The following is a 56487-nucleotide window of genomic DNA, read 5'->3' as shown; positions in this document are numbered from 1 at the left end:
TTCCCCGTCGGTCCAGGTGAACTGCCCCTCGGCCATGACCAGTCCACCCACGTCGATCCGCCGCATCCCACTGGACGTGGCCCAGGTCGAGTCGCGGAACGGCTGCAACTCGCTCTCCCGCTCCCGCTGATACGTCATCGGATCACTGCCGAACGTGCTCGTGCTGTCCCTGCCGGGTACGAGAATGAGCTCGAAGTCTCCGTGGGAGTACACGACTTGGCCGCTCCCGTTCTTCGCCGCGCGGTCCCAGCCATTGGCCACGGCGACGCGGAAGCCCTCGGCGTCATCACGCAGCGTGAATCCCTGAGCGACTTCGGGGTCATTGCCCTGCGAACCCGTCGAACTTGTCGAGTCCGTCGAACTCGCCGACGCCGAGGGGCTCTTGTCCCCGCCCGGAGAGGTCTGATCGGGGCGCGGCTCGCTGCTCGCACTCCCTCCCGAACCGGGGTCAGGGGCGGGACTGGCTTCTCCGGCGGAACCCGTCCGCTGGCCGTCCGTGCCAGTGTCCGTCTTGGCCTTCGGCATGAAGAGCATCGCGTACGCGATCACCGCGGCCAGCAGAAGCAGGACCAGCAGAACCAGGTTCCGCCCGAGCCTTCGGGGCTGGACCTGCCTGTTCTGTCTGTTCTGCCTGTTCTGCTTGGCCCGCTTGTGACGGGCGTGCGGACTGGTCGCGGGGAGCCCGGCGCGACGCCTGCGGACGAGCTCGCCCCGCCGCCGGACGATCGGCAGCCGACTGGGGTTGACCGGGGGGGCGGCGACGACATGGGCCCCTGCCTCGGCCTCCGGTGCCGACCGCACCAAGGACCGCAGCCAGCCGCGCAGTTCCTCGAAGTCGAGCCGCTCGGTGGGGTCCTGCCGCAGCAGCGACTCCACGACGGGCCTCAGCGGCCCGCACTCCTCCGCGAACGCGGGCGGCTCCGCGCACACGAGCTGCACCAGTTCGGCGGTGTTCTCCTCCGGGTAGGGCGCGTGCCCCTGCACGGCGCGGAAGAGCAGCGCCCCCAGCGCCCACAGATCGGTCGCGGGCCCGATCGGGGCCGCCAACTGCCAGTTCTCGTGCACCGGCCCGGCCTGCTCGGGCGCCCACCGCTCGGTCACGGGCCCGACCACGGCCATCCGAGCCTGCCGGGCCCGCTCCGCGGCGAGCGCGGTGGCAGGTCCCCGGCGCGGCGGCGCCCCGACGACCATCTGATCCCAACGGGTGCCCTGCCCTTGGGTGTTATTGGTCCCAGGGACTGTTCCGGTCCCCGGGACTGTTCCGGCCCCGGCGCCCACCCCAGCCCCCGGGACTGTTCCGGTTCCAACGCCGCTCCCGGTTCCGGGGCGTGGCTGGGCGCCATGCCAGGGATCGGTGCGCCGCACTCCATACGGGTCGGCTATCTGGCCAGGGGGCGGGGTGTTGGACCGGTGCTCCATACCGTGGCCCGAAACCGGGTACGGGGCCTGAGCGTGGGCCTGACTGTGGCCGGCAGCCTGAGCCGGGACTTGCCCGGGACCGGATGCCTGGGGCTCGGGCTGGGCCTGCGCCTGGGCCTGGGCCGCAGACGCATCGGTTTGCGATACGGGTCGTGGCGCGGGCAGCGCGGCCTGACCGCGCCGCTGCTCCTCGTGCACCCGGGCGGCGGCTCGCGCTCCGGCGCGATACGCGGCAATGGCCCCGGCGCGCGCCGCACGAATATCGCCCCCGCTACCTCCGGCGCCCGCACCGCCGGCTCCTCCAGCCTCTCGCGCTTCGAGCGCACGTGGGCCTACGCCCCCCGCACCACCGGCTGCCGTCTCCTCGACAGGCCCTCCACGCTCCGCCCGAGCCTCGATCGCGGCCCGCCGCGCGGCTTCGGGATCCCCTCCAGCCGCCGCACCGCCCACACCACCGACCCTGGCACCCGGCGCTCCGGAGGACCCACCGGAACCGAACCCGCGCGAGGCCCCGTCACCAGCACCACCACCAGACCGCCCAGCCCCCACACCCCCGGGACGGCCCGACCCCAAAGCCGAACCCACGCCCATGCCCGGACCCACGCCCGCACCGGTCCCGGTCCCGATCCCGGGGCCGGGACCACGGATCGCTTCCGCACCCCCGCCGACTTCACCCTGGAACCCCTCGAAGTCCCGCACCGGCACCGGGTCATACCCACAGAGCGCCTCTTCCGCGGCTCCGGCCGCCAGGCCGGTCAGCATTACGCGGCCGTCGTCGCAGACGAGCACCGTGCGCATGGTGATGTTCCGGTGCACCCACCCGTGCGCGTGCAGCACCCGCAGAGCGGTGAGGACGTCGGCGGCGACCTCGGCCGCGCGATAGGGGCTCAGCGGCTTGTCGGCGAGCAACGCGGCCAGCGGCCTCGCCGCCACCAACTCGCTGACGATCCACAACGACCCACCCTCGGCGAACACGTCGAAGACCTGGTCGAGCCGGGGATGGTCGGGTATCTGAGCGGCCGCCTGCGCGGCGTCGATCGCCCGTCGCACGGCCGGTTCGGTGGGCCGGCGCGTGGTCCGCGCGGACGCCCGGCGCACCCCGCCGTCCCGCGCGACGAACCCCTCGGGCAGCCCGTCGGCATCGAGTACCTCAGCCTCGACGACCTCCGGCAACGGCACCTGCCGGACCAGGACTTCCTGTCCGCTGTAGGTGTCGAACGCCCGGGTCTCGGCGAGTTCGTACTCGTCGGACGGCGGCAGCGGCAAGCGGTAGCGGTCGGCGAGAACCCGTCCCGCGTACTCGTCCACAATGCCTCCCCCGGCCGCCCGGTCGGTCAATTCCGTTCGCCTTGCGTCCCGTTATGGCTTCGGACGGTCCGCAACCACTCACGATACGTGCCGGAGGCAACTCGCAAAGTGGTGATGCGACATCTCAGGGTGCCAAGGCAGGGCCGAACATCACATCGTCGATGCGGTAAGTCACGACTTCGGCTGGAACGTCTCGGTCAACCTCTTCCACGTGTCCTCACGCAGATCGCTGTCCCAGTCGGCCGCTTTCGCCGTGTACATCAACGCGTAGCCCTGCTGCGGGCTGACGACGAACCCCCGGTCGATCGACCGGTACTTGGTGCCGCCGTCCTCGTAGGTGAACTCCCAGTCGGCAGTGTTCCAGCCGCGGTAGTCCACCGCCTCTATTCGCACCCGCTCGTACTGCGACCGCTCCATGCTCTGCTCTTGGTTCTCCCAGTCCGCCACCGGATCGTCCTTGGGCGTGGTCGTCCACCCGATCAGGAGCTTCTGTCCGTCGGGGCCGGTGAACCGGGACCCTGCCGCGTCCGTGGACGCGTACTTCCACCCCTCCGGCAGCACGATCGAGAATCCTTGGCTGCCTTCGTACGACGTTCCGTCCGCGGAATCCGAGTCCGACTCCGAGTCCGAATCCGACGCCTCGTCGTCACTGCCCGCACCGCTCGACGTACCGGCCTCTGCACTGGCGCCGGCACTCGGCGTGCTGCCCGAGCCCGCCTCCCCGACCGAAGCCGTGGCTGAGGCGTCCGCTGCGTCAGCGCTGTCCGTGTGGGTGCCGCTGCTCTCCTCGCTGCCACTTCCGGCGGTCGCCCCGCTGGACGCGGATGTGGTGTCACCGCTCTTGGAGTCCTTGGAGCTGTCACCCCCGTTGAACGTGAGGGCCAGCACGGTGCCGAGCACCGCCAGCGCCACGACGACCGCGATGATCACCAAAGTCCGGCGCGGCACGACATCTGTCAACGGCGCCCGAGGCACCGGACGCGTCGGCCTCTCGGGTGCCACGGGCCACCCGGAAGCCTTGCCGGCGCCGGACGCGGAAGCAGCGGGTGTATCAGCCGAAACAGAGGCGGAGACAGAAGTGACGGCAGTAGCGCCGGCCTTCTTCGACGCAGGCGCGGACAAAGACGCAGACGCAGGCCTGGACGCAGGCTTGGCCACACCCGCATCGGCACCCGTACGCGTACCCGCACCGCCACCAGCACCAGCACCAGCACCAGCACCAGCACCCGAAGCTGCCCCGTCGCTACCTGTCGAACCAGAGGCCCCCACGCCCCCGGACTTGCCACGCGCCGTCGCCGCCGCGCCGACCGCAGCCGTGGCCACCCCGGCCGCCGAGGCAGCCTGCCGCACGGAACGCATCGCCCCGCGCAACCGCTCCCCGGCCTCCTCACCCCGCTTGACCCCGGAACCGCCCGAGCCCGGAGAACCCGAACTCCCCTTGCTCGGCCTCTCGTCCGGCAACGGCGGCAAAGCAACGACTTTCGTCGCATCCACCTGCTCCGGCACAACCGCCCTGGGCGCGGGCGCGTGCAGCACCTCGGTGAGCATCGCCCGCGCACCCTCGACATCGAGCCGCTGCTCGGGGTCCTTGGCGAGCAGCCCGTAAATCACCTTCTCCAACGGGCCCGCGTTCTTCGGCTGCTCCACCGGCTCCGTCATCACGGCGGTGAGCGTCGCGATCGCGGAACCCTTGTCGTACGGCGGCGCGCCCTCCACCGACGCGTACAACAGACCGCCCAGCGACCACAGGTCGGCGGCAGGCCCGGGCTTGTGACCACGCGCCCGCTCCGGCGAGATGTACGAGGGCGCGCCGACGAGCATGCCGGTCGAGGTGATGGAAGGGTCACCCTCGACCTGCGCGATCCCGAAGTCGGTCAGCACGACTCGGCCGTCGTCGGAGATCAGTACGTTCGACGGCTTCACGTCCCGGTGCAGGATGCCCTGCCGGTGCGCCGATCGCAGCACATCGAGAATCGCCAGCCCGACCTCGGCTGCCCGCGTCGGCGTGAGCACGCCGTCCTCGCGGATGACCTCGGCGAGCGACTTGCCCTCGACGAGCTCCATCACGATCCACGGCCGGTTGTCCTCGTCGACCACGTCGAAGACCGTCACCGCGCTGTTGTTACGGATCCGGGCGATCGCCTTGGCCTCACGCAGGGTGCGCGTGATAAGCCGCCGCTTCTCGTCCTCGTCGATGCTCGACGGGAACCGCAACTCCTTGACGGCGACCGTACGGCCCAGGGTCTCGTCCTCGGCCCGCCACACCGTGCCCATGCCACCACGGCCGAGCACATCCCCCAGCCGGTACCGCCCGGCGAGGAGACGTTCGCTCCTGTCCTGACGGGATGCTCCCGCCCGCTCCGCCTCCGACATGCGTCCCCTCAAGCAACCCGCCCTGACAGAGCCTTCATTGTCCCTCACCCGACAAGTGACCGACGCCGTGGGGCCCCTCAAGAGGGGACCGCCCGACGTCCCGTGCCCCGCGGTCCCGCATGATGGCCCCCGACAAGGAAGGACCGCCGATGCCGCCCCGCCGGACACCTCGGACACTCCTGGCGATACCCGCGGTCCTGGCGTTCCTCGGCCTGGTCCCGACCGCCCTGCCCACCTCGCCCCCAACCGCCGCGCAAACCCTTATGTCCGTGCCCTCGCCCGGCCCGCAAACCCTCAAGTCCGCACCCTCCACCGGCATCCAATCCCCCACGCGGACGCCCCCGACCGGCCCGCAATCCCCCACGTCCACCCCCTCAACCGGCTCCCGAACCCTCGCGTCCCCAGCACCAGCCGAACCGCAAGCCCCCGCCACTCCGGCCACAGCCGCCGCCCTCGCCCTCCTCGTCACCCGCGGCAAGGCCCCAGCGGGGGCCCTGCTGGCTCAGGACGATTCCGGTACACGCTTCGCCGACGCCGGTGACGGAATCGACCGCTCCGACCACTTCCGCGCGGGCAGCATCACCAAGACGTTCATCGCGACCGTGGTCCTGCAACTGGCCGCCGAACACCGGCTGTCCCTGTCGGACACCGTGGACGCCCACCTCCCGGGCCTGGTGAGCGGCGCGGGCAACAACGGCAGCCGCCTGACCCTGCGCGCCCTGCTCACCCACACCAGCGGCCTGTACGACTTCACCGCCGACACCCTGGGCACGGTCCCCGTCACCCCACGTCAGGCCGTAAGCATCGCGCTCACCCACCCCCCGGCCGCCCCCGGCCTCTACGCCTACTCGAACACCAACTACGTCCTGCTCGGCATGGTCATCGAGCAGGTCACCGGCAACTCGTACGCCACCGAGGCCGAGCGCCGCATCCTCACCCCTCTCCGCCTGACCGGCACCTCCTTCCCGGGCGCCCGCACCTCTCTCCCCTCACCGCACGGCCGTGCGTACACCGCCGACGGCTCCGACGTCACCGAACTCGACCCGCGCGTGGCCGGCGCGGCGGGCGAGCTGGTCACCACCCTCGCCGACCTGGACCGCTTCTACGCGGCCCTCCTCGCCGGCGAACTGCTCCCGCCCGGCCAACTGCGGGAGATGCTCGACACCCACGCCGCACATGGCTCGTACGGCATGGGGCTCTACCCGGTGAAACTGCCGTGCGGCACCACGGTGTGGGGACACAACGGCCGCATCTCCGGCAGCTACGTGCGCACCGCAGCCACCATCGACGGTCGTCGTGTCCTCACCTTCCGGGTGAACACGGACGGGATCGCAGACCCTGACCTCGAACCGGCCCTGCTCGCCGCCGAGTTCTGCCCCCGCACCGAGTAGAACGGACGCGTTCCGAGCAAAGATCCCAGCTCACGACACTCGTTCGAGTGACGTCAAGGAGAGCCCTCGGCAGCCGGAGCAGCCATCAGCCATCAGCCATCGGACTCCAGGTAGCAGGGCCCGCCGGTCAGAGCGGCACGATGTCCGGCGCCCCCAGCCGCGCCGCGTCCGCCGTCAGGTCGTCCGGCTGCCGCTGCGACTCCCGCTCGGCCTCGACCCGCTTCTCGTAGTGCTCCACTTCCCGTTCGATGTGGTCCTTGTCCCAGCCGAGCACCGGCGCCATGAGCTCCGCGGCCTCCCGCGCACTGCGCGTTCCCCGGTCGAAAGTCTCGATCGAGATACGGGTACGACGGGTCAGCACGTCATCCAGATGCCGGGCACCCTCGTGCGAGGCGGCGTAGACGATCTCTGCCCGCAGATAGTCCTCGGCGGCCCCCAGGGGCTCACCGAGTGAGGGATCGCCGGCGATGAGGTCGAGCAGTTCATCGGCGAGCACGCCGTACCGGTTCAACAGGTGCTCCACGCGCACCACATGGAGCCCGGTGCGCGCCGCGATCCGCGCTCGCGCGTTCCACATCGCCCGGTACCCCTCGGCACCGAGCAGCGGAACGTCCTCCGTGACGCACTCGGCGACCCGCTGGTCGAGACCGTGCACCGCCTCGTCCACCGCGTCCTTGGCCATCACCCGGTACGTCGTGTACTTACCGCCCGCCACCACCACGAGACCCGGCACCGGATGCGCCACGGTGTGCTCGCGCGACAGCTTGCTGGTGGCGTCCGACTCACCGGCGAGCAGCGGCCGCAGCCCCGCGTACACCCCTTGTACGTCGTCGCGGGTGAGCGGCACCGAGAGCACGGAGTTCACGTGCTCCAGCAGATAGTCGATGTCCGCGCTGGACGCCGCCGGATGGGCCTTGTCGAGGTCCCAGTCGGTGTCGGTGGTGCCGACGATCCAGTGGCGCCCCCACGGAATCACGAAGAGCACGGACTTCTCGGTGCGCAGGATCAGCCCCGACGTGGAGTTGATCCGGTCCTTCGGTACGACCAGATGGATGCCCTTGGACGCCCGGACATGGAACTGACCCCTCTCCCCCACCAGCGCCTGGGTGTCGTCGGTCCACACGCCCGTGGCGTTCACCACCTGCTTGGCGCGGACCTCGTACTCCCCGCCCCCCTCGACATCCTGCACCTTGGCACCGACAACGCGTTCGCCCTCGCGCAGGAACCCGGTCACGCGCGCGCGGTTGGCGACCTTCGCGCCGTACGCCGCAGCCGTGCGCACCAGGGTCGCCACATAGCGGGCGTCGTCCATCTGCGCGTCGTAGTACTGCAGGGCGCCGACCAGCGCGTCCTTCTTCAAGGCGGGGGCGACGCGCAGGGCGTGGCGGCGGGTCAGATGGCGGTGACGGGGCAGGCCCCGGCCGTGTCCCCGGGCCATCGCCATGGCGTCGTAGAGCGCGACACCCGAGCCCGCGTACAGCCGCTCCCAGCCCTTGTGCTGGAGCGGGTAGAGGAACGGAACGGGTTTCACGAGGTGCGGTGCGAGCCGTTCGAGGAGGAGCCCACGTTCCTTCAGGGCCTCGCGCACCAGTGCGAAGTCGAGCATCTCCAGATAGCGCAGCCCGCCGTGGATGAGTTTGCTGGACCTGCTCGACGTGCCCGACGCCCAGTCGCGCGCCTCGACCAGACCTGTGGACAGGCCGCGCGTCACGGCGTCCAGCGCGGTGCCCGCACCGACCACTCCCGCGCCCACGACCAGCACATCCAGCTCACGCTCGGCCATTCCCGCCAGTGCCTCGGCGCGCTCCGCCGGCCCCAGTGTCGCTGTCCTCACCGCTGCCTCCCGCTCTTGGTGGCGTCGGCCTCACCCGACAGGCGGGCCCGTGCTCACAACCCCCATGCCCAAAGTCTGACCTTCTTCCCCTCCTTCGGCCACCAGTCATCGGCAGCCTGTGGACATCAATCGGGGACTCCTCGGAAAACGCAGTCGCACAATCCCGCATATCGGTCATATTTACTCCTAGTCTGACATTGCGCTCGCCCGTCCTGTCCACAGGGCTTGCGCACCTGTCCTGCTTCGGCTATTGGGAAGGACGGCCCACTCCATGCCCGCAGATCTCGCCGTCATCGGACTCGGTCATCTCGGCCTGCCCCTGGCCCAGGCGGCCGTGGCGGCCGGCATCCCCACACTCGGCTACAAAACCGGCCCGGAAGGCGGCTCCCTCAGCCCCGCAGAACTACGCCGGATGCTCTCGGGGGGCTTCCGGCAGGCCACCGACCCGGCGGAACTCGGCCGCGTCCGCACCGCCGTCATCTGTGCCCCGACCTCGCGCGGCGCCGACGGCGCACTGGACCTGACCCAGCTCGAGGCGGCCGCCCGCACCCTGGCCGCACAGCTGCGCCCGCACACCACGGTGATCCTCGAATCGCCCGTGCGCCCAGGCACCACCGAGGAATTCCTCCGCCCGCTCCTCGAAGAAGGCTCAGGACTGCGCGCGGGGCGCGATTTCCATCTCGCCTACTCACCCAGTCGGGTCGACCCCGGCAACCGCGACTTCGGCCCCGCCAACACCCCGAAGGTCATCGGCGGTCTGACGCCGGCCTGCACCGAGTCGGCCGCCGCCTTCTACGGACGCCTCACCGACAAGGTGGTACGCGCGCGTGGACCGCGCGAAGCGGAAACCGTGCAGCTCCTCGAGACCAACTTCCGGCACGTCAACATCGCTCTGGTCAACGAGATGGCCGTGCTCTGCCACGACCTGGGCGTCGACCTGTGGGATGTCATCCGCTGCGCCGAGACCAAGCCGTTCGGCTTCCAGGCGTTCCGGCCGGGCCCCGGAGTCGGCGGCCACGGAATCGCCCAGGACCTGACAGGCCACTCCGGACGCACTCTCCGGATGGTCGAACTCGCGCAGCAGGTCAACAACCACATGCCCCAGTACGTCATCCAGCGCGCCGCCACGCTCCTCAACGAGCACGGCAAATCGGCCCGCGCCGCGCGCGTGCTCCTCCTCGGCGTCACCTACAAGGCGGATCTCGCCGACCAACAGGGCACCCCCGCCCACGAGATCGCGCTGCGCCTGATGGAACTCGGCGCGTCCGTCAGCTACCACGACCCGCTCGTCCCGGCGTGGCGCGTCCTCGGCCGCCCGGTCCCGCGCGCCGACTCCCTCTACGAGGCCGCCGCCGACGCCGACCTCACGATCCTGCTCCAGCAGCACCGCACGTACGACCTCCAAGGACTGTCCGTGAAGGCCCAACTCCTCCTGGACACAAGGGGAGCGACCCCGACCGGGGCAGCCCACCGGCTCTGACCCCCGGAAATACCTCTCCCGTATGTCAGTGGTGACTGCTAGTGTCCGGGGCCGTTGTCGCACACGAGTGCGCCCACGTCCCACGCGCATCAATGCGTCCACCATTCACACCACTTCGGGGGATCTCCACCATGAGCCAGACCACGCCGCCTTCCCAGCCCACGCCGCCTTCCCAGCCCACCGAGGGCAACCCGTACGCCGCCCAGCAGCCTGTCGCCGGCAATCCGTACGCCGGTCAGCAGCCCACGGACGGCAACCCGTTCGCGGGGCAGCAGCAGCCCGCGGGTGGCAACCCGTTCGCCGGCCAGCAGCCCGGTTTCGTGCCGCCGGCGCCGGCTGCGCCGCGCCGCGGCAATGTCGGTCTCGGCATCGTGGCCGCCGTTGTCGCAGCCCTGGTGACCGCGGGTATCTACGGCGCGATCATCGGCGCCACGGGGTACGAGATCGGCTACGCCGCGGTCGGCGTCGGCTTCCTCATAGGCCTCGCCGCGGGCAAGGCCGGCGGCAGCAACCCCGTACTGCCGGTCGTGAGCGCCGTCGTCTCCCTGGGCGCCGTCTACGTGGGCCAGCTCATCGGTGTCGCGATGATCGGAGCCGACGAGTCCGGTGTCTCCGCGACCACGCTCCTCACCGAGCACTTCGACCTGGTGACCGCGGCCTGGAAGGAAACAGCCGACGTCATGACCTACCTGTTCTTCGCGATCGGCGCCTACGCCGCCTTCTCGGGGACGAAGAAGGCCGCCGCGTAACCCGGTTCAGCCACGGCGAAGGGGCCGCGCCACCAGGTGACCGGCCCCTTCACGTCGTACGAACCGCCGTACCAACTGCCGTACGACCTACCGCTTGTGCTGCGAATCCGCCACCGTGACCTCGACCCGCTGGAACTCCTTGAGCTCGCTGTAGCCAGTCGTGGCCATCGCCCGACGGAGCGCCCCGAAGAAGTTCATGGAGCCGTCCGGAATGTGCGAGGGACCCGCCAGGATCTCCTCGATGGTGCCCACGGTGCCGAGGTCGACCTTCTTGCCGCGCGGCAGCTCCTCGTTGACGGCCTCCATGCCCCAGTGATGGCCCTTGCCCGGCGCGTCGGTGGCACGGGCCAGCGGGGAGCCCATCATCACGGAGTCGGCCCCGCAGGCGATGGCCTTGGAGAGGTCGCCGGACCAGCCGACACCACCGTCGGCGATGACGTGCACGTAACGACCGCCGGACTCGTCCATGTAGTCACGGCGCGCAGCCGCGACATCGGCGACCGCGGTCGCCATCGGGACCTGGATGCCCAGCACGTTGCGCGTGGTGTGCGCGGCGCCACCGCCGAAGCCGACGAGGACACCGGCCGCGCCCGTACGCATCAGGTGCAGGGCCGCCGTGTAGGTGGCGCAGCCGCCGACGATCACCGGGACGTCGAGTTCGTAGATGAACTGCTTGAGGTTCAGCGGCTCGGCGGCACCGGAGACGTGCTCCGCGGACACCGTCGTACCGCGGATGACGAAGATGTCCACGCCCGCGTCCACGACGGCCTTGGAGAACTGCGCCGTGCGCTGCGGGGACAACGCCGCGGCGGTGACGACGCCGGAGTCGCGCACCTCCTTGATGCGCTGCCCGATCAGCTCCTCCTTGATGGGCGCCGCGTAGATCTCCTGGAGGCGGCGGGTCGCGGTGTCCGAGTCCAGCTCCGCGATCTCGTCGAGCAGCGGCTGCGGGTCCTCGTACCGCGTCCACAGCCCTTCGAGGTTGAGCACGCCCAGGCCGCCGAGCTCACCGATGCGGATCGCGGTGGCCGGGGAGACGACCGAGTCCATCGGGGCGGCCAGGAAGGGCAGCTCGAAGCGGTAGGCGTCGATCTGCCAGGCGATCGAGACCTCCTTCGGGTCCCGGGTACGGCGGCTCGGGACGACGGCGATGTCGTCGAAGGCGTACGCCCGGCGGCCGCGCTTGCCGCGCCCGATCTCGATCTCAGTCACGTTGTGGCCTTTCCGTCTTCGCTTCTGCGTCTCCCAGTATCGCCGACGCCCACGACAAGGGCGGCCCCGGGAACCTCCGGGACCGCCCTGTGCGCTGTGGCTACTGGTTGCGGCTGTAGTTCGGCGCCTCGACCGTCATCTGGATGTCGTGCGGGTGGCTCTCCTTGAGGCCCGCCGAGGTGATGCGGACGAAGCGGCCCTTGGACTCCATCTCGTCGATGGAGGCGGCGCCCACGTAGCCCATGGTCTGGCGCAGACCGCCGACGAGCTGGTGCAGTACGTTGCCCAGCGGGCCGCGGTAGGGCACCTGGCCCTCGATGCCCTCGGGGACGAGCTTGTCGTCGGAGGCCACGTCTGCCTGGAAGTAGCGGTCCTTCGAGTACGACCGGCCCTGGCCCCGGGACTGCATGGCACCGAGGGAGCCCATGCCGCGGTACGACTTGAACTGCTTTCCGTTGATGAACAGCAGCTCGCCCGGAGACTCCTCACAGCCCGCGAGGAGACTGCCGAGCATCACGGTGTCGGCGCCGGCCGCGAGGGCCTTGCCGATGTCACCGGAGTACTGGAGGCCGCCGTCGCCGATCACCGGGACACCGGCGGCGCGGGCCGCGAGGGCCGCTTCGTAGATGGCGGTGACCTGGGGGACGCCGATGCCGGCGACCACACGGGTGGTACAGATCGAGCCCGGGCCCACGCCGACCTTGACGCCGTCGACACCGGCGTCGATGAGCGCCTGGGCGCCGTCACGGGTGGCTACGTTGCCGCCGATCACATCGACGCCGACGCTCGACTTGATCTTCGCCATCCAGTTGAGGGCGTTGCTGTTGTGGCCGTGCGAGGTGTCGACGATCAGGAAGTCCACACCGGCCTCGGCCAGCGCCTGGGCCCGCTCCAGCGCCTCGGGGCTGGCGCCGACGGCGGCACCCACCAGCAGGCGGCCCTCGGCGTCCTTCGCGGCGTTCGGGTACTTCTCGGCCTTCACGAAGTCCTTGACCGTGATGAGGCCCTTGAGGACACCTGCGTCGTCGACCAGCGGAAGCTTCTCGATCTTGTGGCGGCGCAGCAGCTGCATGGCGTCGTTGCCCGAGATGCCGACCTTGCCGGTGACCAGGGGCATCGGGGTCATGACCTCACGCACCTGGCGTGAGCGGTCGGTCTCGAAGGCCATGTCGCGGTTGGTGACGATGCCGAGCAGCTTGCCGTTGCCGTCGGTGACGGGGACACCGCTGATGCGGAACTTGGCGCACAGCGCGTCGGCCTCGCCCAGCGTCGCGTCGGGGTGGACCGTGATCGGGTCGGTGACCATGCCGGACTCGGAGCGCTTCACGAGGTCGACCTGGTTGACCTGGTCCTCGATGGAGAGGTTCCGGTGCAGCACGCCCACGCCGCCCTGCCGTGCCATGGCGATGGCCATGCGCGACTCGGTCACCTTGTCCATCGCAGCCGAGAGCAGCGGGATGTTCACACGTACGTTGCGGGAGATGCGCGACGAGGTGTCGACCGCGTTGGGCAGCACTTCCGAAGCGCCCGGCAGCAACAGCACGTCGTCGTAGGTCAGCCCGAGTGTCGCGAATTTAGCGGGCACTCCGTCGACGTTGGCAGTCATGACACCTTCCCCAAATGGCCTTGATCGGTGCGGATGTCCATGCTAACGGGAAGCAAGGGTCTCTCATTCCATGGCCTGTGCGGGCCGGGGGCTTCGTGCTTTCGTACGGGTCTGGAGTCACCGCAGTTCATCCCCGGCACCGGACGCCGTGCCCGGCGCCGGAGCCCGGCCTCCGCTGCACCGGACGCCCTGCCCAGGGGCCAGAGCCCGGCCTCCGCGGCACCGGCGCCCGCTCGCCCGGGCCGGCTTTCGACGTCCGTCCCCCACTGTCGCGGGGAAGAACAACTGCCGTCTCTGCTGAGCCAAGCCCGGCACCGCGAACACCACCGCCCGGCCCTCCGCGGTCCCGGCGGAGAAAAATCAGCCGTCCCGGCTGAGCCAAGCCCGGCACCGCCGAACACCACCATCCGGCTCCCCGGCTCCCCGGCTCCCCGGCTCCCCGGCGGAGAAAGACCCACCGCCCGGCCAAGCCACACCAGCGGCGCCGAACACCGACGCCCCGCTGCCTGCTTCCCGCTGACACACCGAGAGAGAGAACAGGAATACCCGCCCCCTCCACGCGCGGGACGCCCGACTACTGCTCCGCCAACGCCCGCAGCCGGCTCAGCGCCCGGTGTTGAGCCACGCGCACCGCCCCGGGTGACATTCCCAACATCTGGCCGGTCTCCTCGGCCGTGAGGCCCACCGCGATCCTCAGCAGGAGTAGCTCGCGCTGGTTGTCGGGGAGGTTGGCCAGGAGTTTCTTGGCCCATTCGGCGTCGCTGCTGAGCAGGGCGCGCTCTTCGGGGCCGAGGGAGTCGTCGGGCCGCTCGGGCATCTCGTCCGAGGGGACGGCGGTGGAACCAGGGTGCCGCATCGCCGCACGCTGCAGGTCGGCGACCTTGTGTCCGGCGATGGCGAAGACGAACGCCTCGAAGGGTCGTCCGGTGTCCTTGTAGCGCGGCAGCGCGAGAAGCACCGCGACGCAGACCTCCTGCGCCAGGTCCTCCACGAAGTGCCGCGCGTCACCGGGAAGCCGGGACAGCCGCGTACGGCAGTAGCGCAGCGCGAGGGGGTGAACATGGGCGAGCAGATCGTGCGTTGCCTGCTCGTCGCCGTCGACCGCGCGATGGACGAGCGCACCGATCACCGTCGTCTCGTCGTCGCGCATCGGTCCATGGTGCCTCGGCGTCGTTCGATCCGTGGCACCGCGTCCATAGTTGTGCACCGAAGCGTTATGAGCAGGTGCGCCGGAACTCATCTCCTGCGCCCTCCCCTTCCGCTCGACCGAATCGTCCCCGAGGAACTCCACACCTCAAGGATGCGGCATCCGCCGGGAAACGGGGATCAGGCATCGAAGAGGCGCTCTCCGAGGGCCCGGCCCCGCCCGCCATAAGACGGGCAGGGACTACTGCCGTTGTACCCCCACGGCGGCACACTTAGCGAACCAGGCCCCACCGGAAACCGAGCGCCACCGCGTGCGCACGGTCCGAGGCACCGAGCTTCTTGAAGAGCCGCCTGGCGTGCGTCTTCACCGTGTCCTCGGAGAGGAACAGTTCACGGCCGATCTCCGCGTTGGAGCGGCCGTGGCTCATGCCCTCCAGGACCTGGATCTCCCGCGCGGTGAGCGTGGGCGCGGCGCCCATCTCGGCCGACCGCAGTCTGCGCGGGGCGAGCCGCCAGGTGGGGTCGGCGAGCGCCTGGGTCACCGTCGCGCGCAGTTCGGCACGCGAGGCGTCCTTGTGCAGATAGCCGCGGGCACCGGCGGCGACGGCGAGCGCCACGCCGTCCAGGTCCTCGGCAACGGTGAGCATGATGATGCGCGCACCGGGGTCGGCGGACAACAGCCGCCGAACAGTCTCGACGCCGCCCAGACCGGGCATGCGTACGTCCATCAGAATCAGGTCCGAACGGTCGGCACCCCAGCGGCGGAGTACTTCCTCGCCGTTGGCCGCCGTCGTCACACGCTCGACGCCGGGTACGGTCGCCACCGCACGGCGTAGCGCCTCTCGGGCAAGCGGGGAGTCGTCGCAGACGAGGACGGATGTCATGGCCGCCCTCCGCAGCTGATGCGCGTCACCTTGAGCCTCCAGGCTGGTACGAATCGTCACCAATGCGGTCGACACTCGCCGACGGAAACTGCCGTCTGCCCGAGCGCTTGTTCCTTCGACCGCCTCGGCAATCTCAACGATGGTCACTCGAAAGAGTTACGGGGCAGCCGGTTGTCTTCGGCACTGTACGTGAGGGTGCGGACACGGTGCAGACATGCGCGGCGCACCCACAACCTTTCATCACAACCCATGCCCCATTCAGCCCGATTTCTTCCCTTTTACTGGTGTCTGTGGCTAGATTCGCAATGAGTCATATTTTCATCTCCTTAGATCGTAGATGTACGGTCGGTGGGCAGATAACAGCCCAGAACGGCAACAAGGGGACACGCAATGGCAGATTTCTCCCGCCTTCCCGGTCCGAACGCGGACCTCTGGGACTGGCAGCTCCTCGCGGCTTGCCGCGGGGTCGACAGCTCGCTCTTCTTCCACCCGGAAGGCGAGCGCGGTGCGGCACGGAGCGCTCGTGAGAACTCGGCCAAGGAGGTCTGCATGCGATGCCCGGTACGCGCGGAGTGCGCGGCACACGCGCTGGCGGTGCGCGAGCCGTACGGCGTGTGGGGCGGGTTGACCGAGGACGAGCGCGAAGAGCTCATGGGACGGGCACGCAACCGGCTGGTCTCGGCGTCGGCCACTGGAAGCAGCCCATCTTCGAACAACTGAAGGAACGTTTCTGCTGACCGGGCACGCGCACGCGTGCCCCTACTTTTCCTGGCCCCCGGCCCCCGGCCCCTTTACGCCTCGCGCCTCGCGCCTCGCGCTCTGCGCCCTGCGCCCTGCGCCCTGCGCCCTGCGCCCTGCGCCGGAGGCTACCGTCGCGCGGCCCGCGCCAGCCGGTCCAGCGTCGCCGCAACCGCGGGCACCTGCGCGAGATCCGGCAGCGTGAGCGCGACGATCTCCCGCCGCAGCGGGGGCTCAACCGTCACCATGCGTGCCCCCCTGGGCCGTACGGACTCGATGGCGAGTTCCGGCAGGACCGCGACCCCGAGGCCGGCGCCCACCAGGCCGACCACGGCCGGGTAGTCGTCGGTGGCGAAGTCGATACGGGGTTCGAAGCCCGCGCCGCGGCAGACCTCGACCAGTTGCCGACGGCAGCGCGGGCAGCCCGCGATCCACGGGTCGTCGGCGAGTTCGCCGATCGCGACCGGGCCGGCCCCGGCGAGCGGGTGGCTCTCGGGGACGAGCCCGACGAGGCGGTCGAGCAGCAGCGGACGTACCACCAGGTCGCCCCACTCCTCGACCTCCTCGACGCCCGTCACTCCCTCGTACCGGAACGCGAGTGCGATGTCGCAGTCGCCGTCGCGGAGCATCTCGACGGAGCGCGGCGGCTCGGCCTCCTCCAGGGAGACCCGGGTGCCGGGGTGCGCGGCGCGCAGGGCGGCGAGGGCCGTGGGTACGAGCGTGGAACTGCCGCTGGGGAAGGAGACCAGCCGGACGCGGCCCGCGCGCAGGCCCGCGATGGCGGCGACCTCCTCCTCGGCGGCCGTCAGTCCCGCGATGATGCCGGCCGCGTGCCGGACCAGTGCGTCGCCCGCCTGCGTCAGACGCATCTCGCGCCCCGTCCGGACCAGCAACGGTGTGCCGACGGACGCTTCGAGCGCCTTCATCTGCTGGCTGACGGCGGGCTGGGTACAGCCCAGTTCACGTCCTGCCGCCGAGAAGGAGCCGGTGGCGGCGACGGCGCGCAGGACACGGAGATGACGGGCCTCGATCACATTTTGAGCATAAGGGTTTCTTGGGTGCAGAAGCGAATATTGCGTCGCCGCTTTGGCTTCCTGTTCCTATCGCCTAGCGTGGTCGTCATGAAGCTTCTGTCGCTGAATGTGGGCCGGGCACAGGCCGTCGCATACACGGACCAGCCCGAGGGAGTCACCGGCATCGACAAACAGCCGGTGCCGGGGCCGGTGCGGGTCGCGTCGCCCGGGCCCAGGGGGATCGGCGGTAGCGGCCTCGTCGGCGACGCGGTGTGCCACAAGCGGTTCCACGGCGGGGAGCACCAGGCCGTGTACGCGGTCGCGCGCGAGGATCTCGACGACTGGGAACGCGAGCTGGGCCGGACGCTGGCCGCCGGCTCCTTCGGCGAGAACCTCACGACGCAGGGAGTCGAAGTGTCCGGGGCCCGGATCGGCGAGCGCTGGCGCATCGGGCCCGAGGTCGTCCTCGAGGTCACCTGCGGGCGCATCCCCTGCCGGACCTTCCAGGAGCACCTCGGCGAGAAGGGCTGGGTGAAGCGCTTCACCCAGAAGGCGGCGCCCGGCGCGTATCTGCGGGTCGTCGAGCCCGGCGAGATCCGCTCCGGCGACCCGATCGAGATCGTGCACAGGCCGGACCACGACATCACGGTCGCACTCCAGTTCCGTGCGGTCACGACTGAGCGGGAGCTGCTGCCGCGACTGCTGGACGCCGGCGACTCGCTGCATCCGGAGTCGCGCGCGATCGCCGAGAAGTACGTGGTGACGCTCGGCGCCTGAAGACCTGTCCGGGCAGCGGACACGCAAGCTGTCAGGCAGGTGGTCAGGCAGGTGGTCAGGCACCCTGCGCGGAAGTCGGGTCCCCGGCGCGGGCGTTGGAGCCCCGGGCGCGGACGTTGGGACGCCGCGCCCGGGCGTTGGGGCGCCGGGCCACAGTTCAGGTCACTAACCTTGCGCCATGACAACGGCTCTGATTACTGGATCGACCGCGGGGATCGGCGCCGCCTTCGCGCGGCGTCTGGCGTCTGACGGGCACAACCTCGTGCTGGTGGCGCGTGACACCAAGCGGCTGGGCGAGCAGGCGACCGAGCTGCACGACCGGCACGGCATCGAAGCGGAGGTGCTGACCGCGGATCTGGCGACGGACGACGGCATCGAGGCGGTCGCCAAGCGGCTGAGCGACCGCAAGAACCCGGTCGATCTGCTGGTCAACAACGCCGGCTTCGGCAACAAGGGCCGCTATCTCGAGGTGTCGGTGGCCGACGAGCTGACGATGCTCAAGGTGCACTGCGAGGCGGTGCTGCGGCTGACCTCGGCGGCGACCGAGGCCATGCGGGAGCGCGGCCGGGGCGGAGTCGTCAACGTCGCCTCGGTGGGGGCGTTCGTGCCCCGGGGGACCTACGGCGCGTCCAAGGCGTGGGTCGTGCAGTTCACGCAGGGCGCCGCGAAGGACCTGGCCGCCGGCGGCGTACGTCTGATGGCGCTGTGCCCCGGATTCGTGCGCACCGAGTTCCACCAGCGCGCCGGCATGGGCACGGACAACATCCCCAAATGGATGTGGCTGGACGCCGACAAGCTGGTCGCCGCCGCGCTCACGGACCTGGCCCGCGGCAAGACCCTGTCGATTCCCGATCCGCGATACAAGGCTTTGGTGGGTCTGGTGAAGGTGACACCGCATGCGTTGCTCGGCGGGGTCACGTCCAAGACGGGGCGGAAGTACGGGCCGCAGTAGGCCAGGGGCGGTGGCGCCGCCGTCCCGGTGAGACGATGGAGGTATCAACCGGACCCAGGGGGGCCGGGAGGCGGCGTCATGACATTTGTGCAGCTCATCGACTGCAAGACCAGTCGATTCGACGAGATGAACCGGCTCATGGACACATGGGTCGCGCAGACCAAGGGCAAGCGGACCGCGACGCACAGCGTCATCGGCAGGGACCGGTCCGACTCCAGGCACTTCATCGAGATCGTGGAGTTCCCGTCGTTCGAGGAAGCGATGGCGAACTCCAGTCTTCCCGAGACGGACAAGATCTTCCGGGAGATGGTGGCGCTCTGCGACGAAATGCCGACGTTCACGGATCTCGATGTGGTGCGGGACGAGTGGCTCTACAAGACCAGCGTCCGCAACTTCTACGGACTGCTCTCCGGCACGGGCGAGTTGCCTTCGTGGGACGAGGTCGTCGCGGAAAACTATCACGACCACGACCCGTCCAACGAGCAGGACGTGATCGGCATGGACGCCATGCGCCGCGAGGTGGAGATGTGGCAGTCCGGGTTCGACTTCACGTTCACCATCGAGGACCAGCTCGCCGACGGCGACCGGGTCTGTACGCGGTGGACCTGGAACGGCACCCACAAGGGCGATTTCATGGGGATCCCCGCCAGCGGCAAGCAGGTCACCATGACCGGCACGACCATCCACCGCTGCACCGACGACGGCAAGATCGTTGAGGGTTGGTGGCAGTACGACAGGCTGGGGCTGATGGCTCAGCTCGGTGCCTTGGATTCTCTGGAGCAGTAGCGGTAGCCCGTAGTCACGGGAAAAGCCCCCGTTCCCATCGGGAACGAGGGCTTCCTCGGAAGCTGGTGCCTCAGTGGGAGTGGCCGTGACCGTGGCCGTGACCCGCGTCGGCCTCTTCCTCGGCCGGCTTCTCGACGACCAGGGTCTCGGTCGTGAGGAGCAGGGAGGCGATGGAGGCGGCGTTCTCCAGGGCGGAACGGGTGACCTTGACCGGGTCGATGACGCCGGCCTTGACCAGGTCGCCGTACTCGCCGGTGGCGGCGTTGAAGCCCTGGCCCTTGTCGAGCTCGGCGACCTTGGAGGTGATGACGTAACCCTCAAGGCCGGCGTTCTCGGCGATCCAGCGCAGCGGCTCGACGGCGGCCTTGCGGACGACCGCGACACCCGTGGCCTCGTCGCCGGTCTTGCCGAGGTTGCCCTCGAGGACCTTGACGGCGTGGACGAGCGCGGAGCCACCACCGGAGACGATGCCCTCCTCGACCGCGGCGCGGGTCGCGGAGATGGCGTCCTCCAGACGGTGCTTCTTCTCCTTGAGCTCCACCTCGGTGGCGGCGCCGACCTTGATCACGCACACGCCGCCGGCCAGCTTCGCGAGGCGCTCCTGGAGCTTCTCGCGGTCCCAGTCGGAGTCGGTGTTCTCGATCTCGGCCTTGATCTGGTTGACGCGGCCCAGGACCTCGGAGGAGTCGCCGCCACCGTCGACGACGGTCGTGTCGTCCTTGGTGACCGTGACGCGGCGGGCGGTGCCCAGCACGTCCAGGCCGATCTGGTCGAGCTTGAGGCCGACCTCTTCGGCGATGACCTGACCGCCGGTGAGGGTGGCGAGGTCGCCCAGCATGGCCTTGCGGCGGTCGCCGAAGCCCGGGGCCTTCACCGCGACGGCGTTGAAGGTGCCGCGGATCTTGTTCACGACCAGGGTCGACAGGGCTTCGCCCTCGACGTCCTCGGCGATGATCAGCAGCGGCTTGGAGGCGTTGGCCTGGATGACCTTCTCCAGCAGCGGCAGGAGGTCCTGGATGGAGGAGATCTTGCCCTGGTGGATGAGGATGTACGGGTCCTCGAGGACTGCCTCCATGCGCTCCTGGTCCGTCACGAAGTACGGCGACAGGTAGCCCTTGTCGAAGGCCATGCCCTCGGTGAAGTCCAGCTCCAGACCGAAGGTGTTGGACTCCTCGACGGTGATGACACCGTCCTTGCCGACCTTGTCCATCGCCTCGGCGATGAGCTCGCCGACCTGGCTGTCCTGGGCGGACAGACCGGCGACGGCCGCGATGTCGGCCTTGTCCTCGATCGGACGGGCGGTCGCGAGGAGCTCCTCGGACACAGCCTTGACGGCGGCGTCGATGCCCTTCTTGAGAAGAGCGGGGGACGCGCCGGCGGCGACGTTCTTGAGGCCCTCGCGGACGAGCGCCTGGGCGAGCACGGTGGCGGTGGTCGTACCGTCACCCGCGATGTCGTTGGTCTTGGTCGCCACCTCCTTCACGAGCTGGGCACCGAGGTTCTCGTACGGGTCGTCGAGCTCGACCTCGCGCGCGATGGTGACGCCGTCGTTGGTGATGGTGGGAGCGCCGAACTTCTTGTCGATGACGACGTTGCGGCCCTTGGGGCCGATCGTCACCTTGACCGTGTCGGCAAGCTTGTTGACGCCGCGCTCGAGGGCGCGACGGGCGTCCTCGTCGAACTTCAGGATCTTCGCCATGGGAGCGATTCAGCCCTCTCGAAACTCTGGAAAATCTGGGGAGAACGAACGGCGCCCCCGACGCCCGGCTACTTGCGGTCGCGGGGGGCCAGGGGCGCAGTTCACTGCAAAACCGGTTGGGTACCGGGGTGAATTACTTCTCGATGATCGCGAGAACGTCGCGAGCCGAGAGGACGAGGTACTCCTCGCCGTTGTACTTCACCTCGGTGCCGCCGTACTTGCTGTACAGCACGATGTCGCCGACGGCGACGTCGAGCGGAAGACGGTTACCGTCCTCGAAACGGCCCGGGCCCACGGCAAGGACGACGCCCTCCTGGGGCTTCTCCTTCGCGGTGTCCGGGATGACCAGGCCAGAGGCCGTGGTCTGCTCGGCTTCGAGCGGCTGGACCACAATGCGGTCCTCGAGCGGCTTGATGGCAACCTTGGAGCTGGTGGTCGTCACGATCCGACCTCCCCCTTCGGAGATCTCACGGGGTTAACTGTCTGAGGTGGCGACCAGGTGGACCCGTCGTCGCGGGAGCCGGATCTACCTGTCGTCATTGGCACTCTCCAGGGGGGAGTGCCAGACCTGAGACTATGACCGCGATTAGCACTCGGTCAAGCGGAGTGCCAACGCGCCGCCTGCGAACCCGTCAGATCGCGGCCCTCCGCCGCGTCGGATCGCGGCCCTCCGCCGCGTCAGAGGTAGTCCTCCAGCCGGGCCGCCGTGAACCCCTCGGCCTGCACCCGGCGCAGCAGAGCGACCGTCGCCGCCGTGAGGTCCGGTTCGTCGAAGCCGGACAGAATGTCGCCGGTCCGCAGCGGGCCCTCGTCCCCGGCGTCCCGTCCCCGTACGACGGCCGCGATCCCGCAGTCCGCGGCGGCACGCAGCGTGGTGGTGTCGTACGTCCCGTACGGGGGCCGCAGAAAGCGGGGGCGGATGCCGAAGCGCTGCTTGAGCTTGTCCTGCTGGCCGCAGATCTCGGCGCGCTGCCCGACGTACGGCAGGCCTCGCAGGGAGGGGTGGTCCAGGGTGTGGTTCTGCACGGTCGCGCCGACCGCGCGCAGCCGCGCGAAGTGCCCGTACCCCGGCCCGACCACACTGTCCGTGAGGAACATGCTGACCGGCAGCCGCAGTTCACGGACCATGTCGACGAACCGCGGATCCCGCTCGGCACCGTCGTCGTACGTCAGGAAGACCACCTTGTCGCGGGTGGGGACGCGGTCCACGACCGGCGCGAGGCCCGGGCCCGCGGTGGGCACGGTGACCCGGGCGGACGGTTTCGGCGCGGGGGCGAGCGGCACGGACAGGCCCCAGCGGCGGTACGTCGCCAGGGTCGGCCCCTGCGAGCGCGCCTTGCTCACCTCGTGCGCCCCCTTCTGTCCCAGCCGCTCGATCGGATCGACGGACTGGGCGCAGCCGGACAGCAGCACGGAGGCGAGCAGCCCGGCGACGATCCCGCGGGGCCGCGGTCTCACAAGTAGTCCTCGAGGCGGGCCACCGCGTACCCCTTGTCGGTCACCATCTTCATGAAGCGGCGGACCATGTCGGGCATCGTGCCCTTCCAGTCCTTCTTGCCGCGGAAGTGGCTGAGGACGATGTCGCCGGGGTGCAGATCGCGGTCCCACTCGCGGTACTCCCAGTGGTCGACGAAGATCTCCTCGTTCCACAGCGGGACGGCCTTGATGCCGCAGGACTTGGCGGCGCGCAGGGTGTCCTCGTTGTAGTTGCCGAACGGCGGCCGGAAGAGCGTCGGGCGCTTGCCGAACTGCTTCTTCATCACGTCCTGCATGCCGCAGATCTCGCGCTTCTGCCGCTCGTAGGAGAGTCCGGGCAGGTAGGGGTGGTGGAGGGTGTGGTTGTTGAGTACGACGCCGCGGTCGCGCATCTGGCGGAAGTACCCGTAGTCCTCCTTGACCAGGTAGTCGCTGAGGAAGGCGGTGTACGGGATCTTCAGGTCGCTCATCATCCGCAGGAAGGCCGGGTCCTTCTCGGCGCCGTCGTCGATGGTGAGGAAGATGACCTTGTGCTTGGTGGGGATGGTGGTGAAGACGGGCGGCAGGCCCTCCCCGTCCTCGACCTCGAAGCCGTCGCGGAACTCGATGACCGGCTTCTTGGCCGGCGGTGCGGGCGCGGTCAGCGGCGTCTTGGCGAGGCCCCAGCGCTTGGCCGCGGCGGCTCGGGCGGCCTGCGCGAGCCGGAGCTCGGCGGCGGCGTCGAGGGCGGGCGGCGCCTGGCGGCCGGGCGCCGGTTTCACGGACTTGGGGTCGGCGCCCGAGGCGCAGCCGGACACGAGTGCAGCCAGGGCGAGCGCGGCGATGCCGGTGCGGGCAGCCGCCACTTTCAGCCCATATTTATAATTTTGTCTTACTGATCGCATGGCGCCGGATCCTCGCAGGCCACGGCCCGTACGAGGCCACGACACCGCGGCCGGACGCGCACCGTCCACCGACTGGCCCACAATGGCCCGGTGAACGACCTCGATCCGCCGTCTCCCCTCGCCTCCTTCGCCACCCTCCTCACCCCCGCGGGCCGCGCCCTGCTCGACGAGGTGCGCGGCACCGATCCGGCCCGGGAACTGGCCGTCGCCACCCGGCTGCGCCGCGAGCACCCCGCCGGCCTTGTCTCGGCGGCCCTGGGGCAGGCACGGCTGCGGCAGCGGGCGGCGGCGAAGTTCGGGGCCGAGGACGCCGAGCGGATGTTCTTCACCCCCAACGGGGTCGAGCAGTCGACCCGTACGACCGTCGCGACGCACCGCGCGCAACGCCTGCGCACCCTCGGTGTCCGCTCGGTCGCCGACCTCTGCTCCGGCATCGGCGGTGACGCGATCGCGCTCGCCCGCGCCGGGATCCGGGTCCTCGCCGTCGACCGGGACCCGTTGACAGTGGCGGTGGCGCGCGCGAACGCCGACGCGCTCGGCCTCGCGGACCTGATCGAGGTCCGCGAGGCGGATGTCACGGAGGTGGACGTGTCCGCGTACGAGGCCGTCTTCGTGGACCCCGGGCGAAGGGGCGGCCGTGGCCGGATCTTTGATCCGGAGGCATACTCACCGCCCCTGTCCTGGGCGGTCGCCACCGCCTCGAAGGCCCCCCTCGCCGCCCTGAAGATCGCTCCCGGTATCCCCCACGAGGCGATTCCCGCCGAGGCGGAGGCGGAGTGGATCTCGGACGGCGGCGACGTGAAGGAGGCGGTGCTGTGGTTCGGCACCGAGCCGGGTCTGGTGCGGGCCACGCTGCTGCCGGGTCCGCGCGAGGTACGGGGGCGCGGACTGCCGGATCCGGCGGTGCGGTCCGTCGGGCGGTATCTGTACGAGCCCGACGGCGCCGTCATCCGGGCCCATCTGGTCGCGGAGGTGGCCCAGGAGCTGGGCGGCGGGCTGGTCGACGAGACGATCGCGTACATCACGGCGGACGAGGCGCGTACGACCCCGTACGCCTCCGGTTACGAGATCACCGACCAACTCCCCTTCGGCGTGAAGAAGTTGAAGGCGCTGCTGAGGGAGCGGGAAGTGGGGGTGCTGACGGTGAAGAAGCGGGGGTCGGCCGTCGAGCCGGAGGAGCTGCGGCGCAAGGCCCTGCCGAAGGCGCAGGGTCCGAACTCGGCGACGGTGTTCCTGACCCGGGTCGCGGGGGCGCCGACGATGCTGCTGGGGCATCCGCTGACGGTCTGACCCCACCAGGCGGCCACCGGCTCAGGACTGCGGCGGGTCCAGCTCACGTACCCGCGCCCGCAGCAGCTCCCTCTCCTGCTCGTTGCGCGTCAGCGTGATCGCCCGTTCGAACTCCGCCCGTGCCTGCGCCCTGCGCCCGAGCCGGGCGAGCAGATCTCCGCGGACGCTGGGCAGCAAGTGGTAGTCACGGAGGGCGGGTTCGGCGGTGAGGGCGTCGATGATTTCCAGGGCGGGCGCCGGGCCGTCCACCATCGAGACGGCGACCGCGCGGTTCAACTCCACCACGGGGGACGGGGATCGGGCCGCCAGGAGCCCGTACAGGGCGGCGATCTGCCGCCAGTCCGTGTCCTCGTAGGCGTACGCCTGTGCGTGACATGCGGCGATGGCGGCCTGGATCGCGTACGGGCCGGGGCCCGTGGTGGTGACGGCGCTCGCGCGGCCGAGGGCGGCGAAGCCACGGCGGATCAGCATGCGGTTCCAGCGGCGGCGGTTCTGGTCCTTGAGCAGGACCGGCTCGCCCGACGGGCCGGTACGGGCGTACGCGCGGGACGTCTGAAGCTCCAACAGCGCGGCCAGCCCGTGCACTTCGGGCTCCTTGGGCATCAACTCGGCGAGCACGCGGGCCAGTCGCAGGGCGTCCTCGCACAGCGCCGGGCGCAGCCAGTCCTCGCCCGCGGTGGCCGCGTACCCCTCGTTGAAGATCAGGTAGATGACCTCGAGGACGGACCCGAGGCGCGCCTCCCGCTCCGGGCCGTACGGCACCTCGAAGGCGACCCCCTTCGTCGCCAGTTTCCGTTTGGCGCGCACGATGCGCTGGGCGATCGTCGCCTCCGGGACGAGGAAGGCGCGGGCGATCTCGGGGGTGGTCAGGCCGCCGAGCAGCCGTAGCGTGAGCGCGATGCGGGCCTCGGCGGAGAGGACCGGGTGGCAGGTGGTGAAGACGAGCCTCAGCAGGTCGTCGTCGATGTCGTCCGGGTCGGCGGGCTCTTCGAAAGGGGTGGTCGTGTCCAGGTCACGCCCGATCTCCTCCAGCTTGCGCGCGTACCGCTCCCGGCGGCGTACGAGATCGATCGCGCGGTGCTTGGCCGTGGCCGTGAGCCAGGCACCCGGGTTGTCCGGTACCCCGTCCCGCGGCCACTGCTCCAGCGCCGCGACCAGGGCGTCCTGGGCCAGCTCCTCGGCGATACCGACGTCACGGACGATGCGGGTGACGCCGGCGATGACCCGCGGGGACTCGATCCGGAAGACGGTTTCGATAGCTCCGCGCGGGTCGGCGGTGGGCTGCTGTTCCACAGCCCACCATCAGACACCCACGGCGGCCGTAGGCCAAGGAACCGCTCGCCCGACCACTCAGCCCTCCGCGATCTCCCGCACCTCGGATGTGACCGTCCAGTGCTCCTCGTGGACCTTGAGGAAGCGCTTGGCCCACTCGATCGCCTCGGCCTTGTCCTTGGCCTGGATGATCGCGTAACCGCCGACTACCTCCTTGGCCTCGGTGAACGGGCCGTCGGTGACGGTCAGTTCACCCTTCTCCCAGTGGACCCGGGTGCCCTGCGAGGAGGGCGTGAGCCCGGCGTTGTCCAGCATCACGCCCGCCTTGGTCATCTCCTCGATCAGCTCCCCCATCCGCTGCATCAGCTCGGGGCTGGGGCCCTCGGCGGGGGCGTTGTTCTCGTCGATCCGGACCATCGACAGATAACGCGGCATGGTGACTCCTTCAGCAGCGGGGCGGGGACTGTCCCCGCCTCTCACCCATGCGTCGAACGGGAGACGCGTGTCTCGACACCATCGCCGAAATACTTCGGAATTTCTTCCGCGGGATTCGTTTCCGCAGGTCACGGCGGTGCCGGACCGTCAGTCGGCGAAGTCCTTCAGCTTCTCGGTGTCCAGGGTGAAACCGACAGGATCGGGCAGCTCGATCGCGGCGCCGAAAGGCCGTCCAGTGCCTGAACGGTACTTGCCGTCCTCCGGATCGGAATACACCGTGACAGCCGCGGCTTCCCTGTCGATCAACAGGTAAACAGGGATGCCGGCGGCTGCGTAGGCCTCCGGCTTCTCCATCCGGTCCCGCCGGGTGGCGTCGCTGTCCCGGGACGTGACCTCGACAACCATCAGGACTCCGTCGGGCTCCGCCCACTCACCCTTTCCGGCGAAGTACTCCTCGGGTACCAGAGCACCGTCAGGCCGGGCTCGCCCCTGTCGGTACGCCTCAACCCGGAGGCCCTGTTCCGGATAGAGGAACAGCTCAGGGCGATGCTGCATACACCGCCTGAGGAGCCAGGCAACGATCTCGCCGTGATTCCCGTCCGGCACGGCCTTGACCCCGATCTTTCCGTTCAGAAACTCCAGACGCGCCGTCTCGTGCGCAAGGAGGGCGAGCTCCTCGAAATCCTCGATGCCCATCTGGGGGTGGTCGGACGTACTGGGGGTCATGGCGTCGCCTCCTCCCCTCCATCCTGCCCCGGCTACGGGCGGCCCGTGCTGCAAGGTCGTCATGCGTCTTTCCCTTTCTCCGTATGCATCCCTGTGCGCGCCTCGGTACTCGTCCCTCTGCGCACCTCCATGCGTGCCCCTGTACGCAGGGCCGCGCGCACCTGCCCCGCATGGGCGTGCACCCGGTCGGCCGCGAGACCCGGCCGCCCGCCCCAGCAGCCCTCGCACAGGCCTCCCCGCAGTCCCGTGCTGTCGCCCGGCTCACCGCAGGCCGTGCAGACCACCTCGTAGCGCGGCGGCGGGGGCGGCGCGGGCGGCAGCTTGGCGATCAGCCGTGCGCGTACGAAACCGTGCGCGTGGGCCACCTGCTCCGGGAGCCCGGCCGTCACCGCTGCCACGAGCTGCGCCTCGCCCGCGCCCCGCGCGAACCACTCGGCGGCGTGCTCCTCCAACGCCCCGCACTCCCCCGCCGAGAGCGTGAGGCGCGCGTCGATCCGCCCGAGCCGGGCCAGCACGCCGTACGCCGCCGATCGCTCCGATTCCGGCGAGCGCGGCTCGGTGACCGGTACCGCTCCGGCGAGGAGCGCGTCCCACCACGCGTCGTCGCGAGCGGTGCGCGAGAAGAAGGTGTGCCAGACCCAGCGGGGGCAGCCGTCGACGGTGACCGGACGTCGTACGCGGCGCAGATGGCCCGCTGCGGAGAGGTTGTTGAGGGCGGTGCCGATGGCGCACTGGCCGTAGTCGAGATGCCTGGCCAGCGTCTTGATGGACATGTCCGCCTCGTCGTCGAGCCGGTCGAGGTACGTGGCGATCGACGACTCGCGGGCGGGCAGATGTGCGAAGTCCCGGCCGGTACGCGGCTCCTGGTCGGGGGCGGACCTCTTCCCGTACCCGGGATTGGCCGAGGGGTGGGCGGACGGGCGCGGGGCAGCACTAAGCTGGGCGGTAGCCATGGGATCGACCTTCATTCGATCTAGTGGTCAGACCCCCGCGTGGTGCTGCTAACACCCACGGGGGTCGAAGCTTTCCCGGCGCACGCTACACGTTCGCCACGCTCCGGCGCGACCTGGTCACGAAAAGTCATCTCCCCTGGCCCGGGCGGCACTTCGGCCGCCGACAAGGGAGGGTGGGTAGGTTGAGCCACCCACCCATTCCTTGCAAAAAGGGTCTCGAATCCCGACCCCCGAAGCTCAAGTCCCGGCTAAGGAGCCGACAGTCAGTCACCGCAGCGACGCCCACAGCTCGCTCGCCTCCGGCTCGTTCGCCACCACCCTGTTCGGGTCCGAGGGCGCCGGCAGCACCGGCATGGTGACCGTCGTGAGCGCGTCCGCGGGCAGCGACTGCAGGCTCTGGCCGAGGCTGATCAGTTCGGTCAGCGAGTCGAGACCTGTGTCGGTCGTGAGGCTGCCGGTGACCGCGTCGGCGACGTTGTAGAGCTTGGCGGGGTCGGTGAGCAGATCAGTGGTGCGGATCTGCTCCAACAGGGCTTTCACCAAGGTCTGTTGGAGGCCTATGCGGCCCAGGTCGCTGCCGTCGCCTATGCCGTGCCGGGTGCGGGCGAGGGCCAACGCCTGGGTGCCGTCCAGGTGGTGCGTGCCCGCCTCCAGGTGGAGGTGGCTGTCGTCGTCGTCGATGTCCTCGTCCGTGGTGACGGTGACGCCGCCGAGCGCGTCCACGAGGCCCGCGAAGCCGGAGAAGTCGATCTCGATGAAGTGGTCCATGCGGACGTTCGTGATGGACTCGACCGTCTTCACCGCACAGACCGGACCGCCCACCGAGTACGCGCTGTTGAACATCGAGTTGTACGCCACCGAGGTCGTCCCGCCGGAGGAGGTGGGGCACGACGGGCGGGTGACCAGGGTGTCGCGCGGGATGCTGACCACCGTCGCCGCCGTACGGCCCGCGTCGATGTGGACGACCATCGCCGTGTCCGAGCGGGCACCCGAGGTGGTGCTTCCGCCGCCCAGCGCCGCGTTCTCCTCGCCGCTGCGGGAGTCGGAGCCGAGGACCAGGATGTTGAGCGCGCCGCTGGGGAGCGGGGTCGCGGAGGCCGAAGCGGAAGCGGAAGCGGAGGAGGAGGCGGAGGCGGAGGCGGAGGCAGTCGCCGAAGGCGTCGACACGACCTTCGGCGGGCGGTCGTCGCCGAGCGCGCTGTTGATGTCGACGCTCTTGATGTTCTGGTTGAGGTGCCAGTAGGCCCAGGCCGCCCCCACGAGGGAGAGCACGAGGGCACCGGCGAACACAATGCCGGCGGCTTTCAGCAGGCCCCGCCGTCGGCCCCCGCGTCTCCCGACGCCCCCGTGGTCGTCCCCGTGCTCGTCATCAGCAGTCACGCGGAGGAACATAAGTCCGAATTATTACGAGCAGGAACTCTTCTGGGGTTTCCTTCGGAAAATCTCAGACTTCTCAGGCGTGGCTAAGGTCTGAACGCCAAAAAATCGACCCGGTGTCAGGACACCGACTCGAACCGCCACCGATGGACCGCCCGGCCGACCAACTCCGCGTCCGGTTCCGGCAGTTCGGGCAGCTCGGCGTCGTACGGCGCGTCCCACCAGGTGATGACGAGGACCCGGTCCTGAGGCGCCCGGAAGATCTCCTGACGCAGCGGCGGGGCCGCCAGCTCCTGCTGCCGCACCCAGTCGAGCAACTCCTCGCCCCGCCCGGAGACAGCCCGCGCCTCCCACATCAGCGCGACGCTCACGAGTACAGGTTCTCCTTGCTGACCTCGTGCACATGGTCATGCGAATGCCCATGCCCGGATCCGTGCGCATGCCCGCGCCCCGGCACATGCGTGTCGGTCACCGGCAACGACGAGTCCGCCGACAGATCCCAGTCGGAGGCGGCCCGGTTCCGTGCCACCATCTCGGCGCCCAGCGCGGCCACCATCGCCCCGTTGTCCGTGCACAGCTTGGGTCGCGGCACCCGCAGCCGGATCCCGGCGGCCTCGCAGCGCTCCTGGGCGAGCACCCGCAGCCGGGAGTTGGCGGCCACCCCGCCGCCGATCATGAGGTGGTCGACGCCCTCGTCCTTGCAGGCCCGTACGGCCTTGCGCGTCAGCACGTCGACGACCGCCTCCTGGAAAGACGCGGCCACATCACGCACCGGCACCTCCTCCCCGGCCGCCCGCTTGGCCTCGATCCAGCGGGCCACGGAGGTCTTCAGACCGGAGAAGGAGAAGTCGTACGCCGCGTCGCGCGGCCCGGTGAGCCCGCGCGGGAACGCGATCGCCTTCGGGTCACCCTCCTTCGCGTACCGGTCGATGACAGGGCCGCCGGGGAAGCCGAGGTTCAGCACCCGCGCGATCTTGTCGAAGGCCTCGCCGGCCGCGTCGTCGATGGTCGCGCCCATCGGCCGTACGTCGGAGGTGATGTCACTCGAAAGGAGCAGTGACGAATGGCCGCCGGAGACGAGCAGCGCCATGGTCGGCTCGGGCAGCGGGCCGTGTTCGAGCTGGTCCACGCAGATGTGCGAGGCGAGATGGTTCACGCCGTACAGCGGCTTGCCGAGCGCGTAGGCGTACGCCTTCGCCGCCGAGACCCCGACGAGCAGCGCGCCCGCGAGCCCGGGCCCGGCGGTCACCGCGATCCCGTCCAGGTCCGAAGCGGCGATCCCCGCCTCCTTCAGCGCGCGCTCGATGGTCGGCACCATCGCTTCGAGGTGCGCCCGCGAGGCGACCTCGGGCACCACACCGCCGAAACGTGCGTGCTCGTCGACGCTGGACGCGATGGCGTCCGCGAGCAGCGTGGTGCCGCGGACGATGCCGACGCCGGTCTCGTCGCAGGAGGTCTCGATGCCGAGGACGAGCGGTTCGTCAGCCATTGATCTCAACCATTGCTCTCAACCATTGATCTCGGTTCCTTGTACGCCGTTTACTGAGGTGGAAGGGTCGTTGAGGCGCATCACGAGGGCGTCGATGTTCCCCGGCTGGTAGTAGCCGCGCCGGAACCCGATGGCCTCGAAGCCGAAGCGCTCGTACAGCTTCTGTGCGCGAACGTTGTCTACCCGGCACTCGAGCAGCACCTCGGCGCACTCGAACGCGGTCGCGGCCCGCAGCAGTTCGGCCAGCAGCCGTGCGCCGAGCCCGGTGCCCCACTGCTCACGGCGTACGGCGATCGTCTGTACGTCGCCCACCGCGGCGAAGCCGCCATCAGATGCAGTGCCGGAGGCCGCGAGTCCCGCGTACCCGAAGAGGCGCCCGTCCTCCTCGGCCACGACATAGCGGCGCGTCGCCTCGGGCCCACGCGAATGGGCCAGCTCGGACCAGAACATCCCCCGCGACCAGGCGTCCTCGGGGAAGAGGTCCCGCTCCAGCTCCAGTACGGGATCGATGTCCCACCAGCGCATCTCGCGCAGCACGGCGGTCACTTGGGGGTGACCACCTTGTAGTTCTTGGGCACCTGGGCGTCGGGGCGGCGCAGGTAGAGCGGCCGGGGGGCCGCCAGTTCCTCGCCCGCGGCGAGCTTCTCCACGGCCAGGGAGGCCAGCGCGGCGGCCGAGACGTGCTCGGGCGCGCGGGCGTCCGGGAAGGTGTCGGGGTAGAGCAGCGCGCCCGCCCCGACGGCGGGCAGACCGCCGAGATCCAGGTCCGCGGGCCGGTCCACGGCGGGCTCCGACACGCGGGTACGGGGATCGGCGTACCGCGCCCAGTAGACCTCCTTGCGCCGCGCGTCGGTCGCCACGACGAAGGGGCCCTCGACGTCGGCCGCGTAGGCGAGCCCGTCGAGGGTGCACAGGCCGTACGCGGGCACGCCGAGCGCGAGAGCGAAGGTGTCGGCGGTCATGAGGCCGACGCGCAGCCCGGTGTAGGGGCCGGGGCCGACGCCGACGACGATGCCGGTGACGGCGTCGAGGCGCAGGCCGGCCTCCGCGAGCACTCGGTCGACGGCCGGCAGCAGCAGTTCCCCGTGCCGGCGTGCGTCCACCTGGCTCGACGCGGCGACGACGGTTGCGCCGTCGTGCAGGGCGACGGTCACGGCGGGGGTGGCGGTATCCAGAGCGAGCAAGAGCACGCAAACAGCGTACGGCGCCCGGGGGCGGGGCACGGCCGCCCCGGTCTGCCGTGCCCATCCTGCTACCGTCACCACAAGCGACGTACGGGGTAAGAAAGTGATTCGAGAGGTGGGCGCACAAGGTGGCTAGGAGCAGCTCGGGAATCGTGGCCGGGCTCACGGTGGCGGCGATCGCCGCAGTCGGCTTCCTCGCCTACCAGGCGTCCGCGAGCGTGCCGGACACCCTTGGCAAAGCGGACACGAGCGTGACACCCAAGGCCACCGCCTCGAAGGCACCCGGAGGCGCGACGAACCCGAACGCGCTGCCCACCGAGTCCGGCACCGGTGAGCGCGTCGTCTACGCGACCGGCGACGACCGCGTGTGGCTGGTCGCCGCGAACAACAAGGTGCAGCGCACCTTCGAGGTCACCCCCGGCACGGTGGACCCGGCCGCAGGCACCTACGCCGTCACGACCCGTGCCAACGCGGTCACCGGGTCGGACGGGGTGCAGATCGAGCACGTCGTCCGGTTCACCTCGGTCAATGGCATCGCGATCGGCTTCAGCGCGGCCCTCAACGGCTCGACCACCGCTCCGGACCCAGCCAAGAAGCTCGGCGGCATCCGCGAGTCCCGCGAGGACGGCGACGCGATGTGGAACTTCGCGACGGTGGGCGTGAAGGTCGTAGTCGTCCAGTAACGCGAAGACCCCGCAGAGGGAAATTAAGCCGCCTTACGGGGCTGCTCGGCCACAGGCGCCGCGACCATGGGCGTCTTGGCCACGGGTGTCTCGGGCAGTGGCGGGCGCGGCGCCCGCGAAACCGCTTCGGCGAGAGCACACGACGCCAGCAGATCCCGCATCGAAACCCCGCCGGCCACCCGCGGCTGCTGCGCCGGCACGCCACGTTCTGAAGCCGACCGTTCTGAAGCCGACCGTTCTGAAGCGGACATGGACGCCTCCTGGAGCTTCGGGGGCCACCGTGGTTAGGTAGACCTAACCACGTACTGACGTCCATGTGACCACGCCCAGGACGCGAAACGCAACATCTTGCCGACGTCTTGTCGGAACGTTATTCGAATGTACGAAGAAACCAGCGCGTGCACGCAGAAACGAGCGCGTGTACGAAGAAACCCGCGCGTGCACAGAGAAACCAGCGCGCCCCACCCTGTTCCCCGGCGAGCGCGTGCCCGCGTTTCAGGCCGAGAGCGCCGAGAGCACGCTCAGGTCGGCCGTCGCCCAGCGCCCGCCGAGCCCGGTCAGCGTGACGTGCCGTACCTCGTCCCTGGTGTCCCCCACGGCGCGGTGGATCGCGACGTGCAGCCGGTCGTCGGTCAGTTCCTCGACCTTGCCCTCGCCCCACTCCACGACGATCACCGAGTCGGACAGCGAGACGTCGAGATCGAGGTCCTCCATCTCGTCGAGCCCGCCACCGAGGCGGTACGCGTCCACGTGGACGAGCGGCGGACCCTCGCCGAGGGAGGGGTGCACGCGCGCGATGACGAAGGTCGGCGAGGTGACCGCACCTCGTACGCCGAGTCCCTCGCCGAGGCCGCGTGTCAGCGTCGTCTTGCCCGCGCCGAGCTCGCCGTTCAGCATCACGAGGTCACCCGCGCGCACCAGCTCGGCCAGGCGGAGACCCAGCTCGCGCATCTGGTCCGGGGAGTTGACGGTGATCTGGACGCCGACGCCCCCCGCGGTGGGCTCAGCCGGGTTGTACGGTGCTGCTGGTCGTTCCATAGCCACCCACGGTAGCTCCTGCCGGGACGGCCCCCGCACGCATCAGAAGGTCGGCGAGACGGTCTGTGACGACCTCGGGGTGCTCCAGCATCACGAGGTGTCCGGCGTCCGGTACGAGCACCAGCTCGGCGTCCGGCAGCAGGTCCGCGATCGCCTCGCTGTGCTGGCTCGGGGTCACCAGGTCCTTGACGCCGGCGAGGACGAGGACGGGCATGTCGGCGAAGTGCGCGAGCGCCGCGGTCTTGTCGTGTTCGGTGAACGCCGGGTAGAACTCGGCGACCACGTCGATCGGCGTGCCCTCGATCATCCGCTCGGCGAACCGCTCGACCGCCGGGTCGACGTCCTTGCTCGCGAACGAGTACCGCTTGATGATCCCGGCGAACAGATCAGCGGTGACCCGCCGGCCCCGCTCCACCAGGGCCGCCTGCTGACCGAGCGCCTTCAGCACACTCGGCAGCGCCCACCGCACCGCGTTGACGCCCGCGACGGGCAGCCCGAAGTTGACCTCGCCGAGCCGCCCCGACGACGTACCGACGAGCGCGACGGCGACGACCCGGTCGCGGACGAGGTCGGGGTACTGGTCGGCCAGCGCCATCACCGTCATGCCGCCCATGGAGTGCCCGACCAGCACGATCGGACCCTCGGGCGCGGCAGCGTCGATGACGGTCTTCAGGTCCTGGCCGAGCTGGTCGATGGTGACCGGCGCCCCGTCCTTGACCTGGGCGACGCCCCGGCCGGACCGCCCGTGGCTGCGCTGGTCCCAGTGCACCGTGCGCACCACTCCGCGCAGCGCGGCCCGCTGGAAGTGCCAGGAGTCCTGGTTGAGGCAGTAGCCGTGGCTGAAGACGACGGTGACGGGGGCCGGGGCCTTACGGCCGAAGAGACGCCGTCGGCGGCCGCCCAGCGGGGCCTCGGGCTCGGCGTCGTCGACCTCGTAGTACAGCTCCGTGCCGTCGTCGGCGTATGCCTTGCCGGGAGTGCCGCGCAGCGCACCGTAGGGACCTGCCGAGTCGAGGGCGAGCCTGGCCTTCTCCCGCATACCGCGGCCGACCGTGAGCCGCTCTATGGCGACCCCGGCGGCGGCACCCGCCGCGACCACGCCTATGGCGACGCCCGCGATACCCGTTGCCTTGCGCCAGTTCCCGGCGGAGGCGGCGACCGCCGAGGCCGCACTCGTGACGGCCTCCGCGCTGCTCTCGCTCACTTCCCGCTCCTCTTCGCCGGTTTCTGGACTGTTCGGGGTACTGCTGCGTTCCGCACTGCTCGCGTTACTGACATGTACCGCACTACCCGGGTTACTGCCGTGTACCGCACTGCTCAGGTTCAGCCGTGTACCGCACTACGCGCTACCCGGGTAACTGCCGTGTTCCGCACCGCTCGGGGCGTTGCCGTGTTCCGCACTGCCCGGAGTGTCGACACTCCCGCATCGCACACCCCTTCGCTGTTACCCGTTCTGTTCGTCATTCACCTTCACGTACACACGGGGTACGCGGGTTCCGATCCGGGTGACGATTTCGTACGCGATGGTTCCCGCGGCCCGTGCCCAGTCCTCGGCGGTCGGCTCGCCCCGGTCGCCGGGCCCGAACAGCACCGCTTCCGCGCCGGCTTCCGGCTCGTCCCCACCGAGGTCGACGACGAACTGATCCATCGCGATCCGTCCGGCGACCGTCCGCAGCTTGCCGCCGACCAACACCGGTCCGGTGCCGGAGGCGTGCCGCGGGATGCCGTCCGCGTAGCCGACGGGCACGAGGCCCAGGGTCGTGGCGCCAGGTGTGACGTAGTGATGCCCGTAACTGACGCCGTGCCCCCCTTCCACCTGCTTCACCAGCGCGATCGACGCGCTCAGCGTCATCACCGGGCGCAACCCGAAGTCGGCCGGGGTGCCGATCTCGGGGCTGGGCGAGAGGCCGTAGACCGCGATTCCCGTGCGTACGAGGTCGAAGTGGCTCTCGGGAAGGGTCAGTGTGGCGGGCGAGTTGGCGATGTGCCGCACCTCGGGGCGGATGCCCCGCTCCTCCGCGTACCTCACCAGCTCGCGGAAACGGGTGAGTTGGGCCTGGATCGAGGGGTGGCCCGGTTCGTCGGCGCAGGCGAAGTGCGACCAGAGGCCGGTGACGGTGATCAGCCCGTCGGCCTCGGCGCGCAGGGCCTGCGCGACGAGTTCGGGCCAGTCGGCGGGCTGAGCGCCGTTGCGCCCGAGTCCGGTGTCGGCCTTGAGCTGGACGCGGGCGGGGCCGCCGACGTCTCGCGCCGCCCGGATGACTTCTGCCAGCGCCCACAGCCCGCTCACCGACACATCGAGGTCGGCCTCGATGGCCTGGGCCCAGGGGCCACCGGGCGTCCAGAGCCAGCACATGATGCGCCCCGGCAGTCCGGCCGCCCGCAGCGCGAGGGCCTCCTCGGGGGTGGCCGTGCCGAGCCAGGTGGCACCCGCCTCGCGCGCCGCGCGGGCGCACGGAACCGCCCCATGGCCGTACGCGTCGGACTTGACCACGGCCATCACGGCCGCGGACGGCGCGTGGGCGCGCAGGCTCCGCACATTGGCCCGGAGGGCGGCCAGGTCGATCTCGGCGCGGGCGCGCAGGGGTGCTGTCTCGTTCATAGCGCCTCCAGTGTCTCAGAGGCGTCGGACAGCACCCGGGCGCCTGTGGATCTCAGGAACCGGCCCTGCGGCCCCATACGTAAACCCGGTCGCCCTTCTTGAGCACGCCCCACAGTTTCCGGGCGTCGGCGAGCCGCAGATTCACACAGCCCCAGGAGCCAACCGTGGTGTGGATGCTGCCGTAGACGGCGTGGAAGGCCTGTCCACCGTCGAAGAACTGGCTGTACGGCATGGAGGTGTTGTAGAGCGTCGACCAGTGGTTCTTGTGCTTCCAGTAGATCTTCTTCCACCCGGTCCGCGTCGCGTACCCGGGCCGGCCGCTGCGCATCGGCACCGGCCCGTACACGACCTTCTTCCCCTTCTGTACCCAGGTGAGCTGCCGGGTGAGATCCACGCAGGCGACGCGGTACGACCGGACGGGACACTTCTTGGCCGCGTTCGGGTTCTTCTTCGCCGACAGCAACTGCATCTGGGCCCAGGTGACGGGCCCGGCGAAGCCGATGTTCGGCTTGATCTTGTGCTTCGTCTGGAAGGCACGGATGGCGAGACAGTCGGCGCCGGACTGCTTCCCGTCCACCTTCAGCTTCAGCCACCGCTCGACCTGGCGTTGGTAGGGCCCGGTCCGCTTGCTGCACGCCACCTTCGCGGCGGCATCTCCGAGCGGCACATACTCGACCAGCGCGTACGTCCCCTCCATCGCGTCCCGCGGCTCGACCGCGTCCTCCGCGGCAGTCGGCGCGTACACCTTCGGCGCCAGGACCTGGTCGGGCGTGTCGATCTGCCACGGCTGATACGGCCCCGGCGCCACCCCGGGCACCAGCTCCGCCTCCGGCCCAGAAGCAGGAGGAACAGGTTCCGCATACGCCACCCCACCAGGCAGCGCGACCACCGCGGCAAGCATCACCGCGACCCCACGACACGTCATTCGTCTGCTGATCATGCGATCAGCCATACGCAATAGAAGGGAGGGAGGGGGTGAGCCGCGCGGAGGGGGCGGAGCTTTCAGCCCGTCCGGCGTTTGAGGACGAGCCCTTCGGGCGAACGGGGGTCTGGGGGCGGAGCCCCCAGATACGGGACGGGCAGGGGGGAGGGGGCGAAAAAAGCCCACCCACCTCAGCCAAAACACCCCGCCAGACATCGGGAACCACCTCAGCCACAAACATCCCGCCAGGCATCCGGAACCACCTCAGCCACAAACATCCCGCCAGGCATCCGGAACCACCTCAGCCACAAACATCCCGCCAGGCATCCGGAATCGCAGCAGCCACGTCATGAGCCCCCACAGGCGCCCCATCCGCGGCCAACCGCCCCGCAAGCCCATGCAGATACGCAGACACACTCCCGGCGTCCAACGCGGACAGCCCAGCCGCGAGCAGCGACCCCGCCAGCCCCGACAACACGTCACCGCTCCCCGCAGTGGCCAGCCACCCCGTCCCGGTGGAGTTCACCCGCACAACCCCGCCCCCCGCATCGGCCACCAACGTGGTCGACCCCTTGAGCAGCACCGTCGCCCCGTACCGCCGCGCCAGCTCCCGCGCCGAAGCCAGCCGAGCGCCCTCGACCTCCTCGCGCTTCACGCCGAGCAGCGCGGCTGCCTCACCGGCGTGCGGGGTCATCAGCGTCGGCGCCGCACGATCCCGCACGTCGCCCACGTCGGCGAGCCGCAGCCCGTCCGCGTCCAGCAGCACGGGCACGTCCGACCCGAGCACCTCGCGCACCGCCGACGCGTCGTCCCCGGCGCCGGGCCCCACGACCCACGCCTGCACCCGCCCGGCGTGCGCGGGTCCCTTGTCGGAGACGAGTGTCTCGGGGAACCGGGCGAGCACAGCGTCCGCCGCGGGCCCGACGTACCGTACGGCCCCCGCGCCGCCCCGCAGCGCCCCCGCCACGGCGAGCACCGCGGCCCCGGGATAGCGCGCGGAGCCCGCCGCGATGCCGACGACACCGCGCCGGTACTTGTCGCTCTCCGCCGCCGGTACCGGAAGCAGGTCCGCCACGTCGGCGTGCTGGAGGGCCTCCAGTTCGGGCTCCGCGGGCAGTTCGAGCCCGATGTCGACGAGGCGTACGGAACCGGCGTACTCCCGCGCGGGATCGATCAGCAGCCCGGGTTTGTGGGTCCCGAAGGTCACCGTCAGGTCGGCCCGGACGGCCGCGCCGCGGACCTCACCGGTGTCCGCCTCGATGCCACTGGGCAGGTCGACGGCGACGACGGCGGCCCGGGAGTGCGCGACGAGCGCGGCCAGCTGCGCCGCCGCAGGCCGCAGGCCGCCCGAGCCGCCGATCCCGACGATGCCGTCGACGACGAGGTCGGCCCGCCGGACGATGTCCTCGGCGGCGTCGGGGCCGACCGTGCGGCCGCCCGCCCGGTGCAGGGCCTCAAGTCCGCCCGGGTGCGTGCGTTCGGTGCTGAGCAGGACGGCGGTGACTCCGGCCCCGCGCCGCGCGAGGCGGGCCCCTGCGTACAGGGCGTCCCCGCCGTTGTCCCCGCTCCCCACCAGCAGCACGACCCGACTGCCGTACACCCGCCCCAGCAACTGGCCGCAGGCGGCGGCCAGTCCGGCAGCCGCCCGCTGCATCAGGGCACCTTCCGGAAGCCGCGCCATGAGCGAACGCTCCGCCGTCCTCACCGTCTCCACGCTGTACGCAGTACGCATACGTTCGAGTCTCCCGTACGGCACCCCGAACCACAGCCCCAGCCGTGAACGCACCCGCCGACCGGGCTACCCCTCCGCCACCACCACGGCCGAGGCCACCCCCGCGTCATGACTCAGCGAGACATGCCACGACCGCACCCCCAGCTCGGCCGCGCGAGCCGCCACCGTCCCGGTCACCCGAAGCCGCGGTTGCCCGCTGTCCTCCACATAGACCTCCGCGTCGGCCCAGTGCAGTCCGGCCGGGGCGCCCAACGCCTTGGCGACCGCCTCCTTGGCGGCGAACCGGGCCGCGAGCGAGGCGACACCCCGCCGCTCACCGCTGGGCAACAGCAACTCGCTCTCCAGAAAGAGCCGTTCGGCCAGTCCGGGCGTCCGCTCCAGCGAATCCCGGAACCGATCGATCGCAGCCACGTCGATACCGACCCCGATGATGCTCATGCCGAGACCCTACGGCGTTCCGGCACCGCCACTTTCACGTCACCGTCGGGGCCGGGTCCCCAGGTCGGCCGACGGCAACCGCGGGTTGTGGGGTGGGCCGGGACCAGCGGGCGCGATCGCGCCTCGCCTGCACGCCGGGTCGGCTCAGCGGCGAACGGTGAGTGGGGGGAGTGGGGGAGACGGCCAGCCGGTGGATGGGGGCTCGCCTGGATCCGGCGAGTAGGTCACGAAGTTGGTGATTGGCAGATGTGTCCCACTCGGGAGGAGGTAAACCCCAGGTCGGGGACAGGGTGGATGGGACAGATCTGCCAATTGCTTCTTATGGGCGGGGGGTCAGCGGTGCGGGGCTGAGAAGTCGTACACGGCCCAGTCGGTGAGCAGGACGTATCCGATGCGCTTGTAGAGGGCGTTGCTCGTGGGGTTGGCAGGGTCGGTGTACAGCACGACTTCCTTCGCGCCGGCGGCCAGTGCGGCCCGGGTCACCGCGACCGTCACGGCGCCCGCGTAACCGCGACCACGCAGCTGGGCAGGGGTGTAGACGGGATCCACCCGAACCATCCCTCCAATCAACGAAGTCATGGCCGCCATGGAGACGGGAGTGCCGTCCGGGGTCTCCCAGAACGAGAAGTGCTTGTCCGCGAAACGGGTGTCGGCCCAGGAGCCGGGGAGGACCTCGGCAACAGTGGCGGCGAACTCGTGGCACCACCGCATGACTTGCTCAAGGTCCCCCTCACCCGCGACACGAACCCGACCCTCCGGGACCGGCTCCGGCGGGGTGAGCGTGCCAAGACGATAGAGATGCAGCGGCTGGCGGAGAACCGCCGTCGCCCCTGTACGCCGCTCCCACGCCTCGGCGAATGCAGTAGCGGTGTCGTGGTCCGCACTGACGCCGGGAAGCGATTGGCCAAGGCCGGCCAGCCGATCGGCGAGCAGGTCGGCCTCGTCGCGGGTGAAGTCGGCGGTGAGCCCCAGAGCACCGGCCGGACTCCGGCGGTAAAGGACGGCCCGGACCTCTCCCCCTCGCTCCAACCACCCGAATACGGCTGGTTCGGCACCCCGCGCATCCGCCACCTCCGCCCGGCTCGTCCGCAGTTTCTCAACCGTCGTCAGCGCCGTCGTATGCAGAGCGGGCCGCGAGCGCAGAAAGCCCCCAGCCCGCACAAGAAAGCCTTCGACGTCTTCAGTGAGATGCCAGCCATCCGATCGCATGCCCCATGATTTCCCACGCCGCAGCCCCGACCCCCAGTTTCCCGCCAGGGCGGTCGGGCAACAGCAGATCTCCCCAGCAACAAGAGCCTCCCCCTCACCCCACAGAAGGCGATTGGCAGATCTGTCCCATCCGCCCCGCCCCCGACCTGGGGTTTCCCTCCTCCCGAGTGGGACACATCTGCCAATCACCAACTTCGTGACCTACTCGCCGGATCCAGGCGAGCCCCCATCCACCAGCTGGCCGCCTCCCCCACTCACCGTTCGCCGCTGAGCCGACCCGGCGTGCAGGCGAGGCGCGATCGCGCCCGCCGGTCCCGGCCCACCCCACAACCCGCGGTTGCCGTCGGCCGACCTGGGTACCCGGCCTTTCCGGGCCGCTCGCTCGCTTCTCGCCCGTGCTGGAGCGGACCGGGTCAAGGGTGGCCCGCAGGGCCATCGCCGGAGGCGACGCGCAGCGCCCTTGACGCGGGCCGCGGAAGCACGACACTCCCAAGAAGCGGGCGGCCCCGACGGTGACGTGAAAGTGGCGGTGCCGGAACGCCGTTCTACGCCGCAGCAAGCTCACACCACACATACTTGCCCCGCCTCCCGTCCCTGGCCAGTGGCTGCCAGCTCCAGAGGTCGGCGCACGCACGAACCAACGCCAGGCCGGCGCGATGTGGCCATCCTGTTCGTACCCGGCCTGCTGCAGACCGAGCACTACGCTCGCGCCGTCTTCTCGTCAAGGGTTCCTGAACTCACACCTGACGAGCTTGAGTTGCGCGTTCGCCACCGAATGGCCCGCCAGGAGATCGCCATCCCGTACGAGGTGGTGATCCATGAGGCAGCGCTACGCTTCCGAGTCAGCGACCGCGTCAGTTCACAGGCTCAACTCGCGCGTCTTGTTGAGCTTTCCGAAGCGGATCACATCAGTCTGCGTGTCATCCCCTTCGACCTTGACGGCTTCGCCAGAGCCTCCAGCACCATGAAGTACGTGGGCGGCCTCCTGCCCAAGCTAGACACGGTGGTGCGTGACGCCCCCCATGGCTCCGTCTTCATCGATTCCGAAGCTCAGCTCAACGCCTATCGAACGCGCTTCCGTAAGGTGGAAGCTGTAGCACTCGATCCCGAACGGTCTCGCGACTTCATCCACAGGCTGGCGAAAGAGCTGTGAGGCACCCCATGGACACCCCTGGCAACTGGCGAAAGTCGTCCTACTCAGGCCCCGGCGACGGCGACTCCTGCGTGGAAATCGCGAACTCGCACCCCCACATAGCCATCCGCGACTCCAAGACCCCGGCCAGGTCAGCTCTCATCTTCCCGGCCGAAGCCTTCGCAGCCTTCCTCCACGGCCTGCAGAACTACTCCACCGTCACCGACTTCGCCAAGTTCCGAGGCTGATCCACCTCGTTCCCCCGTGCCGTAGCCAACTCACAGGCGAAGACCTGCAACGGCACCGTCGCCACCAGTGGCTGGAGCAACGTCGGCGTGGCCGGAATCCGGATCAGGTGATCCGCGTACGGCACCACCGCCTCGTCCCCCTCCTCCGCGATGACGATCGTGCGCGCGCCCCGTGCCCGGATCTCCTGGATGTTGGACACGATCTTGTCGTGGAGCACGGACCGTCCCCGGGGCGAGGGCACGACCACCACCACCGGCAGATCGTCCTCGATCAGTGCGATGGGCCCGTGCTTCAGCTCGCCGGCCGCGAAGCCCTCGGCGTGCATGTACGCAAGCTCCTTCAGCTTGAGCGCGCCCTCCAGAGCCACCGGATAACCCACGTGCCGCCCGAGGAACAGCACGGTGTTCTTGTCGGCGAGGGAGCGCGCCAACTCCCGTACGGGCTCCATGGTCTCCAGAACCCGCTCCACCGAACCGGAGATCTCCGCCAGATCCCGGATCACGTCCTGGATCTCGTCTCCCCACTTGGTCCCGCGGACCTGCCCCAGATACAGCGCGACCAGGTAACAGGCCACCAACTGCGTCAGGAACGCCTTCGTGGAGGCGACGGCGACCTCAGGCCCCGCATGCGTGTACAGCACCGCGTCCGACTCGCGCGGAATCGTCGAGCCGTTGGTGTTGCAGATGGCGAGCACCTTCGAGCCCTGCTCGCGCGCATGCCGCAGCGCCATCAGGGTGTCCATGGTCTCGCCGGACTGGGAGATGGCGATCACCAGGGACCGCGCGCCCAGGATCGGATCCCGATACCGGAACTCGCTCGCCAGCTCCACCTCGCACGGGATCCGCGTCCAGTGCTCGATGGCGTACTTGGCGATCAGCCCGGCATGGAAAGCGGTCCCGCACGCCACGATGACGACCTTGTCGATCTCGCGCAGCTCGTGAACCGGGATCCGCACCTCGTCCAGAGTCAGCAAGCCGTCCGCGTCGATGCGACCGAGCAAGGTGTCGGCGACCGCCTTGGGCTGCTCGGCGATCTCCTTCAGCATGAAGTAGTCGTGGCCGTCTTTTTCGGCCGCTGACGCGTCCCAGTCGACATGGAAGGCGCGTACGTCGGCGGGCCGGCCGTCGAAGCCGGTGACCGTCACGCCGTCGCGGCGCAGCTCCACCACCTGGTCCTGACCCAGCTCGATCGCCGACCGCGTGTGGGCGATGAACGCGGCGACGTCCGAGGCGAGGAAGGCCTCGCCCTCGCCGACGCCCACCACGAGCGGCGAGTTGCGGCGCGCCCCGACGACCACGTCGGGCTCGTCGGCGTGCACGGCGACCAGTGTGAACGCGCCTTCCAAACGCCGGCACACCAGCCGCATCGCTTCCGCCAGGTCGCCGCAGACCGAGAACTCCTCGGCGAGCAGATGGGCGACCACCTCGGTGTCCGTCTCGGAGGCCAAGTGGTGCCCGCGCTCGGCCAGCTCGGCCCGGAGCAGCGCGAAGTTCTCGATGATCCCGTTGTGCACGACGGCGACCCGGCCGGCGTTGTCGAGATGCGGGTGGGCGTTCGCGTCCGTGGGCCCGCCATGTGTGGCCCAGCGGGTGTGCCCGATCCCCGTCGAACCGGCCGGCAGCGGCCGTTCGACCAGCTCCTTCTCCAGGTTGACCAGCTTCCCGGCCTTCTTCGCGGCGGCGAGCCCCCCGTCGGCGGGCACGGCGACCCCCGCCGAGTCGTATCCCCGGTACTCCAGCCGCTTCAGCCCGGCCATCACCACATCAAGCGCCGACTGCGACCCCACGTATCCCACAATTCCGCACATGGGCGGCAGCCTAGAGGCCACAAGCCGCCCGAACCCGGCACTCCGTGCCCGAAATCGGAAATTCCCACCACCGCACGAAAGCCACCGCGCGAAAGCCACCGTAGGAAAGCCTCCGTACGAGAGCCGCCACGAAAGCCACCGTAGGAAAGCCTCCGTACGAAAGCCTCCCGACATAAGCATCCGCACGAAAGCCCACCCGGACCGGCCGCTCACCGGCTCGCGTGACGCACCCCACCCCCCACCCCGTCCACACTCCCGCAACAATGGAGTGTGATCTCTCCGGTCTCCTCGATCCCCCGGAGCGCCCACCGGCCCAGGCCGGAGGCGACTCCCTACCTCGACCTCACCCGTGCCGAGTGGAGCGCGCTGCGCGAAAAGACGCCGCTCCCGCTGAACGCCGAGGAGGTCGAGAAGCTGCGCGGCCTGGGCGATGTCATCGACCTCGACGAGGTGCGGGACATCTACCTCCCGCTGAGCCGCCTCCTCAACCTCTACGTCGGGGCCACCGACGGCCTGCGCGGCGCCCTGAACACCTTCCTCGGCGAGAAGGGCTCCCAGTCCGGCACGCCTTTCGTGATAGGCGTCGCCGGCTCGGTGGCCGTCGGCAAGTCCACGGTCGCCCGTCTCCTCCAGGCTCTGCTCTCCCGCTGGCCCGAGCACCCGCGCGTCGAGCTGGTCACCACGGACGGCTTCCTGCTCCCCACCAAGGAGCTGGAGTCGCGCGGCCTGATGTCGCGGAAGGGCTTCCCCGAGTCGTACGACCGTCGCGCGCTCACCCGGTTCGTCGCGGACATCAAGGCGGGCAAGGACGAGGTGACGGCGCCCGTCTACTCGCACCTCATCTACGACATCGTCCCCGGCCGGCGGCTCACGGTCCGCCGCCCCGACATCCTGATCGTCGAAGGCCTGAACGTCCTGCAGCCCGCACTCCCCGGCAAGGACGGCCGCACCCGCGTCGGCCTCGCCGACTACTTCGACTTCAGCGTGTACGTCGACGCCCGCGCCGAGGACATCGAGGCCTGGTACCTCAACCGTTTCCGCAAACTGCGCGCCACCGCCTTCCAGGACCCGTCCTCGTACTTCCGCAAGTACACCCAGGTCTCCGAGGAGGAGGCCCTCGACTACGCCCGCACGACCTGGCGGACCATCAACAAGGTCAACCTCCTGGAGAACGTGGCCCCGACCCGCGGCCGCGCCACCCTGGTCATCCGCAAGGGCCCGGACCACAAGGTGCAGAGGCTGAGCCTGCGCAAGCTGTAGGGGCCCGTGTAGAAAGACGTCATGCTGCATCTGCGCCTGATCACCCCGGCCGACAAGACGGACGACGTGGTGAGCCTGATCGAGAAAACGGTCGGCACCGCCCACCTCGTGGTCCTGCCCGGTACCGCCCGCAACCCGGCCGGAGACGTGGTGATGGTCGACGTCGCGCGCGAGGCGGGCGACGAACTCGTCGGCGCCCTGCGGGACTTGGACCTCGACAAGACCGGTTCGATCGCCGTCGAGAACATCGACCTGTCGCTCTCCGCGCGTGCCGACAGGGCGGAGGACGACGCGCCGGGCGAGGGTGCGGACGCGGTGTTGTGGGAGCAACTGTCCGACGCGACGCACGAGGAGTCGACGCTCTCGATCACGTACGTCGCGTTCCTCACGCTGGCCACGATGATCGCGGCCTGCGGTGTGGTCCTCGACAACGCGATCCTGATCGTGGGCGCAATGGCGGTCGGCCCCGAGTTCGGACCGCTGGCCGGGCTCTGCACGGCCGCGGTCCGCCGCGCCCCAGGGCTCGCATGGCGCTCACTGATCGCGCTACTCGTGGGCTTCGCCGCCGCGATGCTGGTGACCGTGGCCTTCAGCCTGTTCATGGAAGCCGTGAACCTGTTCAGCATCGAGCAGTTGGACGCCGAGCGCCCCAACACCAACTTCATCTACCGGCCCGACTGGTTCTCGTTCGTCGTGGCCGGCCTCGCCGGCTGCGCGGGCATGCTGTCCCTGACGTCCGCCAAGTCGGGCGCCCTGGTGGGCGTCGCCATCTCGGTGACGACGGTTCCGGCGGCCGCGAACGCCGCCGTCGCCTTCAGTTACACCGAGTACAGGCAGGCCTGGGGCTCCACCGAACAGCTGCTGTTGAACCTGCTGGGCATCGTGCTGGCCGGCACGCTCACGCTGCTGGCCCAGAAGTGGCTCTGGACCAGTCAGCGCGAACGCACCGCCGCACGTGGCCAGTCCTAACCGAGCGCGGACTTCACCGCGTCCGCGAGCCGTCCGGCGACCGACCGGGCGTGGTCGATGTCGGCGGCCTCGACCATCACCCGTACGAGCGGCTCGGTGCCGGACGGACGGAGCAACACACGCCCGGTGGAGCCGAGTTCACGCTCGGCGTCGGCAACTGCCGTCGCGAGCTCGGCCGATGTGCTCACCCGCGATCTGTCGACGTCCGGCACATTGATGAGCACCTGCGGCAGCCGCTCCATGACGGACGCGAGATCCCGCAGCGTACGGCCGGACTGGGCGACCCGGGCCGCGAGGAGCAGCCCGGTCAGCGTGCCGTCGCCGGTGGTGGCGTGGTCGAGGATGATCACGTGCCCGGACTGCTCGCCGCCGAGCGCGTACCCGTGCTCCTTCATGGCTTCCAGGACGTAACGGTCACCGACCGCCGTCTGCACGAAGGACAGGCCCTCGCGCTCCATGGCGAGCTTGAAGCCCAGATTGGACATGACCGTCGCGACAACGGTGTCGGAGCGCAGTGCGGAACGCTCCCGCATCGCAAGCGCGAGTACGGCCAGAATCTGGTCGCCGTCCACCTCGGCACCCGTGTGGTCCACGGCGAGGCAGCGGTCGGCGTCGCCGTCGTGCGCGATACCGAGGTCGGCGCCGTGTTCGAGCACGGCGGCCTGGAGTTTCTCCAGGTGGGTGGAGCCGCACCCGTCGTTGATGTTGAGCCCGTCCGGCTCGGCACCGATGGTGATGATCTCGGCGCCGGCCCGCGTGAAGGCCTCGGGCGACACCCGGGCGGCGGCACCGTGCGCCTCGTCCAGGACGACCTTCAGACCGTCGATGCGGTTCGGGAGTACGGCGACGAGGTGGGCGACGTACTGGTCGAAGCCCTCGTCGTAACTGCGCACGCGCCCCACGCCCGAGCCGGTCGGCCGGTCCCAGGGAGCGCCGGTGCGGTGCTCCTCGTAGACGCCCTCGATCCGGTCCTCCAGCTCGTCGGCGAGCTTGTGGCCGCCGCGGGCGAAGAACTTGATGCCGTTGTCGGGCATCGCGTTGTGGCTGGCGGAGAGCATCACGCCGAGGTCGGCGCCCAGCGCGCCGGTGAGGTACGCCACCGCGGGGGTGGGCAGCACACCGACGCGCAGGACGTCCACGCCCGCGCTGGCCAGGCCGGCGACCACGGCGGCCTCCAGGAACTCCCCGGAGGCACGCGGGTCACGTCCGACCACCGCGACCGGGCGGTGGCCCGCGAACGTGCCCGCCTCGGCCAGTACGTGCGCCGCCGCGACGGACAGACCGAGCGCGAGCTCGGCCGTCAGATCCGCGTTGGCGACACCGCGCACGCCGTCCGTGCCGAAGAGTCGTCCCACTTGTCCTCCTGAGAAAGCTTCAGAATTCGGACGTCATCCGATCACATGAGCCTTTGAGCGCCTTGTGCCGTTATACGCCTAAGGCCGTGATAAACGAACGCCCCGACGGCACTGTGGCGTGCCGCCGGGGCGTTCGGACGTACTACGCGTAACTGCACGTGCTCCACAGAGCAGACGTGCTACGCGTACGAGCAGGCAGCGAAGATTAACGCTTGCTGTACTGCGGAGCCTTACGGGCCTTCTTGAGACCGGCCTTCTTGCGCTCGACCGCACGGTCGTCGCGCTTGAGGAAGCCGGCCTTCTTGAGGGCGCCGCGGTTGTTGTCGACGTCGGCCTCGTTCAGCGCGCGGGCGACACCGAGACGGAGCGCACCGGCCTGACCGGAGACGCCGCCACCCGTGATGCGGGCGATGACGTCGTAGCGGTTGTCGAGCTCGAGCACCTTGAAGGGCTCGTTGACTTCCTGCTGGTGCACCTTGTTGGGGAAGTACTCCTCAAGGGTGCGACCGTTGATCTTCCACTTGCCGGTGCCCGGAACGATCCGGACGCGGGCAATGGCTTCCTTGCGACGGCCCAGGCCGGCGGCCGGCTGCGGGTCGCCGAAGCGGCCCGCGAGCGACTCCGAGGTGTACTCGCCCTCGACGGGCGGCACCTCGGACTCGGTGGTGTAGCTCTCGACGTTCTCGGCGTTCTCAGCGAGTTCGGTCTCGGTCTCTTCGACCGGCTGCTCAGCGGTGGTCTCGGCCACGATTTTCCTCAGATTCTCTTTGGTCTTAGGGGGTGGCCGGAACTACTGCGCGACCTGGGTGATCTCGAACGGCACCGGCTGCTGGGCAGCGTGCGGGTGCTGGTCGCCCGAGTAGACCTTCAGCTTCGAGAGGCACTGACGACCCAGGGTGTTCTTGGGGATCATGCCCTTGATGGCCTTCTCGACGGCCTTCTCGGGGTTCTTCGCCAGCAGCTCGTCGTAACGAACCGAACGCAGACCACCCGGGTAACCGGAGTGGCGGTACGCCATCTTCTGGGTCTTCTTGTTGCCGGAGAGGTGCACCTTGTCGGCGTTGATGATGATGACGAAGTCACCAGCGTCGACGTGAGGGGCATAGATCGGCTTGTGCTTGCCCCGCAGAATGGTCGCGGCAGTGGTTGCCAGACGGCCCAGGACGACATCCTGAGCGTCGATGACGTACCACTGGCGAGTGATGTCGCCGGGCTTGGGGCTGTACGTACGCACGGTCGTAGCCTTCGCTTCTTCAGTGAGTGGGTCCTGACATGGCCACCACGGACGATCACGACAGCCCTGACCGCACTGCGGTGACGCATACCGCGTGCTGGTCGCTGGTCATCGGCCCCGGTGGACCGGTGTAAGGGCCTCTCACGTGAGAATGAGCAAGCCAATACACATAACGAAGGTTCAGCGTACCCGGGCTGCCCCGGACGGGTCAAAACGCGCCCCGGGGCCGGCACCGCCCCCGACCCGCTCTCGTACGAATGTACGAAATCGGCGCGGCCTCCGAAGGCCGGGCGACGTGACGTACCAACCACCCGGAGATGTCACTTTTGCCGTACGGCGTCAGGTCACGCCGGGGTCTCAAGTGCCCGGCGGAGCGGAACGACACCCCCCAACGCCCGTCTAAGATGCGGCGCATGAGCTATGGGCAGGGTGGGCAGGGGCAGCCCCCGTGGGATCCCTGGAAGTCAGGATCGCAGCGGCCTCAGTGGGTCAGCCAGTCGGACGACCGGACTCCGGACTGGGCGGCGCTCGCCGACGCCTCCGAGTCGCGCAACAAGCGTCGCAGACTGCTGCTGGTCTGCGGCGGAGCGCTCGCCACCGTCGCGGTGGGCGTCGCCGTCGCGGTGGGTGTCGTGTCCGCGAACGGCAGCAGTCAGGCCGCGAACTCGCCCAGCAACCTGCCCGCCACCGCGGACATCCCGAGCGACACCACCGGGCTGACCCCGTCCTTCGAGCCGACCTCGGCCCCGCCGCCGCTGGACCCGGAGGAATTCATATCCAGCGTGAAGAAGGACACATCACCGCTCAGCCCGGACATCCTCCTCCCCGGTTCGTCGCTGACCATGGGTGACCGCGTCTATCTCAAGGGCCCGAAGGCCGACACGACGAACTGTGCCTCGGCCGCGAAGGGCACGCTCGCCGCGGTCCTCACCAAGAACGACTGCACGCGCCTCATGCGCGTCACCTACAGCAAGGACGGCATCGCGGCGACGGTCGGCATAGCCGTCTTCGACACCGAGGCCCAGGCGACCCAGGCCAAGGGTGAGGCGGACGCCAAGAGCATCATCGCCTCACTGTCCGGCGGCGACGTCAAGGCCTTCTGCAACTCGGCGGTCTGCCGCTCGACCACCAACTCCTACGGCCGCTACGCCTACTTCACCCTCGCCGGCTTCACCGACGGCAAGGACGTGACCACGAAGGACGCCGCGGTCTTCACGGCCGGGGACGACCTCGCCGAGTTCGCCTTCCGCCAGATCCGCCGCCGCGGCGAGGCCCAGGCGTCGACGGCGGCCAACGAGTAGGCAGGCCTCCGGGCAACGCGGCAGGGCCCACCAGACGCCCCGGCAGGCCACCACCGTCCACTCCCGTCACGCGGGCGCAAGCCGGTCAGCCGGTCAGCAGCACCCCGCCGAAGGCAACGTCCGCTTGTTCCGCGCCTCCTTGCTCCGCGCGGCCAGCAACTCGTCGGCGGGGTAGCCGACTTCTTCGAGCGTCAGCCCGTGCGGCCGTACGACATGGACGGCCGAGTCCCGTACGCCGGCACCCAGCACCTTCCCGGGCCACTCGGGCCCCCGGTGTCCGTCACCCACGAACAGCAGCGCACCGATCAGCGACCGCACCATGTTGTGGCAGAAGGCGTCGGCGCGAACCGTCGCGGTGATGACCCCGTCGCCCCCGCGCACGAGGCTCAGCTCCTGCAGCGTACGAATGGTCGTGGCCCCTTCACGCTTCCTGCAGTAGGCGGCGAAGTCGTGCTCACCGAGGAGGAGTTGGGCGGCCTCGTTCATGGCGTCGACGTCGAGCGGCCAGTCGTGCCACAGGACGTGACTGCGCAACAGCGGATCGACGCCACCGGGGTTGTCGGTCACCCGGTACGCGTACCGCCGCCAGACCGCCGAGAACCGGGCGTTGAACCCGCTGGGCGCCTCGGCCAGCGACCAGATCCGCACGTCCTTCGGCAGCCGCCCGGCCAGCCGCTTCAGGAGTTTCTCCCGGTGCTCGCCCCACACCGCCTCGGGCAGATCGACATGCGCCACCTGCCCGCGCGCGTGCACCCCGGCATCGGTCCGCCCCGCCACGGTCAGTTCATAGGTGGCGTCCCCCGACCGCGTGACCGTCCGCAGGGCATCCTCGATCTCCCCCTGGACGGTCCTGCGGCCGCTGGCCTGCTTGGCCCACCCGGAGAACTCCCGCCCGTCGTACGCCAGATCCAGCCGCACCCGCACGAATCCAGCTTCTGCTTCATCACTCACGAACAGATCCTCTCAGGGCGGTGGGCAGCGCGTCCCCAGGCCTCAGGCTGTGGGCAGTCGTTCCGCAGGGCGATGGGGGGTGGGCACAGCCGAACCCGCAGCCGCGTACGGTGCTCCCCACCCACTCACGGAACGCGAAAGCGGGCCCGCCCCGAAGGGGACGGACCCGCTCACACACGAGCAGAAGCTCAGGCGTCCTTGGACTCGGCGTCCTTGGACTCGTCGCCCTCGGCGTCAGCCGGAGCCGCGTCCTCGACGACCTCGTCGGACTTGGCCTCGACGGCCTCGTCCTTCTTGAGGACGTCTTCCTTGACGGCGCGCTTCGTCGCCGCCTCGGCCTCACCGGTGGCCGCCTGGGCCACGGTCAGCGCCTCCACCAGCTCGATGACAGCCATGGGCGCGTTGTCGCCACGGCGGTTACCGATCTTGGTGATACGGGTGTAGCCACCCGGACGGTTCTCGTAACGCGGGCCGATCTCGGTGAAGAGCGTGTGCACGATGCTCTTGTCCGTGATCACCGAAAGCACCTGGCGGCGATTGTGAAGGTCACCCTTCTTCGCCTTGGTGACCAGACGCTCCGCGTACGGGCGCAGGCGCCGGGCCTTCGCCTCCGTGGTGGTGATGCGGCCGTGCTCGAAGAGCGACTTCGCAAGGTTCGCGAGGAGCAGCTTCTCGTGCGCGGCACTGCCGCCCAGACGGGCACCCTTGGCGGGCTTCGGCATGGTCTTTCTCCTTGGTGTCTGCCCCGGCCGTATCAGGTACCGAGGTCAGTGTCCGAGCGGGCGATCGCCCGTCGGAGATCCGGGACCCCGAAGGGTCCCGGAGGTGTGGCTCCCGATCAGTACCGGTCGGTCAGTACTGCTCGGTCTCCACGAAACCCGCGTCCACGTCGTCGTCGGCGCCGAAGGCGTCGGCAGCGGCGGTCGGGTCGAATCCGGGCGGGCTGTCCTTCAGGGCCAGGCCCATGCCGGCCAGCTTCGCCTTGACCTCGTCGATGGACTTCGCACCGAAGTTACGAATGTCGAGGAGGTCGGCCTCGGAGCGGGCGACGAGTTCACCCACGGAGTGGATGCCCTCACGCTTGAGGCAGTTGTAGGACCGAACGGTGAGCTCCAGCTCCTCGATCGGCAGAGCGAGATCGGCGGCGAGGGCGGCATCGGTCGGGGACGGGCCCATGTCGATGCCCTCGGCGTCGATGTTGAGCTCGCGGGCCAGACCGAACAGCTCGACCAGCGTCTTGCCGGCCGACGCCATGGCGTCACGGGGACGCATGGCCTGCTTGGTCTCGACGTCGACGATCAGCTTGTCGAAGTCGGTCCGCTGCTCGACACGCGTCGCCTCGACCTTGTACGTGACCTTCAGAACCGGCGAGTAGATCGAGTCGACCGGAATACGACCGATCTCCTGGCCCACCTGCTTGTTCTGCACCGCGGAGACGTAACCGCGACCGCGCTCGACGGTCAGCTCCATCTCCAGCTTGCCCTTGCCGTTGAGCGTGGCCAGGACCAGGTCGGGGTTGTGCACCTCGACACCGGCCGGGGGCGCGATGTCGGCGGCGGTGACCAGACCCGGACCCTGCTTGCGCAGGTACATCACGACCGGCTCATCGTGCTCACTGCTCACGACGAGCTGCTTGATGTTGAGGATCAGGTCGGTGACGTCCTCCTTGACGCCCGGCACGGTGGTGAACTCGTGCAGGACACCGTCGATCCGGATGCTGGTGACAGCGGCACCCGGGATCGAGGAGAGGAGCGTACGGCGCAGGGAGTTGCCGAGGGTGTAGCCGAATCCCGGCTCCAGCGGTTCGATCACGAACCGGGAGCGGAACTCGTCGACGACCTCTTCGGTCAACGAGGGACGCTGAGCGATCAGCATGAAGAGATTCCTTCAGTCATGGGCACCCACTATTTGACGCCCTTGATTACTACAAGGGTACGGGCGGCACGGCCCCGAAAGGCCATACCGCCCGCACCCCGGGAAAACTAAGACAGCCGTGCGTCAGACGCGGCGACGCTTGGGCGGACGGCAGCCGTTGTGCGGGGTGGGGGTGACGTCCTGGATGGAGCCGACCTCGAGGCCAGTGGCCTGGAGGGAGCGGATCGCGGTCTCGCGACCGGAGCCCGGGCCCTTCACGAAGACGTCAACCTTGCGCATGCCGTGCTCCTGCGCGCGACGGGCGGCCGACTCGGCGGCCATCTGCGCGGCGAAGGGGGTGGACTTGCGCGAGCCCTTGAAGCCGACGTGGCCGGCGGAGGCCCAGGAGATCACGTTGCCCGCGGGGTCCGTGATCGAGACGATCGTGTTGTTGAACGTGCTCTTGATGTGGGCGTGCCCATGAGCGACGTTCTTCTTTTCCTTGCGGCGCACCTTCTTGGCAGCGCCCTGACGACCCTTGGGGGGCATCTATAACTCCTACGGGGAGGTGGTCGGTCCTACAGCGAAGACCGCTGATGAAGCGTTGTCCGCTGTGGACTACTTCTTGCCCGGCTTCTTCTTACCGGCGATCGCGCGACGCGGGCCCTTGCGGGTACGAGCGTTCGTGCTGGTGCGCTGACCGTGGACGGGCAGGCCGCGACGGTGACGCAGACCCTGGTAGCAGCCGATCTCGACCTTGCGGCGGATGTCGGCCTGCACCTCGCGACGGAGGTCACCCTCGGTCTTGAAGTTGGCGTCCACGTACTCGCGGATCCTGACCAGCTCCTCCTCGGAGAGGTCACGAACGCGGGTGTCAGGGTTGACGCCGGTCTCGGCCAGCGTCTTCTGCGAGAGGGTCCGGCCGATGCCGAACACGTAGGTGAGGGCAACCTCCACGCGCTTTTCGCGCGGGATGTCAACACCGGAAACGCGTGCCATTCAATGGCTCCAGTTGTCGTTCGGAGGTCTTCCGCAGAACCGGTTCCCGCCCGCCGTCCTCTTCACGTCGAAGATTCGGTACGAACCGGGTCCCCGGCCTCCGACCGGGGGTGTCAGGCCTGATGCGACTCAGCCCTGGGCTCTGCGTATGAACATGTACTACGTGCGTCGCGCGAAGTATCTGCGGAAGCAGAAGGTCGGTCGTGCGTCAGCCCTGGCGCTGCTTGTGGCGCGGGTTTTCGCAGATGACCATGACCCGGCCGTGACGGCGGATCACCCTGCACTTGTCGCAGATCTTCTTGACGCTCGGCTTGACCTTCATTGGTGAGGTTCTCCGGGTCAGTGCCACCACCCCGCGGGAGCGGGGCACAGGCAAGATCTACTTGTACCGGTAGACGATCCGGCCACGTGTCAGGTCGTACGGAGACAGCTCCACCACGACCCTGTCGTCAGGGAGGATGCGGATGTAGTGCATACGCATCTTGCCGCTGATGTGTGCCAGAACCTGGTGGCCGTTCTGGAGCTCAACCTTGAACATTGCGTTCGGAAGAGACTCGACGACAGTGCCCTCGATCTCGATGGCACCTTGCTTCTTGGCCACGCTTCGCCCTTCGAATCGACTACCTTGATCGACTCCGCACGAGCGCATGCAGACATGCGGGTGCACGAGAGCCGACGAGTCAGTCTACGTCAGCGCACCCGGAAAGACGAATCGAGGAAGAATGCCCGACTTCAAAGATCATTAACCAGAACCCCTACGGCCGACGGCCACGAACCGTCGGCAGGAACAGTCGTTTCGCGGCACCAGGGCGCCGACACCGGCAGGTCGATGACGGCGCCGGACCAGCACTCGGGGAGCCCAGATCCCGCAGCAGCCCCGGCCCCCGCGCGGAACCCGCAGCAGCCTCGTTGCCCTCGCGGAACCGCTACGCCAGCGGATCCGGCGCAGCCACAACCCCGTACTCCGCCAGCTTCGCCCGCCCGCCGTCCGGAGCCGTCAGCACAAGCGGCCCCTCCTCCGTCAGCGCGACGGAGTGCTCCCAGTGCGAGGACCAGGTCCCGTCCGTCGTAATGACGGTCCAGTTGTCCTCCAGCACTTCGGTCTTGGGTGTGCCCAGCGACACCATCGGCTCGATGGCGAGGCAGAACCCGGGGACCAGCTTGGGTCCCTTGCCGCGTCGGCGCTCGACGTAGTTCAGGAGGTGCGGGTCCATGTGCATCTCGGTGCCGATGCCGTGGCCGCCGTAGTCCTCGACGATCCCGTACCGCCCGCCGCCGACCTTGGGCTGGCGGCGGATGTACGTCTCGATGGCCCGGGAGACGTCGACGAGCCGGTTGCCCAGCTTCATGGCGGCGATGCCCGCCCACATCGACTCCTCGGTCACCCGGGAGAGCTCGATGAGCTCGGGGGCGTGACCGGTGCCCACGAACGCGGTGTACGCGGCGTCGCCGTGCCAGCCGTCGACGATCGCGCCGGCGTCGATGGAGATGATGTCGCCGTCCTTGAGGACGGTCTTGTCGTCCGGGATGCCATGGACGACGACCTCGTTGGCCGAGGTGCAGATGGTGGCCGGGAAACCGCCGTACCCGAGGAAGTTCGACTTGGCCCCGTGCTCGGCTAGGACCTTGCGCGCGACCTCGTCCAGATCCTTCGTGCTGGCGCCGGGCACGGCCGCCTCACGGGTGGCCGCGTGGATGGCGGCGACGACCAGGCCCGCCTCACGCATCTTGGCGATCTGCTCGGGGGTCTTGATCTGCACCATGGCGACTGCGGCCTTCCTTGACCGGAGAAAACGGACTGACTTCAACGACTCCACGATACGGGTGCCCCCACCTGCCCCGCGGACCCAGGCACCCAGGCACCCAAAGCCGAGCCCCAGGAAGACCTGCCGGCCAGAGCTGGACTGGGCGCGGCCCCCTGCGGCCCGCAGCGGCCCGCAGCCGCCCACCGACAGAAGGGGACGTGCCGGAACGTCCGCCCGCAGCGGCTGGCGCGTCAACACCGCCCGCTTCCTGAGCAACCGATTCCGCGCCGGACCGAGGACGGATGCTCCGGTACGGCCCCGACCCACCACCCGGCACAACGCGCCCCACCAGGCCCCCCGGAGCGAATCTGCCGCCCCATCCCGGGCGATGCAGCCGCCGCCCCGGGATCACAGCCCCACCCCACACCTCGGCCGGGGGGGGCCCCCCCCCGGCCCCCCCCCCCCCCAAAAAAAAAAAAAAATAAATAACACCCCCCCCCAAGAATCCCCCCCCCCCCCCCCCCCCCCCCCCCACACCACCACCGCCACCACAC

General features: G+C 69.6%; 54 protein-coding genes (1 of these 54 only partly in view). 14 read left to right on the top strand and 40 right to left on the bottom strand.

Features of this window, described 5'->3' with window-relative positions; translation table 11 throughout:
- Both ACFYPC_RS20980 and ACFYPC_RS20975 read right to left on the bottom strand, forming a co-directional pair.
- A protein-coding gene (locus tag ACFYPC_RS20980) for a protein kinase (RefSeq protein ID WP_388678230.1) crosses the window boundary here: on the bottom strand, positions 1-2757 show its 5' portion. 144 nt of this gene lie to the left of the window's left edge; 2757 of the gene's 2901 nt are visible here — the first part of the coding sequence; it begins with the start codon at positions 2755-2757; its stop codon lies off the left edge, out of view.
- Between the two features lie 141 nt (positions 2758-2898).
- On the bottom strand, positions 2899-5100 hold the full coding sequence (locus tag ACFYPC_RS20975; RefSeq protein WP_388678227.1) for a protein kinase: 2202 nt from the start codon (positions 5098-5100) through the stop codon (positions 2899-2901).
- A gap of 149 nt (positions 5101-5249) precedes the next feature.
- On the opposite strand from ACFYPC_RS20975, the gene ACFYPC_RS20970 reads away from it, so the two are divergent.
- Positions 5250-6491, top strand: coding sequence for a serine hydrolase domain-containing protein (locus ACFYPC_RS20970; protein ID WP_388678224.1), 1242 nt, complete (start codon positions 5250-5252; stop codon positions 6489-6491).
- 127 nt (positions 6492-6618) lie between these two features.
- Here ACFYPC_RS20970 and ACFYPC_RS20965 read toward each other — a convergent pair whose 3' ends face one another.
- Positions 6619-8325 (bottom strand): glycerol-3-phosphate dehydrogenase/oxidase, encoded by a 1707-nt coding sequence (locus ACFYPC_RS20965; protein ID WP_388678222.1) that lies wholly within the window; start codon positions 8323-8325, stop codon positions 6619-6621.
- A 271-nt stretch (positions 8326-8596) separates the two neighbouring features.
- Between ACFYPC_RS20965 and ACFYPC_RS20960 the strand changes: the two genes are divergently transcribed.
- Both ACFYPC_RS20960 and ACFYPC_RS20955 read left to right on the top strand, forming a co-directional pair.
- On the top strand, positions 8597-9805 hold the full coding sequence (locus tag ACFYPC_RS20960) for a nucleotide sugar dehydrogenase (RefSeq protein ID WP_388678220.1): 1209 nt from the start codon (positions 8597-8599) through the stop codon (positions 9803-9805).
- Positions 9806-9936: 131 nt separating this feature from the next.
- Complete coding sequence (locus tag ACFYPC_RS20955) at positions 9937-10554, top strand: hypothetical protein (RefSeq protein WP_388678218.1); 618 nt, start codon at positions 9937-9939, stop codon at positions 10552-10554.
- 87 nt (positions 10555-10641) lie between these two features.
- Here the strand turns inward: ACFYPC_RS20955 and ACFYPC_RS20950 are convergent, their stop codons facing one another.
- The 4 genes from ACFYPC_RS20950 to ACFYPC_RS20935 form a co-directional block, all read right to left on the bottom strand.
- Entirely contained in the window at positions 10642-11766 is a 1125-nt protein-coding gene (locus ACFYPC_RS20950) for a GuaB3 family IMP dehydrogenase-related protein (RefSeq protein ID WP_384380563.1), read from the bottom strand.
- Between the two features lie 100 nt (positions 11767-11866).
- Entirely contained in the window at positions 11867-13372 is a 1506-nt protein-coding gene (guaB, locus tag ACFYPC_RS20945) for an IMP dehydrogenase (RefSeq protein ID WP_388678215.1), read from the bottom strand.
- Between the two features lie 574 nt (positions 13373-13946).
- The gene (locus ACFYPC_RS20940) at positions 13947-14522 is read right to left on the bottom strand and encodes a sigma-70 family RNA polymerase sigma factor (RefSeq protein ID WP_266455832.1); all 576 of its coding nucleotides are present in this window, start codon (positions 14520-14522) and stop codon (positions 13947-13949) included.
- 268 nt (positions 14523-14790) lie between these two features.
- Positions 14791-15402, bottom strand: coding sequence for a response regulator transcription factor (locus tag ACFYPC_RS20935; protein ID WP_003948568.1), 612 nt, complete (start codon positions 15400-15402; stop codon positions 14791-14793).
- A gap of 390 nt (positions 15403-15792) precedes the next feature.
- On the opposite strand from ACFYPC_RS20935, the gene ACFYPC_RS20930 reads away from it, so the two are divergent.
- On the top strand, positions 15793-16122 hold the full coding sequence (locus tag ACFYPC_RS20930; RefSeq protein ID WP_388678212.1) for a WhiB family transcriptional regulator: 330 nt from the start codon (positions 15793-15795) through the stop codon (positions 16120-16122).
- A gap of 146 nt (positions 16123-16268) precedes the next feature.
- On the opposite strand, the gene ACFYPC_RS20925 is transcribed toward ACFYPC_RS20930, so the two are convergent.
- Entirely contained in the window at positions 16269-17174 is a 906-nt protein-coding gene (locus ACFYPC_RS20925; protein ID WP_388678210.1) for a LysR family transcriptional regulator, read from the bottom strand.
- An 87-nt stretch (positions 17175-17261) separates the two neighbouring features.
- Here ACFYPC_RS20925 and ACFYPC_RS20920 point away from each other — a divergent pair, with 87 nt between their 5' ends.
- The 3 genes from ACFYPC_RS20920 to ACFYPC_RS20910 all read left to right on the top strand — a co-directional run bounded on the left by ACFYPC_RS20920 (position 17262) and on the right by ACFYPC_RS20910 (position 19668).
- Complete coding sequence (locus tag ACFYPC_RS20920) at positions 17262-17930, top strand: MOSC domain-containing protein (protein WP_388678207.1); 669 nt, start codon at positions 17262-17264, stop codon at positions 17928-17930.
- Positions 17931-18108: 178 nt separating this feature from the next.
- Positions 18109-18882, top strand: a complete 774-nt coding sequence (locus tag ACFYPC_RS20915; protein WP_388678204.1) for an SDR family NAD(P)-dependent oxidoreductase — start codon at positions 18109-18111, stop codon at positions 18880-18882.
- A gap of 78 nt (positions 18883-18960) precedes the next feature.
- Entirely contained in the window at positions 18961-19668 is a 708-nt protein-coding gene (locus ACFYPC_RS20910; protein WP_388678202.1) for an ester cyclase, read from the top strand.
- Between the two features lie 70 nt (positions 19669-19738).
- On the opposite strand, the gene groL is transcribed toward ACFYPC_RS20910, so the two are convergent.
- The 4 genes from groL to ACFYPC_RS20890 form a co-directional block, all read right to left on the bottom strand.
- Positions 19739-21367, bottom strand: coding sequence for a chaperonin GroEL (gene groL, locus ACFYPC_RS20905; protein ID WP_388678199.1), 1629 nt, complete (start codon positions 21365-21367; stop codon positions 19739-19741).
- A 133-nt stretch (positions 21368-21500) separates the two neighbouring features.
- On the bottom strand, positions 21501-21809 hold the full coding sequence (groES, locus tag ACFYPC_RS20900; RefSeq protein ID WP_266455850.1) for a co-chaperone GroES: 309 nt from the start codon (positions 21807-21809) through the stop codon (positions 21501-21503).
- A gap of 236 nt (positions 21810-22045) precedes the next feature.
- Positions 22046-22825 carry a polysaccharide deacetylase family protein gene (locus tag ACFYPC_RS20895; protein WP_388678196.1) on the bottom strand — a complete coding sequence of 260 codons (780 nt, stop codon included), beginning with the start codon at positions 22823-22825 and terminating at the stop codon, positions 22046-22048.
- Complete coding sequence (locus tag ACFYPC_RS20890; RefSeq protein WP_388678194.1) at positions 22822-23727, bottom strand: polysaccharide deacetylase family protein; 906 nt, start codon at positions 23725-23727, stop codon at positions 22822-22824. The genes ACFYPC_RS20895 and ACFYPC_RS20890 overlap by 4 nt, the downstream gene beginning before the upstream one ends.
- A 90-nt stretch (positions 23728-23817) precedes the next feature.
- Here ACFYPC_RS20890 and ACFYPC_RS20885 point away from each other — a divergent pair, with 90 nt between their 5' ends.
- Complete coding sequence (locus ACFYPC_RS20885; protein WP_388678192.1) at positions 23818-25017, top strand: SAM-dependent methyltransferase; 1200 nt, start codon at positions 23818-23820, stop codon at positions 25015-25017.
- Between the two features lie 21 nt (positions 25018-25038).
- Here ACFYPC_RS20885 and ACFYPC_RS20880 read toward each other — a convergent pair whose 3' ends face one another.
- From ACFYPC_RS20880 to tsaB, 9 genes are all read right to left on the bottom strand, one after another.
- Complete coding sequence (locus tag ACFYPC_RS20880) at positions 25039-26310, bottom strand: RNA polymerase sigma factor (protein WP_388678190.1); 1272 nt, start codon at positions 26308-26310, stop codon at positions 25039-25041.
- Positions 26311-26367: 57 nt separating this feature from the next.
- Positions 26368-26724 carry a YciI family protein gene (locus ACFYPC_RS20875; RefSeq protein ID WP_388678187.1) on the bottom strand — a complete coding sequence of 119 codons (357 nt, stop codon included), beginning with the start codon at positions 26722-26724 and terminating at the stop codon, positions 26368-26370.
- A 147-nt stretch (positions 26725-26871) separates the two neighbouring features.
- Positions 26872-27450 (bottom strand): Uma2 family endonuclease, encoded by a 579-nt coding sequence (locus ACFYPC_RS20870; protein ID WP_388678184.1) that lies wholly within the window; start codon positions 27448-27450, stop codon positions 26872-26874.
- A 59-nt stretch (positions 27451-27509) separates the two neighbouring features.
- Complete coding sequence (locus tag ACFYPC_RS20865; protein WP_388678181.1) at positions 27510-28403, bottom strand: hypothetical protein; 894 nt, start codon at positions 28401-28403, stop codon at positions 27510-27512.
- 267 nt (positions 28404-28670) lie between these two features.
- Positions 28671-29795: an LCP family protein gene (locus tag ACFYPC_RS20860; protein WP_388678180.1), complete on the bottom strand. Its 1125-nt coding sequence runs from the start codon at positions 29793-29795 to the stop codon at positions 28671-28673.
- A 104-nt stretch (positions 29796-29899) separates the two neighbouring features.
- Positions 29900-30151, bottom strand: a complete 252-nt coding sequence (locus tag ACFYPC_RS20855) for a hypothetical protein (RefSeq protein ID WP_388678178.1) — start codon at positions 30149-30151, stop codon at positions 29900-29902.
- Positions 30148-31269, bottom strand: a complete 1122-nt coding sequence (gene tsaD, locus ACFYPC_RS20850) for a tRNA (adenosine(37)-N6)-threonylcarbamoyltransferase complex transferase subunit TsaD (RefSeq protein ID WP_388678176.1) — start codon at positions 31267-31269, stop codon at positions 30148-30150. The genes ACFYPC_RS20855 and tsaD overlap by 4 nt, the downstream gene beginning before the upstream one ends.
- Positions 31270-31287: 18 nt before the next feature.
- Positions 31288-31794, bottom strand: a complete 507-nt coding sequence (gene rimI / locus ACFYPC_RS20845) for a ribosomal protein S18-alanine N-acetyltransferase (RefSeq protein WP_388678841.1) — start codon at positions 31792-31794, stop codon at positions 31288-31290.
- A 17-nt stretch (positions 31795-31811) separates the two neighbouring features.
- On the bottom strand, positions 31812-32459 hold the full coding sequence (tsaB, locus tag ACFYPC_RS20840; protein ID WP_388678173.1) for a tRNA (adenosine(37)-N6)-threonylcarbamoyltransferase complex dimerization subunit type 1 TsaB: 648 nt from the start codon (positions 32457-32459) through the stop codon (positions 31812-31814).
- Between the two features lie 122 nt (positions 32460-32581).
- Between tsaB and ACFYPC_RS20835 the strand changes: the two genes are divergently transcribed.
- Positions 32582-33136 carry a hypothetical protein gene (locus ACFYPC_RS20835; protein ID WP_388678171.1) on the top strand — a complete coding sequence of 185 codons (555 nt, stop codon included), beginning with the start codon at positions 32582-32584 and terminating at the stop codon, positions 33134-33136.
- A gap of 495 nt (positions 33137-33631) precedes the next feature.
- Here the strand turns inward: ACFYPC_RS20835 and tsaE are convergent, their stop codons facing one another.
- The 7 genes from tsaE to ACFYPC_RS20800 form a co-directional block, all read right to left on the bottom strand.
- On the bottom strand, positions 33632-34174 hold the full coding sequence (tsaE, locus tag ACFYPC_RS20830; protein ID WP_388678168.1) for a tRNA (adenosine(37)-N6)-threonylcarbamoyltransferase complex ATPase subunit type 1 TsaE: 543 nt from the start codon (positions 34172-34174) through the stop codon (positions 33632-33634).
- The gene (locus ACFYPC_RS20825; protein WP_388678166.1) at positions 34140-35378 is read right to left on the bottom strand and encodes an alpha/beta fold hydrolase; all 1239 of its coding nucleotides are present in this window, start codon (positions 35376-35378) and stop codon (positions 34140-34142) included. Before ACFYPC_RS20825 ends, tsaE begins: the two co-directional genes overlap by 35 nt.
- Positions 35379-35618: 240 nt before the next feature.
- The gene (gene alr, locus ACFYPC_RS20820; protein WP_388678164.1) at positions 35619-36776 is read right to left on the bottom strand and encodes an alanine racemase; all 1158 of its coding nucleotides are present in this window, start codon (positions 36774-36776) and stop codon (positions 35619-35621) included.
- A 52-nt stretch (positions 36777-36828) separates the two neighbouring features.
- The gene (locus tag ACFYPC_RS20815) at positions 36829-37716 is read right to left on the bottom strand and encodes a L,D-transpeptidase family protein (protein WP_388678161.1); all 888 of its coding nucleotides are present in this window, start codon (positions 37714-37716) and stop codon (positions 36829-36831) included.
- Positions 37717-37999: 283 nt separating this feature from the next.
- A complete protein-coding gene (locus ACFYPC_RS20810; protein WP_388678158.1) occupies positions 38000-39430 on the bottom strand; it encodes an NAD(P)H-hydrate dehydratase in 1431 nt (476 codons plus the stop codon).
- A gap of 66 nt (positions 39431-39496) precedes the next feature.
- Positions 39497-39868, bottom strand: a complete 372-nt coding sequence (locus tag ACFYPC_RS20805) for a holo-ACP synthase (RefSeq protein ID WP_388678156.1) — start codon at positions 39866-39868, stop codon at positions 39497-39499.
- Positions 39869-40201: 333 nt separating this feature from the next.
- Complete coding sequence (locus tag ACFYPC_RS20800; RefSeq protein ID WP_388678153.1) at positions 40202-40897, bottom strand: GNAT family N-acetyltransferase; 696 nt, start codon at positions 40895-40897, stop codon at positions 40202-40204.
- Between the two features lie 532 nt (positions 40898-41429).
- On the opposite strand from ACFYPC_RS20800, the gene ACFYPC_RS20795 reads away from it, so the two are divergent.
- Both ACFYPC_RS20795 and ACFYPC_RS20790 read left to right on the top strand, forming a co-directional pair.
- Positions 41430-42230, top strand: coding sequence for a DUF5753 domain-containing protein (locus ACFYPC_RS20795; protein WP_388678838.1), 801 nt, complete (start codon positions 41430-41432; stop codon positions 42228-42230).
- Positions 42231-42238: 8 nt separating this feature from the next.
- The gene (locus ACFYPC_RS20790) at positions 42239-42457 is read left to right on the top strand and encodes a DUF397 domain-containing protein (protein ID WP_388678151.1); all 219 of its coding nucleotides are present in this window, start codon (positions 42239-42241) and stop codon (positions 42455-42457) included.
- On the opposite strand, the gene glmS is transcribed toward ACFYPC_RS20790, so the two are convergent.
- Entirely contained in the window at positions 42418-44265 is a 1848-nt protein-coding gene (glmS, locus tag ACFYPC_RS20785) for a glutamine--fructose-6-phosphate transaminase (isomerizing) (protein WP_388678149.1), read from the bottom strand. The two genes, ACFYPC_RS20790 and glmS, sit on opposite strands and share 40 nt — an antisense overlap.
- A 270-nt stretch (positions 44266-44535) precedes the next feature.
- On the opposite strand from glmS, the gene coaA reads away from it, so the two are divergent.
- Positions 44536-45525 (top strand): type I pantothenate kinase, encoded by a 990-nt coding sequence (coaA, locus tag ACFYPC_RS20780; RefSeq protein ID WP_388678147.1) that lies wholly within the window; start codon positions 44536-44538, stop codon positions 45523-45525.
- A gap of 21 nt (positions 45526-45546) precedes the next feature.
- Positions 45547-46494, top strand: a complete 948-nt coding sequence (locus tag ACFYPC_RS20775) for a DUF389 domain-containing protein (protein WP_388678144.1) — start codon at positions 45547-45549, stop codon at positions 46492-46494.
- Here ACFYPC_RS20775 and glmM read toward each other — a convergent pair.
- The 3 genes from glmM to rplM all read right to left on the bottom strand — a co-directional run bounded on the left by glmM (position 46491) and on the right by rplM (position 49083).
- Positions 46491-47849 (bottom strand): phosphoglucosamine mutase, encoded by a 1359-nt coding sequence (gene glmM, locus ACFYPC_RS20770; protein WP_388678141.1) that lies wholly within the window; start codon positions 47847-47849, stop codon positions 46491-46493. The genes ACFYPC_RS20775 and glmM overlap by 4 nt on opposite strands.
- 205 nt (positions 47850-48054) lie before the next feature.
- Complete coding sequence (gene rpsI / locus ACFYPC_RS20765; RefSeq protein ID WP_388678138.1) at positions 48055-48597, bottom strand: 30S ribosomal protein S9; 543 nt, start codon at positions 48595-48597, stop codon at positions 48055-48057.
- 42 nt (positions 48598-48639) lie between these two features.
- Positions 48640-49083: a 50S ribosomal protein L13 gene (gene rplM / locus ACFYPC_RS20760; protein WP_388678136.1), complete on the bottom strand. Its 444-nt coding sequence runs from the start codon at positions 49081-49083 to the stop codon at positions 48640-48642.
- A gap of 413 nt (positions 49084-49496) precedes the next feature.
- On the opposite strand from rplM, the gene ACFYPC_RS20755 reads away from it, so the two are divergent.
- Positions 49497-50384, top strand: coding sequence for a hypothetical protein (locus tag ACFYPC_RS20755; protein WP_388678133.1), 888 nt, complete (start codon positions 49497-49499; stop codon positions 50382-50384).
- 93 nt (positions 50385-50477) lie between these two features.
- Here the strand turns inward: ACFYPC_RS20755 and truA are convergent, their stop codons facing one another.
- The 8 genes from truA to map all read right to left on the bottom strand — a co-directional run bounded on the left by truA (position 50478) and on the right by map (position 55951).
- Positions 50478-51335, bottom strand: a complete 858-nt coding sequence (truA, locus tag ACFYPC_RS20750; RefSeq protein WP_388678130.1) for a tRNA pseudouridine(38-40) synthase TruA — start codon at positions 51333-51335, stop codon at positions 50478-50480.
- Positions 51336-51523: 188 nt separating this feature from the next.
- A complete protein-coding gene (gene rplQ / locus ACFYPC_RS20745; RefSeq protein WP_388678127.1) occupies positions 51524-52057 on the bottom strand; it encodes a 50S ribosomal protein L17 in 534 nt (177 codons plus the stop codon).
- A gap of 130 nt (positions 52058-52187) precedes the next feature.
- The gene (locus ACFYPC_RS20740; protein ID WP_019055532.1) at positions 52188-53210 is read right to left on the bottom strand and encodes a DNA-directed RNA polymerase subunit alpha; all 1023 of its coding nucleotides are present in this window, start codon (positions 53208-53210) and stop codon (positions 52188-52190) included.
- A 123-nt stretch (positions 53211-53333) separates the two neighbouring features.
- Positions 53334-53738 carry a 30S ribosomal protein S11 gene (gene rpsK, locus ACFYPC_RS20735; protein WP_006376016.1) on the bottom strand — a complete coding sequence of 135 codons (405 nt, stop codon included), beginning with the start codon at positions 53736-53738 and terminating at the stop codon, positions 53334-53336.
- Between the two features lie 69 nt (positions 53739-53807).
- Positions 53808-54188, bottom strand: coding sequence for a 30S ribosomal protein S13 (gene rpsM, locus ACFYPC_RS20730; RefSeq protein WP_266455950.1), 381 nt, complete (start codon positions 54186-54188; stop codon positions 53808-53810).
- 208 nt (positions 54189-54396) lie between these two features.
- A complete protein-coding gene (gene rpmJ / locus ACFYPC_RS20725) occupies positions 54397-54510 on the bottom strand; it encodes a 50S ribosomal protein L36 (RefSeq protein WP_003998809.1) in 114 nt (37 codons plus the stop codon).
- A gap of 57 nt (positions 54511-54567) precedes the next feature.
- Complete coding sequence (infA, locus tag ACFYPC_RS20720) at positions 54568-54789, bottom strand: translation initiation factor IF-1 (RefSeq protein ID WP_003948620.1); 222 nt, start codon at positions 54787-54789, stop codon at positions 54568-54570.
- A 325-nt stretch (positions 54790-55114) separates the two neighbouring features.
- On the bottom strand, positions 55115-55951 hold the full coding sequence (gene map, locus ACFYPC_RS20715; RefSeq protein WP_388678120.1) for a type I methionyl aminopeptidase: 837 nt from the start codon (positions 55949-55951) through the stop codon (positions 55115-55117).
- Between the last annotated feature and the right edge of the window lie 536 nt (positions 55952-56487).

Origin of the sequence: Streptomyces sp. NPDC005808 (assembly GCF_042871385.1) — a bacterium.
Taxonomy (GTDB): domain Bacteria; phylum Actinomycetota; class Actinomycetes; order Streptomycetales; family Streptomycetaceae; genus Streptomyces.
Note: the sequence above shows the minus strand (reverse complement) of the source record. Positions and strands in the feature narration are given on the sequence as shown.

Coding starts and splice junctions, on each gene's coding strand:
- ACFYPC_RS20975 (WP_388678227.1), bottom strand. CDS start 5,100: ATGTCGGAGGCGGAGCGGGCGGGAGCATCCCGTCAGGACAGGAGCGAA.
- ACFYPC_RS20970 (WP_388678224.1), top strand. CDS start 5,250: ATGCCGCCCCGCCGGACACCTCGGACACTCCTGGCGATACCCGCGGTC.
- ACFYPC_RS20960 (WP_388678220.1), top strand. CDS start 8,597: ATGCCCGCAGATCTCGCCGTCATCGGACTCGGTCATCTCGGCCTGCCC.
- ACFYPC_RS20955 (WP_388678218.1), top strand. CDS start 9,937: ATGAGCCAGACCACGCCGCCTTCCCAGCCCACGCCGCCTTCCCAGCCC.
- guaB (WP_388678215.1), bottom strand. CDS start 13,372: ATGACTGCCAACGTCGACGGAGTGCCCGCTAAATTCGCGACACTCGGG.
- ACFYPC_RS20940 (WP_266455832.1), bottom strand. CDS start 14,522: ATGCGCGACGACGAGACGACGGTGATCGGTGCGCTCGTCCATCGCGCG.
- ACFYPC_RS20935 (WP_003948568.1), bottom strand. CDS start 15,402: ATGACATCCGTCCTCGTCTGCGACGACTCCCCGCTTGCCCGAGAGGCG.
- ACFYPC_RS20930 (WP_388678212.1), top strand. CDS start 15,793: ATGGCAGATTTCTCCCGCCTTCCCGGTCCGAACGCGGACCTCTGGGAC.
- ACFYPC_RS20920 (WP_388678207.1), top strand. CDS start 17,262: ATGAAGCTTCTGTCGCTGAATGTGGGCCGGGCACAGGCCGTCGCATAC.
- ACFYPC_RS20915 (WP_388678204.1), top strand. CDS start 18,109: ATGACAACGGCTCTGATTACTGGATCGACCGCGGGGATCGGCGCCGCC.
- ACFYPC_RS20910 (WP_388678202.1), top strand. CDS start 18,961: ATGACATTTGTGCAGCTCATCGACTGCAAGACCAGTCGATTCGACGAG.
- groL (WP_388678199.1), bottom strand. CDS start 21,367: ATGGCGAAGATCCTGAAGTTCGACGAGGACGCCCGTCGCGCCCTCGAG.
- ACFYPC_RS20890 (WP_388678194.1), bottom strand. CDS start 23,727: ATGCGATCAGTAAGACAAAATTATAAATATGGGCTGAAAGTGGCGGCT.
- ACFYPC_RS20875 (WP_388678187.1), bottom strand. CDS start 26,724: ATGCCGCGTTATCTGTCGATGGTCCGGATCGACGAGAACAACGCCCCC.
- ACFYPC_RS20870 (WP_388678184.1), bottom strand. CDS start 27,450: ATGACCCCCAGTACGTCCGACCACCCCCAGATGGGCATCGAGGATTTC.
- ACFYPC_RS20865 (WP_388678181.1), bottom strand. CDS start 28,403: ATGGCTACCGCCCAGCTTAGTGCTGCCCCGCGCCCGTCCGCCCACCCC.
- ACFYPC_RS20860 (WP_388678180.1), bottom strand. CDS start 29,795: ATGTTCCTCCGCGTGACTGCTGATGACGAGCACGGGGACGACCACGGG.
- tsaD (WP_388678176.1), bottom strand. CDS start 31,269: ATGGCTGACGAACCGCTCGTCCTCGGCATCGAGACCTCCTGCGACGAG.
- rimI (WP_388678841.1), bottom strand. CDS start 31,794: ATGCGCTGGTGGGACATCGATCCCGTACTGGAGCTGGAGCGGGACCTC.
- tsaE (WP_388678168.1), bottom strand. CDS start 34,174: ATGGAACGACCAGCAGCACCGTACAACCCGGCTGAGCCCACCGCGGGG.
- alr (WP_388678164.1), bottom strand. CDS start 36,776: ATGAACGAGACAGCACCCCTGCGCGCCCGCGCCGAGATCGACCTGGCC.
- ACFYPC_RS20815 (WP_388678161.1), bottom strand. CDS start 37,716: ATGATCAGCAGACGAATGACGTGTCGTGGGGTCGCGGTGATGCTTGCC.
- ACFYPC_RS20810 (WP_388678158.1), bottom strand. CDS start 39,430: ATGCGTACTGCGTACAGCGTGGAGACGGTGAGGACGGCGGAGCGTTCG.
- ACFYPC_RS20805 (WP_388678156.1), bottom strand. CDS start 39,868: ATGAGCATCATCGGGGTCGGTATCGACGTGGCTGCGATCGATCGGTTC.
- ACFYPC_RS20790 (WP_388678151.1), top strand. CDS start 42,239: ATGGACACCCCTGGCAACTGGCGAAAGTCGTCCTACTCAGGCCCCGGC.
- glmS (WP_388678149.1), bottom strand. CDS start 44,265: ATGTGCGGAATTGTGGGATACGTGGGGTCGCAGTCGGCGCTTGATGTG.
- ACFYPC_RS20775 (WP_388678144.1), top strand. CDS start 45,547: ATGCTGCATCTGCGCCTGATCACCCCGGCCGACAAGACGGACGACGTG.
- ACFYPC_RS20755 (WP_388678133.1), top strand. CDS start 49,497: ATGAGCTATGGGCAGGGTGGGCAGGGGCAGCCCCCGTGGGATCCCTGG.
- rplQ (WP_388678127.1), bottom strand. CDS start 52,057: ATGCCGAAGCCCGCCAAGGGTGCCCGTCTGGGCGGCAGTGCCGCGCAC.
- ACFYPC_RS20740 (WP_019055532.1), bottom strand. CDS start 53,210: ATGCTGATCGCTCAGCGTCCCTCGTTGACCGAAGAGGTCGTCGACGAG.
- rpsK (WP_006376016.1), bottom strand. CDS start 53,738: ATGCCCCCCAAGGGTCGTCAGGGCGCTGCCAAGAAGGTGCGCCGCAAG.
- rpsM (WP_266455950.1), bottom strand. CDS start 54,188: ATGGCACGCGTTTCCGGTGTTGACATCCCGCGCGAAAAGCGCGTGGAG.
- rpmJ (WP_003998809.1), bottom strand. CDS start 54,510: ATGAAGGTCAAGCCGAGCGTCAAGAAGATCTGCGACAAGTGCAGGGTG.
- map (WP_388678120.1), bottom strand. CDS start 55,951: ATGGTGCAGATCAAGACCCCCGAGCAGATCGCCAAGATGCGTGAGGCG.